This is a genomic window from Microbispora sp. CL1-1 (assembly GCF_012034195.1).
Taxonomy (GTDB): domain Bacteria; phylum Actinomycetota; class Actinomycetes; order Streptosporangiales; family Streptosporangiaceae; genus Microbispora.
On sequence record NZ_JAATEK010000006.1, the window covers coordinates 106,935 to 162,443 of the forward strand.

At 72.3% G+C, this 55,509-nt stretch carries 56 protein-coding genes and 1 pseudogene (2 of these 57 running past the window's edge); 20 read left to right on the forward strand and 37 right to left on the reverse strand.

Going from position 1 to position 55,509, the window contains the following annotated elements; all coding sequences use genetic code 11:
- The 7 genes from HCK04_RS09945 to HCK04_RS09975 form a co-directional block, all read right to left on the reverse strand.
- Positions 1-954, reverse strand: the beginning of a protein-coding gene (locus tag HCK04_RS09945) for a hypothetical protein (RefSeq protein WP_142646884.1). Its footprint begins 1,134 nt before the window's first position; only the first 954 of its 2,088 coding nucleotides appear in the window; it begins with the start codon at positions 952-954; its stop codon lies beyond the left edge, outside the window.
- Positions 955-985: 31 nt separating this feature from the next.
- Positions 986-2,236: a hemopexin repeat-containing protein gene (locus HCK04_RS09950; protein WP_142646885.1), complete on the reverse strand. Its 1,251-nt coding sequence runs from the start codon at positions 2,234-2,236 to the stop codon at positions 986-988.
- A 5-nt stretch (positions 2,237-2,241) separates the two neighbouring features.
- Positions 2,242-2,937 carry a hypothetical protein gene (locus tag HCK04_RS09955; RefSeq protein ID WP_142646886.1) on the reverse strand — a complete coding sequence of 232 codons (696 nt, stop codon included), beginning with the start codon at positions 2,935-2,937 and terminating at the stop codon, positions 2,242-2,244.
- Between the two features lie 2 nt (positions 2,938-2,939).
- Complete coding sequence (locus tag HCK04_RS09960) at positions 2,940-3,716, reverse strand: hypothetical protein (protein ID WP_147943353.1); 777 nt, start codon at positions 3,714-3,716, stop codon at positions 2,940-2,942.
- Positions 3,717-4,003: 287 nt separating this feature from the next.
- A complete protein-coding gene (locus HCK04_RS09965; protein WP_168065786.1) occupies positions 4,004-4,504 on the reverse strand; it encodes a hypothetical protein in 501 nt (166 codons plus the stop codon).
- 172 nt (positions 4,505-4,676) lie between these two features.
- Positions 4,677-5,240: a sigma-70 family RNA polymerase sigma factor gene (locus tag HCK04_RS09970; RefSeq protein WP_142646888.1), complete on the reverse strand. Its 564-nt coding sequence runs from the start codon at positions 5,238-5,240 to the stop codon at positions 4,677-4,679.
- 6 nt (positions 5,241-5,246) lie between these two features.
- Positions 5,247-6,503, reverse strand: a complete 1,257-nt coding sequence (locus tag HCK04_RS09975; protein ID WP_142646889.1) for a S8/S53 family peptidase — start codon at positions 6,501-6,503, stop codon at positions 5,247-5,249.
- Between the two features lie 262 nt (positions 6,504-6,765).
- On the opposite strand from HCK04_RS09975, the gene HCK04_RS44130 reads away from it, so the two are divergent.
- Together HCK04_RS44130 and HCK04_RS09985 are read left to right on the forward strand one after the other, a co-directional pair.
- Entirely contained in the window at positions 6,766-9,819 is a 3,054-nt protein-coding gene (locus HCK04_RS44130) for a CHAT domain-containing protein (RefSeq protein WP_168065788.1), read from the forward strand.
- A gap of 22 nt (positions 9,820-9,841) precedes the next feature.
- Positions 9,842-10,693 (forward strand): siderophore-interacting protein, encoded by an 852-nt coding sequence (locus tag HCK04_RS09985; RefSeq protein ID WP_142646891.1) that lies wholly within the window; start codon positions 9,842-9,844, stop codon positions 10,691-10,693.
- Positions 10,694-10,802: 109 nt separating this feature from the next.
- Here HCK04_RS09985 and HCK04_RS09990 read toward each other — a convergent pair whose 3' ends face one another.
- Positions 10,803-11,807 carry a helix-turn-helix domain-containing protein gene (locus HCK04_RS09990; protein WP_142646892.1) on the reverse strand — a complete coding sequence of 335 codons (1,005 nt, stop codon included), beginning with the start codon at positions 11,805-11,807 and terminating at the stop codon, positions 10,803-10,805.
- Positions 11,808-11,825: 18 nt separating this feature from the next.
- Positions 11,826-12,731 carry an alpha/beta hydrolase gene (locus HCK04_RS09995; protein ID WP_240971265.1) on the reverse strand — a complete coding sequence of 302 codons (906 nt, stop codon included), beginning with the start codon at positions 12,729-12,731 and terminating at the stop codon, positions 11,826-11,828.
- 309 nt (positions 12,732-13,040) lie between these two features.
- On the opposite strand from HCK04_RS09995, the gene HCK04_RS10000 reads away from it, so the two are divergent.
- From HCK04_RS10000 to HCK04_RS10010, 3 genes are all read left to right on the forward strand, one after another.
- On the forward strand, positions 13,041-13,382 hold the full coding sequence (locus tag HCK04_RS10000) for a hypothetical protein (protein ID WP_142646893.1): 342 nt from the start codon (positions 13,041-13,043) through the stop codon (positions 13,380-13,382).
- A 314-nt stretch (positions 13,383-13,696) separates the two neighbouring features.
- On the forward strand, positions 13,697-14,305 hold the full coding sequence (locus HCK04_RS10005; RefSeq protein WP_142646894.1) for an ATP-dependent Clp protease proteolytic subunit: 609 nt from the start codon (positions 13,697-13,699) through the stop codon (positions 14,303-14,305).
- Positions 14,302-14,898: an ATP-dependent Clp protease proteolytic subunit gene (locus HCK04_RS10010; protein ID WP_142646895.1), complete on the forward strand. Its 597-nt coding sequence runs from the start codon at positions 14,302-14,304 to the stop codon at positions 14,896-14,898. Before HCK04_RS10005 ends, HCK04_RS10010 begins: the two co-directional genes overlap by 4 nt.
- Before the next feature lie 3 nt (positions 14,899-14,901).
- Here the strand turns inward: HCK04_RS10010 and HCK04_RS10015 are convergent, their stop codons facing one another.
- The 3 genes and pseudogenes from HCK04_RS10015 to HCK04_RS44135 form a co-directional block, all read right to left on the reverse strand.
- Positions 14,902-15,279, reverse strand: coding sequence for a helix-turn-helix transcriptional regulator (locus HCK04_RS10015; RefSeq protein WP_142646896.1), 378 nt, complete (start codon positions 15,277-15,279; stop codon positions 14,902-14,904).
- Positions 15,280-15,411: 132 nt separating this feature from the next.
- Positions 15,412-16,146, reverse strand: a complete 735-nt coding sequence (locus HCK04_RS10020; RefSeq protein ID WP_142646897.1) for a helix-turn-helix domain-containing protein — start codon at positions 16,144-16,146, stop codon at positions 15,412-15,414.
- A 19-nt stretch (positions 16,147-16,165) separates the two neighbouring features.
- Positions 16,166-16,270, reverse strand: a pseudogene (locus tag HCK04_RS44135) (restriction endonuclease); the annotation flags it as partial.
- 102 nt (positions 16,271-16,372) lie between these two features.
- On the opposite strand from HCK04_RS44135, the gene HCK04_RS10025 reads away from it, so the two are divergent.
- The 3 genes from HCK04_RS10025 (at position 16,373) to HCK04_RS10035 (ending at position 17,598) form a co-directional block, all read left to right on the forward strand.
- Positions 16,373-16,909, forward strand: a complete 537-nt coding sequence (locus HCK04_RS10025; protein ID WP_142646898.1) for an RNA 2'-phosphotransferase — start codon at positions 16,373-16,375, stop codon at positions 16,907-16,909.
- A 129-nt stretch (positions 16,910-17,038) separates the two neighbouring features.
- Positions 17,039-17,353, forward strand: a complete 315-nt coding sequence (locus tag HCK04_RS10030; protein WP_142646899.1) for a hypothetical protein — start codon at positions 17,039-17,041, stop codon at positions 17,351-17,353.
- Complete coding sequence (locus HCK04_RS10035) at positions 17,350-17,598, forward strand: hypothetical protein (protein ID WP_142646900.1); 249 nt, start codon at positions 17,350-17,352, stop codon at positions 17,596-17,598. The genes HCK04_RS10030 and HCK04_RS10035 overlap by 4 nt, the downstream gene beginning before the upstream one ends.
- A 51-nt stretch (positions 17,599-17,649) precedes the next feature.
- Here HCK04_RS10035 and HCK04_RS10040 read toward each other — a convergent pair whose 3' ends face one another.
- The 4 genes from HCK04_RS10040 to HCK04_RS10055 form a co-directional block, all read right to left on the reverse strand.
- On the reverse strand, positions 17,650-18,591 hold the full coding sequence (locus HCK04_RS10040; protein WP_142646901.1) for an HNH endonuclease: 942 nt from the start codon (positions 18,589-18,591) through the stop codon (positions 17,650-17,652).
- Positions 18,592-18,902: 311 nt separating this feature from the next.
- The gene (locus tag HCK04_RS10045) at positions 18,903-20,495 is read right to left on the reverse strand and encodes a CocE/NonD family hydrolase (RefSeq protein WP_142646902.1); all 1,593 of its coding nucleotides are present in this window, start codon (positions 20,493-20,495) and stop codon (positions 18,903-18,905) included.
- A 24-nt stretch (positions 20,496-20,519) separates the two neighbouring features.
- Positions 20,520-20,969: a DUF3237 domain-containing protein gene (locus HCK04_RS10050; RefSeq protein WP_142646903.1), complete on the reverse strand. Its 450-nt coding sequence runs from the start codon at positions 20,967-20,969 to the stop codon at positions 20,520-20,522.
- Positions 20,966-22,147 (reverse strand): flavin-dependent oxidoreductase, encoded by a 1,182-nt coding sequence (locus HCK04_RS10055; RefSeq protein WP_142646904.1) that lies wholly within the window; start codon positions 22,145-22,147, stop codon positions 20,966-20,968. Before HCK04_RS10055 ends, HCK04_RS10050 begins: the two co-directional genes overlap by 4 nt.
- 85 nt (positions 22,148-22,232) lie before the next feature.
- Here HCK04_RS10055 and HCK04_RS10060 point away from each other — a divergent pair, with 85 nt between their 5' ends.
- Positions 22,233-22,775, forward strand: coding sequence for a MarR family transcriptional regulator (locus tag HCK04_RS10060; protein ID WP_205830056.1), 543 nt, complete (start codon positions 22,233-22,235; stop codon positions 22,773-22,775).
- Between the two features lie 111 nt (positions 22,776-22,886).
- Entirely contained in the window at positions 22,887-23,081 is a 195-nt protein-coding gene (locus HCK04_RS10065) for a hypothetical protein (RefSeq protein ID WP_142646905.1), read from the forward strand.
- Between the two features lie 23 nt (positions 23,082-23,104).
- Here the strand turns inward: HCK04_RS10065 and HCK04_RS10070 are convergent, their stop codons facing one another.
- The 4 genes from HCK04_RS10070 to HCK04_RS10085 all read right to left on the reverse strand — a co-directional run bounded on the left by HCK04_RS10070 (position 23,105) and on the right by HCK04_RS10085 (position 28,638).
- Positions 23,105-23,530: a DoxX family membrane protein gene (locus HCK04_RS10070; RefSeq protein ID WP_205830057.1), complete on the reverse strand. Its 426-nt coding sequence runs from the start codon at positions 23,528-23,530 to the stop codon at positions 23,105-23,107.
- A 106-nt stretch (positions 23,531-23,636) separates the two neighbouring features.
- On the reverse strand, positions 23,637-26,480 hold the full coding sequence (locus tag HCK04_RS10075; protein WP_142646906.1) for an FAD-binding and (Fe-S)-binding domain-containing protein: 2,844 nt from the start codon (positions 26,478-26,480) through the stop codon (positions 23,637-23,639).
- A gap of 39 nt (positions 26,481-26,519) precedes the next feature.
- A complete protein-coding gene (locus HCK04_RS10080) occupies positions 26,520-27,533 on the reverse strand; it encodes an alcohol dehydrogenase catalytic domain-containing protein (RefSeq protein WP_221889893.1) in 1,014 nt (337 codons plus the stop codon).
- 82 nt (positions 27,534-27,615) lie between these two features.
- Positions 27,616-28,638, reverse strand: a complete 1,023-nt coding sequence (locus tag HCK04_RS10085) for an SMP-30/gluconolactonase/LRE family protein (RefSeq protein WP_142646908.1) — start codon at positions 28,636-28,638, stop codon at positions 27,616-27,618.
- Positions 28,639-28,926: 288 nt separating this feature from the next.
- On the opposite strand from HCK04_RS10085, the gene HCK04_RS10090 reads away from it, so the two are divergent.
- A complete protein-coding gene (locus HCK04_RS10090) occupies positions 28,927-29,370 on the forward strand; it encodes a nuclear transport factor 2 family protein (protein ID WP_205830058.1) in 444 nt (147 codons plus the stop codon).
- A 532-nt stretch (positions 29,371-29,902) separates the two neighbouring features.
- On the opposite strand, the gene HCK04_RS10100 is transcribed toward HCK04_RS10090, so the two are convergent.
- The 5 genes from HCK04_RS10100 to HCK04_RS10125 form a co-directional block, all read right to left on the reverse strand.
- Positions 29,903-30,550, reverse strand: coding sequence for a 4'-phosphopantetheinyl transferase superfamily protein (locus HCK04_RS10100; protein ID WP_142646909.1), 648 nt, complete (start codon positions 30,548-30,550; stop codon positions 29,903-29,905).
- Between the two features lie 151 nt (positions 30,551-30,701).
- Positions 30,702-31,670, reverse strand: a complete 969-nt coding sequence (locus tag HCK04_RS10105; RefSeq protein WP_142646910.1) for a TerC family protein — start codon at positions 31,668-31,670, stop codon at positions 30,702-30,704.
- Positions 31,671-31,836: 166 nt separating this feature from the next.
- Complete coding sequence (locus tag HCK04_RS10110) at positions 31,837-32,145, reverse strand: helix-turn-helix domain-containing protein (RefSeq protein WP_142646911.1); 309 nt, start codon at positions 32,143-32,145, stop codon at positions 31,837-31,839.
- A gap of 689 nt (positions 32,146-32,834) precedes the next feature.
- On the reverse strand, positions 32,835-33,797 hold the full coding sequence (locus HCK04_RS10120) for a glutathione S-transferase C-terminal domain-containing protein (protein ID WP_142646912.1): 963 nt from the start codon (positions 33,795-33,797) through the stop codon (positions 32,835-32,837).
- Positions 33,798-33,960: 163 nt separating this feature from the next.
- Positions 33,961-34,434 carry an SPW repeat protein gene (locus tag HCK04_RS10125; RefSeq protein ID WP_142646913.1) on the reverse strand — a complete coding sequence of 158 codons (474 nt, stop codon included), beginning with the start codon at positions 34,432-34,434 and terminating at the stop codon, positions 33,961-33,963.
- A gap of 188 nt (positions 34,435-34,622) precedes the next feature.
- Here HCK04_RS10125 and HCK04_RS10130 point away from each other — a divergent pair, with 188 nt between their 5' ends.
- Positions 34,623-34,817, forward strand: coding sequence for a CsbD family protein (locus tag HCK04_RS10130; RefSeq protein ID WP_142646914.1), 195 nt, complete (start codon positions 34,623-34,625; stop codon positions 34,815-34,817).
- 544 nt (positions 34,818-35,361) lie between these two features.
- Here the strand turns inward: HCK04_RS10130 and HCK04_RS43485 are convergent.
- Positions 35,362-35,487 carry a hypothetical protein gene (locus HCK04_RS43485; protein WP_260617182.1) on the reverse strand — a complete coding sequence of 42 codons (126 nt, stop codon included), beginning with the start codon at positions 35,485-35,487 and terminating at the stop codon, positions 35,362-35,364.
- Between the two features lie 715 nt (positions 35,488-36,202).
- Positions 36,203-36,868, reverse strand: coding sequence for a hypothetical protein (locus tag HCK04_RS10135; protein ID WP_142646915.1), 666 nt, complete (start codon positions 36,866-36,868; stop codon positions 36,203-36,205).
- A 177-nt stretch (positions 36,869-37,045) separates the two neighbouring features.
- Here HCK04_RS10135 and HCK04_RS10140 point away from each other — a divergent pair, with 177 nt between their 5' ends.
- A complete protein-coding gene (locus HCK04_RS10140; protein WP_142646916.1) occupies positions 37,046-37,630 on the forward strand; it encodes a DJ-1/PfpI family protein in 585 nt (194 codons plus the stop codon).
- A 33-nt stretch (positions 37,631-37,663) separates the two neighbouring features.
- Here HCK04_RS10140 and HCK04_RS10145 read toward each other — a convergent pair whose 3' ends face one another.
- The 6 genes from HCK04_RS10145 to HCK04_RS10170 are packed head-to-tail and all read right to left on the reverse strand — an operon-like array spanning position 37,664 to position 43,924.
- On the reverse strand, positions 37,664-38,665 hold the full coding sequence (locus HCK04_RS10145) for a M24 family metallopeptidase (RefSeq protein ID WP_240971243.1): 1,002 nt from the start codon (positions 38,663-38,665) through the stop codon (positions 37,664-37,666).
- The gene (locus HCK04_RS10150; RefSeq protein WP_142646917.1) at positions 38,662-39,597 is read right to left on the reverse strand and encodes an ABC transporter ATP-binding protein; all 936 of its coding nucleotides are present in this window, start codon (positions 39,595-39,597) and stop codon (positions 38,662-38,664) included. The genes HCK04_RS10145 and HCK04_RS10150 overlap by 4 nt, the downstream gene beginning before the upstream one ends.
- Entirely contained in the window at positions 39,594-40,412 is an 819-nt protein-coding gene (locus HCK04_RS10155; protein WP_168065791.1) for an ABC transporter ATP-binding protein, read from the reverse strand. The genes HCK04_RS10150 and HCK04_RS10155 overlap by 4 nt, the downstream gene beginning before the upstream one ends.
- Complete coding sequence (locus tag HCK04_RS10160) at positions 40,409-41,284, reverse strand: ABC transporter permease (protein ID WP_260617183.1); 876 nt, start codon at positions 41,282-41,284, stop codon at positions 40,409-40,411. Before HCK04_RS10160 ends, HCK04_RS10155 begins: the two co-directional genes overlap by 4 nt.
- Positions 41,281-42,306, reverse strand: a complete 1,026-nt coding sequence (locus tag HCK04_RS10165) for an ABC transporter permease (RefSeq protein WP_260617184.1) — start codon at positions 42,304-42,306, stop codon at positions 41,281-41,283. The genes HCK04_RS10160 and HCK04_RS10165 overlap by 4 nt, the downstream gene beginning before the upstream one ends.
- Before the next feature lie 22 nt (positions 42,307-42,328).
- On the reverse strand, positions 42,329-43,924 hold the full coding sequence (locus HCK04_RS10170; RefSeq protein ID WP_142646919.1) for an ABC transporter substrate-binding protein: 1,596 nt from the start codon (positions 43,922-43,924) through the stop codon (positions 42,329-42,331).
- A 139-nt stretch (positions 43,925-44,063) separates the two neighbouring features.
- Here HCK04_RS10170 and HCK04_RS10175 point away from each other — a divergent pair, with 139 nt between their 5' ends.
- A complete protein-coding gene (locus HCK04_RS10175) occupies positions 44,064-44,741 on the forward strand; it encodes an Lrp/AsnC family transcriptional regulator (protein WP_205830081.1) in 678 nt (225 codons plus the stop codon).
- 2 nt (positions 44,742-44,743) lie between these two features.
- Here the strand turns inward: HCK04_RS10175 and HCK04_RS10180 are convergent, their stop codons facing one another.
- Together HCK04_RS10180 and HCK04_RS10185 are read right to left on the reverse strand one after the other, a co-directional pair.
- Positions 44,744-45,091, reverse strand: coding sequence for a hypothetical protein (locus HCK04_RS10180; protein ID WP_142620331.1), 348 nt, complete (start codon positions 45,089-45,091; stop codon positions 44,744-44,746).
- 127 nt (positions 45,092-45,218) lie between these two features.
- The gene (locus tag HCK04_RS10185; protein ID WP_142646921.1) at positions 45,219-46,247 is read right to left on the reverse strand and encodes an ROK family protein; all 1,029 of its coding nucleotides are present in this window, start codon (positions 46,245-46,247) and stop codon (positions 45,219-45,221) included.
- A gap of 469 nt (positions 46,248-46,716) precedes the next feature.
- On the opposite strand from HCK04_RS10185, the gene HCK04_RS10190 reads away from it, so the two are divergent.
- Both HCK04_RS10190 and HCK04_RS10195 read left to right on the forward strand, forming a co-directional pair.
- Positions 46,717-48,072 (forward strand): cellulose-binding domain-containing protein, encoded by a 1,356-nt coding sequence (locus HCK04_RS10190; RefSeq protein WP_142646922.1) that lies wholly within the window; start codon positions 46,717-46,719, stop codon positions 48,070-48,072.
- A gap of 126 nt (positions 48,073-48,198) precedes the next feature.
- On the forward strand, positions 48,199-48,780 hold the full coding sequence (locus HCK04_RS10195; RefSeq protein WP_142646923.1) for a hemerythrin domain-containing protein: 582 nt from the start codon (positions 48,199-48,201) through the stop codon (positions 48,778-48,780).
- 65 nt (positions 48,781-48,845) lie between these two features.
- Here the strand turns inward: HCK04_RS10195 and HCK04_RS10200 are convergent, their stop codons facing one another.
- A complete protein-coding gene (locus HCK04_RS10200; protein ID WP_142646924.1) occupies positions 48,846-50,045 on the reverse strand; it encodes a hypothetical protein in 1,200 nt (399 codons plus the stop codon).
- A 206-nt stretch (positions 50,046-50,251) separates the two neighbouring features.
- Between HCK04_RS10200 and HCK04_RS10205 the strand changes: the two genes are divergently transcribed.
- A complete protein-coding gene (locus HCK04_RS10205; RefSeq protein WP_142646925.1) occupies positions 50,252-50,464 on the forward strand; it encodes a hypothetical protein in 213 nt (70 codons plus the stop codon).
- 105 nt (positions 50,465-50,569) lie between these two features.
- Complete coding sequence (locus HCK04_RS10210) at positions 50,570-50,926, forward strand: STAS domain-containing protein (protein ID WP_168065793.1); 357 nt, start codon at positions 50,570-50,572, stop codon at positions 50,924-50,926.
- Positions 50,927-51,038: 112 nt separating this feature from the next.
- Here the strand turns inward: HCK04_RS10210 and HCK04_RS10215 are convergent, their stop codons facing one another.
- Entirely contained in the window at positions 51,039-52,157 is a 1,119-nt protein-coding gene (locus HCK04_RS10215) for an MBL fold metallo-hydrolase (RefSeq protein ID WP_142646927.1), read from the reverse strand.
- A 163-nt stretch (positions 52,158-52,320) separates the two neighbouring features.
- On the opposite strand from HCK04_RS10215, the gene HCK04_RS40980 reads away from it, so the two are divergent.
- Together HCK04_RS40980 and hutU are read left to right on the forward strand one after the other, a co-directional pair.
- The gene (locus HCK04_RS40980) at positions 52,321-53,649 is read left to right on the forward strand and encodes a MurR/RpiR family transcriptional regulator (protein ID WP_205830059.1); all 1,329 of its coding nucleotides are present in this window, start codon (positions 52,321-52,323) and stop codon (positions 53,647-53,649) included.
- A 254-nt stretch (positions 53,650-53,903) separates the two neighbouring features.
- A protein-coding gene (hutU, locus tag HCK04_RS10230) for a urocanate hydratase (protein WP_221889896.1) crosses the window boundary here: on the forward strand, positions 53,904-55,509 show its 5' portion. The gene runs 68 nt beyond the window's last position; 1,606 of the gene's 1,674 nt are visible here — the first part of the coding sequence; the start codon lies at positions 53,904-53,906; the stop codon falls past the right edge of the window.

Consider the following 55,509-nt stretch of genomic DNA (forward strand, 5'->3'; position numbering starts at 1 on the left):
CGGCATCGGCTGGAAGATGACCTGTTTCGCCTGGTCCAGCCACATCGCCACGAGCATGTCGATGTACTTGGTGACCATCGCCTCCTTGTTGTCCGCGCCGGGGATGGTCCGGTCCATCTCCAGCTCGACCTTGATGTCGCCGTTCATCCGCAGCGTGTTCCAGGTGGCCTTGAGGTCGGCCGAGCTCCACCACCAGCTCGCGCCGGCCTGGGCCGTGAAGTGGCTGAACACCCGCTCCCAGTTGGCGGTCATGTGCAGCCGCGTGATCGGCGCCCACAGCGGCAGGGTGAGGTCGGCCGTCACCGCGATGGGCACCTCGGTGCCCAGCAGCCCCTGCTCCACCTGCGCCGCCGCGAACGTGCCGAGGTTGACGACGAACGGGTGCTCGGCGGTGGGGATCAGGCTGCCGGGCCCGGCGCCCTGGGCGGTGACGAAGAACGGGTCGCCCGCGTTGCCGCCCTGCGTGCCGTCCTGGTCGGTGATCATCAGTCGCAGCGTGGAGCTCCTGATCGGGATCGGCCGGATGTCGGCGATCGTGGACCGGTCGGCCACGCCCGGTTTGACCTGCCAGAACCGGTCCCGGCTGCCCTGCTGCATCCGTTCCAGGATCTGCTTGTGCGCGTCCCGCAGGACGCCCTCGGGCGGCGCGCCGGTCATCGCGAAGCTGAGCACCCCGCCCGAGGTCTCCCGGGTCTGCCCGGGGGCCACGCCGATGTTGGTCTGGCCGTCCTGCACGCCGACGAAATGCAGGAAACTGAGTCTGAGGTCGCCGTTCGACTTGCGCGCCAGGCGCATCCGCTCCGGCAGCCAGTAGAAGACGGGGTTGGACCCCTGGGCCTGGAGCTCGTCGTTGTGCTTGTCGGGGAGGAAGACGAGGGAGTATTCGACGCCGGCCTCGTTGAGGGTGACGGTCTCGAAGCCGCCGGCCATGATCGGTCCTGCTGGGTTCACCATCGCTGGCTCCTGAACAGTGTGGGGACGCCGCTCACAGAGCGGCGGGGTAGTAGATGCGGGATCGGTCGAGCCCGCGGGCGACCACGGCGGCCGCGTTGCGGAACAACCGGAGATTCGCCCGGTTTCGCGGGGCGATGCCGGGGTTGCCGTCCTCCCGCAGGTGGGACTGGGCCGCAGCCTCCTCCCACCGGCCCGCGTTCGCGGCGGCGGTGAAGCCCGGCCAGCGGGTGGGGAAGAACGAGCCGGTCCAGGCGATGCTGTGCGCCCCGAGCCGGGCGTCGGCGGGCCAGTCCGCCCACCCGGGGAAGAAGGCCGACATCCGGGCCTCGTTGACGTCGAACCGCTTGCGGACGAGCTCGTCGATCGCCGCGTCGGGCAGCTCCAGGGTGTGGATGGCCTTGGCCGCCAGGTGGCCCTTCTTCGCGAGGCCGGGCTCGTTCTTGATCCGGTGCCACTCGGCCTCGATCTCCGCGCGGGTGGCGGGCCGCCCGGTGGCCGCGTGCACGAACGGCAGGGCGGCCGCCTCCTCCGGAGAGTCGACGAGGTTGCCGACGCCCGTGGTGACCAGGCCCTTGACGTCCTGGTAGAGGTAGGGCACCCGGCCCTCCAGCGGGGCGCTGAACTCGGGGAAGAAGTCCCTGACCGAGCGCGCCGAGCCGGCCGGCCCGGCAGGCTCGGGAACGTCCCCCGCCACCGGCCCGATGGGCAGCCCCCGCCAGTCCTCCTCGACGGGCCGGGGGAAGCCCTCGGCCACCGAGCCGTCCTCGGGGTCGAGCCTCGCGTACTCGCTCCCCGAGAAGACGTACGGGTTGCCGCTGGGCCACCACAGCGCCGTGTCGATCCGTGGGAACGCTCCAGGCCAGTCGCCGGCGATCGGCCTGGCCTCCGGGTCGATCTTGCCGCTCGCGCCGTCGAAGACCTGGTATTCCTCCCCGGAGAAGAAGTAGGCGTTGCCGCTGCCCCACAGGATCGCGGCGTCGATGCCGAGATCGAACAGTCCCGGCCACATCTCGGCGATCGGCCGCGGCCCGTCCAGCACGACCCCGTTCTCGATGTCGTACGCCAGGCACTGGTCGCCGCGGAAGAAGAAGACCGAGCCGTCGCTCCACGGCAGGGCGGCGTCGATGTCCGCCTCGAACAGGCCGGGCCATTGGTCGGCGATCGCCAGCGGGTAGCCCTCGTCGGCGCCGTCGGCCTCGACGTCATAGCGGATGTAGCGCTCGCCGGTGAAGAAGTACGCCTTCACCCCGGACGGGGCGACGAACCCGCAGAGCTTCTCCATGGCCGTCACCCCCCGGCCGGAGGCGCGGGGTCGCCCGCCACCCCGCCGACGACCGCGTCGGCGAACACCGTGCCGACGTGACGGAACCCGCGCGACTCGACCAGCCTGCCGCCTGCCGCCTCGATCCGCTCGACCGTCCGGGGCCGCAGCCGCAGCTCGGCGAAGTCGCCCGTCGCGGCGACGAGATACTCGACCCGGCCGTGGACGGCTTCGTCGTCGCGCGTCCAGATCGCCCCGGACACCGCGCTGACCCGGGACGGCTCGGTGACCTCCTCTTCGAGCGCGGCCACCAGCTCCTTCTCGAACGCCTCCTGGATCATCCGCAGGGGGAGATGGACGGCGGCCATCACCAGCGAGTGGCCGTCGCGGGCCCGCAGCACGCCCAGCGCCGTCTCGTCGTCCGGCACCGCGCCCGCGACGGGCCGCAGGCGCGGCTCCTTGGTGTCGGCGCCGAGCCGGGCGATCCGGGGGCGCATGCCGAAGAACCCGGTGTCGCTCACCAGGGCCGTGTGCACGACGCACCGGTACGCCGGCGGGAACCCGTAGCCGGCCTCGCGATAGAGGCTGCGTACGAACAGCGTGCCGGGTGGGTGCGGCAGGACGCCCGCGCCCGGCATGACGTCGCCGGTCATGGCCTCCTCGAAGGCGGACTCCACCGTCGAGGGGTGCAACCGGATGTCGCAGAAGGTGAGGTTGCGCATGCTCAGACCGCCGTTCCTGTGACGCCGATCTGCATGTGGATGTGGTTCTTGTGGGCCTCCCGGCCGTGCGCCGTCCCCGGGGCGGTGGCCGGGTGGTCGGGGTGCATGACGAAGCTGCGCTCGCCGATCGACGTGGGCGTGTCCAGCCCGTCGGGGCCGTCGGTGCGGTCCTGCCACTCCGAGGCGATGAACTCGTACACGGCGCGCCAGAAGTCGCGCGTGAACGGGTCGGCGTCCTCGTCGTCGAGCCGGTAGAACGTGCCGGACCCGGTGCCCGGCGGCCAGTTCCCGCCGGGGGTCGCGGCGGTCGAGACGGTCCCCCAGTCGTCGTTGACGGTGAGCGTCCACTCCTCGCCGTCCTCGGCGACGGCCTTGACGCCGACGAAGTCGACCGCGCGGCCCTGGCCGTGGCAGTCGGTGCGCGGGCGGCCCTGGCTGTCGACGCCGCCCCCGGAGATGCCGAGGTGGTAGAACTCGACGACGTTGTAGGTGTCCTTCAGCCACTGGCACAGCCGCACCAGGGCGAGCGCGTTGCGGGGGTCGAGCCGGTCGGGCGCCGCCGGGTGGCTGGGCTGCCCGAACGTCACCGTGCCCGACGACAGGTAGCGGACGACGACTCCGGCGACGTTGCCGTCCTGGGGCTGCTCGCCGTCCCAGCCGTCCAGGCTCACCCTCTCGGGGCCGCCCGCCCCCTCCAGCCTGATCACGTCGCCCGACTGCAGGTCGAGCAGCTCGGCGTAGGCGTCTTCCTTGCTCATCGCGCGTGCGGGATCGCTCACGATCCTGGTCCTTCCGGTGCGTACGTCACCGCTGACGCGGTGGTCTGTCGCACGACGGATGGAGTCAGGAGCCCGGTGATACAGCGAATCCCCGCGAATTTCCCGGCGTTCTCCGGCAGTCCGCGGTGGGGCCGCTGTGGGGACGCGGTGGGATTGCGCTGGGATCGCGGTGGGATCGCGGTGGCGCCGCGAGCGGCGCGGCCGGGCCGGGGTGGGCCGCGGCCGGCTACGGCCGGGGCGCGATCCGGCCGGTGGGCGGGGCGTCCGGCCGGGGCCTGCGGGGCCGGCTATGGCCGGGGGTCGATCCAGCCGGTGATGACGGCCGCTCCGGCGGACGTTCGCACGTGCAGCCGGAAGCGCCGCGCCGGGACCGGCTCGATCACGAACCAGCCGACCTCGTCGACCGGGACCTCCCGTACGGGGCCGTCGTCGTCCCGCACGAGGACCGCGCCGGGCTGCGCGGGGACGAGCTGCCCGCGCACCGCGTCGGGGTGGATCTCGGCCTCGATGGACAACTCCCCGGCGGCGAACGTCAGCACGCGCGGCCCCGAGCCGTCCGGCCGCGTCTCGTCGCGCAGGCCCGCAGGTTCCCGCGCCGAAAGCAGGGAGTCGAACCACAGCTCGGCCAGTTCGGCGTCGGCGGTCCGCCATGCGAAGGCCGCCTTCCCGGCGCGTACGAAGGACTCGGGCACCCGGGCCTCGCGCATCGCGTGCCCCAGCTCCTCGATCAGCCGGTCGTCGTCTTCCCACCAGCTCGGTGTGTCCGTCACGCCGTCGTCCCCGTCCACGTCGATGCATCTTGGTCGTGTCTGACAGATCATGGCCCTACCGCGCGTGGCCCAGGCGGCGCCTCGCTGCGTTGCCGTCGTCGCCGATAACGCTGTTATCGGCTCCTCCTCCGCCTTGCGATGCATCCACCTGGATCCCCGCTCGCGACAAGCAGCATTTGTCGGACACTCCTCAGGCCAGTTCGAGGGCGGCCAGCGCACGGCTCCTGCGCAGCCTGTCGAGGCAACGCCCGCGGTTGGGGCCGATCGCCCCCACCGGCACGCCGAGCGTGGCGCTGACCTCGGCGTACGAGGCCGGCGGTTCGGCGAACAGCATGCTCAGCAGCTCCCGGCACCGGTCCGGCAGCTCGGCGAAGGCCATGCGCAGGGCGTGCCGCCGCTCGGCCACCAGTATCTCGCCGTCCACGCCGTCGTCCTCCTTCCGGTGGGCGCCAGGCTCGGGGGCGTCCACCGGAACCTGCCGCTTCCGGGCGCGCAGCAGTTGCAGGCACTGCCGCTGGGTGGTGCGGACGAGCCAGCCGGGCAGAGCGGCCGGCTCGTGCAGGGTGTCGAGGCGCTCCACCAGCCGCAGCCAGACGCCGCCCGCGACGTCGTCCGCGTCGCTGCCGGTCACGCCATAACGAGCGCACACGCCCCAGAGCAGCGGCGCGTACCGCTCGACGATGGCGTCCCACGCCGCGGCGTCGCCCTCGCGCGCCCGGAGCACGAGGGCGACGACGACCGGATCGTCACGCATGCCCGGTCAGTCCTCCAGCGGATAGGGCCGGACCTCGCCGGCCTCGGCCAGGAGCTTGTCCAGCGCCTGCCGGGGCGTCACCGAGCCCGGGATCGTGCGAGCGGCGACCGCGCCGCTGACGAGGGCGGCCGAGAAGGAGGTGCCGCTCCACCGGGCGTGGCCCTGAAAGGTCTGGTGGACGCCGTCGATGTCGACCTCCCCGGTGAGGTACGCGCCCACGACCCCCACCCCGGGCGCCAGGCACGTCACCCACGGGAGGTCCGGGCTCCAGCCGGGCATGACCGGGCGCCCGTCCGCCGTGCCGTACGCGCCGACCGCGACGACGGGTGGGACGGCGGCAGGCCAGCAGGCCGAGCGCCGGCTGCGCCCGGAGCTGAGATGGGGGAGCGCGCCGTGGTTGCCCGCGGCGGCCACGACCAGCACCCGCGGGGCGAGCCGCTCGATCGCGCGGGCGATGACCAGCGGCGGCCCCCCGGACAGCGTGAAGCAGCCGAGGGAGAGGTTGAGGATGTCGGGCTGGAAGGCGTCCGTCAGCCGCAGCATGGCCCGGGCAGTGTCCCAGGAGTCGGCCCGTCCCGTGCGGGCGTCGAGGACCCCCTCGACGGACAGCTCCGCGGCCGGCGCCTCCCGCTGGATGAGGCTGCGCACGAACGCCGAGTGCCCCGAGCGGTACGGCAGCGGGTGCTCCGCCGTACCCGGCCGCGCAGGCGCGAGCGGCGTGTCGACCACGCCGACCCGCACGCCGCGCCCGGCGTCCTCGTGCCCGGCGACCGGCTGCGGCAGGTCGGCGGGGCCGGCGGGTTCCGGCTGCCCGCCGTCCATCGGCTTGTGCCCCAGCACGCCGAGCGCGCCGGGGGACATGGGCTTGTGCCCGAGAGTGGAGAACCCGCCGCTCACCAGGTGCATGGGCTTGTGGCCGCTCTCCTGGATCGCGCCGTCCGGCAGCGACATGGGTTTGTGGCCGTCTCCGATCACCGCGTCCACGACCCGGTTCTTGCCGATCGTCGGCACCCATCCGCCACGGTCGGCGGCCGCCTTCTCCCGCAGCAGTGCGAGGAGCTCGCCGACCTCGACGGGATCGTCGTCGGCGTCCCTGAGATCGCGCAGCCGGGCCAGCCCGAGGAGCTCGTCCCGGTCGTCGGGCGCGAGGGCGGCGTGGACGATGCCGAAGTCGTCCAGCATGCGCTCGACGGCCTCCAGATGCAGGAGGTCGACGATGAGTTGGTCCGGTTGGTGCGATGTGGTGCCCGCGTCGACTGGCATCTGGATAGTGTCCTTCCCGGGGTCATGACTTTTCCGGAACGCGAACTGCCTCAGACGGAACCACGAGGGCCTGGCCGTGATACATCCAACGCAGGAAACGCCGCCGGGCGCAAGGGTTCTCGGGAACGCTCCAGGTCGCGCCTCCGCCGGCCCCGGCGACGGCGACAGCGGCGGTTTACCGGATAGATCGGCAGCCGGATCAGCGGCCAGAGCCGAGGCACAGGCCGGGGAGCGGGTTGGAGCAGAGGCGGGGACGGAGGCCGTGGGCACGCGCGTGGACGCGTCGCCGGAGTCACCGGGCTCGCTGGAGCCGGCCGACGCAGTGCCGGCCGACGCAGTGCCGATCGACACGGTGCCGATCGACACGGTGCCGGCCGACGTGGTGCCGGCCGACGTGGTGCCGACTGACGTGGTGCCGACTGACGTGGTGTCGGCCGACGCGGTGCCGGCAGAGGCGGAGGCGGCAGAGGCGGAGGCGGCGCTGGCCGCCGTCGACCGCGACCCCGTCTCGGGCCTTCCTGCGGCCGAGAGGGCCGCCCGGCGCGCGGCCCGCGCGGGTCACGCCGTGGCGGCGTCCACGGCAGAACGCGCCTGGGGGCACGCGCTCCTGCACGTGGGAGAGCTCGACAACGCCATCAGGCACCTGAGCCGCGCCGCCGCATGGGGCGCACGGGCCGGTCGAGCCGACCTGACCGCCGAGGCGCGATACAAGCTCGCCTTCGCGATCCTGCAACGGGGCAGGCCGCAGGCCGCGCTCCGCGAGATCGACGCCGCCCTGCCCGATCTGACCGGCATTGCGGCCGCACGTGCCCGCGCGCAGCGCGCGATCGTGCTGCACGTGATGGGCCGCCTCGACGAGTCGTTCGCCGAGTTCGAGGTGGCGCTGCAGGTGCTGCGCCACCACGCCGACCTGCTCGGCGTGCAGCGGATGCTGATCAACCGGGCCCTCGTCCACTCCGACCGGCACGCCTTCGCCGCGGCCGAGCGCGACCTGCTGGAGGCGGAGACGCTGGCACGCACGCTCGGCCGCCCGCTGACGATCGGCCTGATCGCCAACAACCTCGGTCTCATGGAGACGCTGCGGGGCGACGTGCCGGCCGCGCTGCGCCACCTCGACCGGGCCGAGCGCATCATCGGCGCGCACGGCGCCCAGCTGGGCACGCTGCACCAGGACCGGGCCGAGCTGCTGCTGTCGGTGGGACTCACGGCAGAGGCGAAGGCGGCCGCCGCCCGCGCGGTGGACGCCTACCGCCGCGAGCGCCGTTCGCTCAAGGTGCCCGAGGTGCAGGTGCTGCTCGCGCAGGCCGAGATCCTGTCCGGCGATCCGGCCGCCGCGCTGGGCCACGCCCGCGCCGCGTTGCGCCGCTTCCGCGCCCAAGGACGGCGGGAATGGACGGAACTGGCCCGGTTATCCGTTCTGTCCGCGCAGCGTGCCGCCGGTCTCCGGCCGCGCGTCCCGACGGCGGTCATCGACGTCATGGTCGCGACCCTGGACGCGGCGGGATGGCCCGCGGCGGCGCTGGACGCCGCGATCGTGGCCGCCCAGGTGACCGCCGGGCGCCGCGTCCGGCACGACGTACGGAGGGACAGGGACGACGGAGCGCCCGAGCGCTCCGGAGACGCGCGGGCGGGAGCGGAGCCTGCCGCCGAGCGGCGCTCCCGGACGGCGGACGTGGCCGCCGATTACCTGAGCCGGGCCGCGGCGGCGTCCCGATCCCGGGGACCGGCGCTCGTCCGGGCGCGCGGCTGGTACGCACGGGCGCTGCAACGACGGGCCGAGGGGGACGCGCGCGGCGTGCTCGCCGCCGTACGGACGGGCCTGCGGGTCCTGGACGAGCACGCCTCGGCGATGGGGGCCACCGACCTGCGGGTGCACGCGGCGGCGCACCGGGCCGACCTGGTGGCGCTGGGACTGGAGGTGGCCTTCGAGGCCGGTCGCCCCGACGGCCTCCTGGAGTGGTCGGAGCGCGCCCGGGCCAGCCGCCTGCCGGCCGCGCCGGTCCGTCCGCCGGACGACCCGGTGCTGACCGCGCTGCTGGCCCGGCTGCGCTCGGTCACGAGGGACCTGGCCGGTCAGGCGGCGGCGCCCGCTCCGCTGCTGGCCCGGCAGGCCGACCTGGAACGGCGCATCCGCGACCACAGCCGCCGGCTCGGCGGCACTCCCGGCAACACGCCCGCGGCGCCGGTCACGCCCCGGGACCTCGCCGCCTCGCTCGGCGCGTGGGCGCTGGTCGAGTACGTCCGCCGGGGCGCCGACCTGCACGTGCTCACCGTGGTCGACGGCCGCGTGAGCGTCCGCCGCCTCGGGACGACGGCCGGGGCGGCCGACCTGATCGAGCGGCTGACGTTCGCGGTGCGGCGCGACGCGCGCCCGGACGCCCGGCCCGAGGCGCTGGCCGCGTCCGCCGCGCTGTCGGACGCCGCGGCCGCCCGGCTCGACGCCCTGCTGCTCGGGCCGCTGACCGAGATCGGCGACCGCCCGCTCGTCGTGGTGCCCACCGGACCGCTGCACAGCCTGCCGTGGTCCCTCCTGCCGTCGTGCGCGGGACGGCCCGTGACCGTAGCGCCGTCCGCGACGCTGTGGCACCTCGCGCGGACCCGCCTCGCGGCGGCGACCGGAGCGGACGGCGACGGCCATGGTGATGGCGCCGTGGCCGGGGGAGGAGTGGTCGCGGTGGCGGGCCCGCGGCTGCCGGCCGCGGGGCCCGAGGCGGCGGCGGTCGGCGCGATCCACGGCGGCACCGTGCTCGCCGGAGCCGCGGCGTCGGTCGAGGCGGTCTCGGCCGCCCTGGCGCGGGCCGGGCTCGCGCATCTCGCGGCGCACGGCCACCTGTCGGCGGACAACCCGCTGTTCTCCGGCATCGCCCTCGCGGACGGGCCGCTGATGGCCTACGACGTGGAACGGCTGCCGCGGGTGCCGCACACGCTCGTGCTCGCCGCCTGCGACAGCGGCCGTTCCGTGGTGCGCACCGGCGACGAACTGATGGGCCTCGCCGTGGCGTTCCTCGCCCGTGGCGCGTCGCAGCTCGTCGCCTCGGTGCTGCCGATCCCCGACGCGGCGACGATGCCCGTCATGGTGGCCTTCCACGAACGGCTGGCCGCCGGGCGCCCGCCCGCCGCCGCCCTCGCCGAGGCCCAGCAGGCCGTACGGGGCGGCGACCCGCGGACCGCCGCGGCGGCGGCCGGTTTCGTGTGCATCGGCGCCGGGGCCGTACCGGTCCGCGGCCGTGGTCAGGGCCCTGACGAGGTCGCCGCCGGCGTCGGACGCGGGCCCGGCACGGTGACGATGTCACAGGATGAGGTTAGGCTTACCTAATAATCTGACGAAGGGAACGTCCATGGCGACGACCGAACCGGCGCGGCGCGCACCCCGGGCGACCACCGGCGTGGTGGAGCGCACCGAGCGGCTGACCCCGCACATGATCCGGGTGGTGCTCGGCGGTGAGGGGCTCGCCGGTTTCGAGGCGGGCGAGTTCGCCGACCACTACGTGAAACTGCTGTTCCCGCTGCCGGGAGTGGCCTACCCGGAGCCGTTCGACATGGCGGTGATCCGCGCCGAGCTGCCGCGCGACCAGTGGCCGAAGACCCGGACGTACACGGTGCGGGCCTGGGACCCGCAGGCGCGGGAGCTGACCATCGACTTCGTCTACCACGGGGACGAGGGACTGGCCGGGCCCTGGGCATTGCGGGCCCGGCCGGGCGACGAGATCCGCTTCCTGGGCCCCGGCGGGGCGTACGCGCCGAGCGCGCAGGCCGACTGGCACCTGCTGGCCGGGGACGAGAGCGCGCTCCCGGCGATCGGCGCCGCACTGGAGCGCCTCCCGGCGGGGGCGCCGGCCCGGGTGTTCGTGGAGGTCGAGGGCCCGGAAGAGGAGCAGAAGCTGCACACGGAGGGCGACGCGGAGATCGTGTGGCTGCACCGCCACGGCGCGCAGGTGGGCGAGGCGCTGGTGCGGGCGGTGCGGGAGCTGGAGTTCCCCGAGGGCGTCGTGCACGCCTTCGTCCACGGCGAGGCGAACTTCGTCAAGGAACTGCGCCGATATCTGCGCGTGGAGCGCGGCCTGCCGCTGGAGCGGTTGTCGATCTCCGGCTACTGGCGGCGGGGCCGTGACGAGGACGGCTGGCAGTCCTCCAAGCGGGAGTGGAACCGCAGCATCGAGGAAGAGGAGTCCGCCGCCCTCGGCGGCTGACGACGGCCACGCCGCCCGGCCGCCGCGAAGCCCGGAAGGGTGACGGAGCACCGACGCCGGCCGCGACGCCGCTCCCGGCCACGCCCGGTCGCACCAGAAGATCGGCCTCTCATGGCGAGCCCGCGTCGCGGTGCAGGCGGCGCAGCGCGAAGGCGAGCTGAAGACGCAGCCGCCCCTGGGGATCGCGCACCGTCCACCCGAGGAGCGGCTCGGCGTGCGCGAGCCGGTCCTGCAGCGTCGAGTGATGCACCGTCAGCTCCGCCGCGGCGGCGCGCAGGCTGGGTGCGTAGGCGGCGGCGTACAGGGTCGCGAGCATCCACGGCGCCTCGGACCCGGCGCGTTCGAGCGCGCGGACGTCGGGGTGGGGCGCGGCGCCGGGCGGGACGGCCGCCGCGAGGACCGCCAGCCCGCCCAGGTCGTCGGAGTGGACCACTCGCGGCCCAGGATCCTGCGGGGTCCCCTCGGCCGCCAGCCGCAGCGCCGTACGGGCGAGCGCCCACGAGCGCGGCAGGTCGGGCAGGGTCACCGCCGGGCCGACACCCGCCCTGACCCCCTCGGGCAGCGGGTGATGGGCCGGCCCGACGCGGGCCACGCCGCCCTCCAGGGCGACCGCTCGTACGGGGACGTCACCGGGCAGGCCCAGCGCGCGGGCGGCGAGCGATCGCGCGGCCGGGGGAGCGGCGGGGTCGAGCAGCACCTCGACGAGGGCCGGGTCGTCCCTGTCCTGGTGGGCCGGGGCACGGCCCCGGGTCCGGTCGAGCACGCCCCGCGCCGCCGCCGCGGCCCGTTCGAGCACCATCGCCCCGACCGGCCCCGGCGGCGCCGGGCGCTCCAGCCACAGGACGGCCGCCCCGCCGGGCACGGCGATGCGGGGCCAGGCGGGATCCGGCGGCGGACCGGCGTCCGTGCGGGCTCCGTCGGGGAGCACACGCACGTGGACGCCGCGCTCGGAGTCGGTCAGGCAGGCCGGGCAGCCCGCCAGGACGGCGGCGCCGCGGACGATCGCCTCCAGCCCCGCCCGTGTCTCCACCAGCCGGTCGAAGTAGGCGATGACCTGCACCGCCGCCCCGGCGTCCGGGTCGAGCGCCGACAGCCGTCCGACGAGGTCGCGCATCCCGTGCCCCCGGACAGCTCAGCTGCCGAGCACGCGGCGCAGCCAGCGCAGGCGGGCGGCCCGGGCGTCCTGCGAGACGGCCGCCTGCGGCGCCATCATGTCGAAGCCGTGGAACCCGCCCGGCCACACGTGCAGCTCGGCGCTGCCGCCCGCCCGCCAGATGGCGCCGGCGTACGCGACGTCCTCGTCGCGGAAGGTCTCGGCCGAGCCGACGTCGATGAAGGCGGGCGGCAGCCCGGACAGGTCGGTGGCGCGGGCCGGGGCCGCGTACGGCGAGACGCCGGGGCCGCCACGGGCCGCGCCGAGCAGGGCGGTCCAGCCGGTCTCGTTCGCGGTGCGGTCCCAGACGCCGAGCCCGGCCATCTGGTGCGACGACGGGGTGTCGTTGCGGTCGTCGAGCATGGGGCACATGAGCATCTGGCCCGCCAGGGCGGGACCGCCGCGATCACGGGCCATGAGCGCCAGCGCCGCGGCCAGCCCGCCACCGGCGCTCGCCCCGGCGACGATGATCCGCTCCGGGTCGATGCCCAGCTCGGCGGCGTGGGCGGCGGTCCACGCCAGGCCCGCGTAGCAGTCCTCGATCGGCGCGGGATGGGGGTGCTCCGGCGCCAGCCGGTATTCCACCGACACGACGACGAGCTGGAGCTCCTGAGCCCAGTCGAGCACGCCGTCGACGCCCACGCGGTTGTCGCCGATGATCATCCCGCCGCCGTGCGTGTGGTAGATCGCGGCGAGCGGGATGGTGGCGCCCGCCGGACGGCAGACGAGCAGCGAAACGTCGGGTGCGCCGGGCGGGCCCGGCACCGCCCGCTCCTCCACCTCGAAGGCGCCGTCACGGGTGAGCGCCTCGTCGGGGAGGCTGGGGCCGTCCGCCATCGCCGCCCGCATGAGCGGGATCATGTCCGGGGTCAGCGACGACGGCATGGACTCGCCCAGCACGGCGAGGGCCGCGGCCAGCTCCGGGTCGAAGGGCGGTGGGGTGGCGGCCGAGGGCAGGGTGTTGCTCAATGGGGCTCCCGTGTCGTGGAGGTTGCCTGCGACCAACTGGTCCGTGCTCACCATCGTGGAAAACACGGGTGCGACGATCCAGCGCCACGCGGCGGAGACTACCCGCCGTACGGCGGGTGCCGCGACAGGGGGCCGAACGGCGCGAGCGGGTTTTAGATCCGCGTTACGCGCCCGCGGCTATGGTGACCCGCGACGACGTCTCGGGGAGCGGTCTCGGGAGTGCCCATGTCACAGCGAAAGGTGAAGCGCATGCGCGCCGCGATGCGGCGCGAGGAAGCCAGGCGGCGCGAGCAGCGCAGGCGGCTCAGGCGCAAGATCATGTATGCGGCCGCCGGAGTGGTGGCGGTGGTGGCCGTCGCGACGGGAGTGCTGGTCTTCGTCTCCTCCGGAACGCCGGACACGGTGACGCCGGTCGCGAACGCCTCGCCGCAACCGTCCTCTTCGGTCATAGGACCGGCCAAGCCGGAGGCCACGAGTTCGGCCACGCCATCGGGGTCCGCGTCCCCCGAGGCGCCCGCGTCGCCGTCCGCCGGCGCCTCGCCCAAGGCGACCGCGTCCGGCCGATGACCCGGCCCGGAGCGCCGGGCCAGGCCCGCTGACCGGCCGCCGGGGTTTCCCGGGCCATGACCGGGAGCCCGGTGGGGGGGATCCATCGGGACAGAGGCGGGTCGCACGTGCCCGCCTCCCGTACGCGGCCGGGCGCGGGAGTGATCGGCGGTGGCCGCGGTCGGCGGCCTGGTCGTCAGGCCGCCCGCCCGCCGTACGCCGGGATGCGCCGAAGGCGTTCAGGTCACCAGCCCGCCGCCCGCTCGCGCACCATCCGGTCTGCCCTCAGCAGACATATCGACAGGTAGCGGGGTCGCGGCGGATACAACTGCGCCATGAGTGTTTCACCGAGCACGAGTTACCGGGATCGGCTGAACGAAAGGCTGTTCCAGCAACGGACCCTGCTGCTGACCGGAGAGGTCGACGACGAGATGGCCGAGCGGGCGTGCGCCGAGATGGTGCTGCTCGCCTCGGCGGACCCCGAAAGCGACATCATCCTCTACATCAATTCGCCGGGAGGGTCGGTGCTGGCCGGGCTGGCGATCTACGACACGATGAAGCTGGTGCCGAACGACGTCGTCACCGTCGCGCTGGGGATGGCGGCGAGCATGGGCCAGGTGCTGCTGGCGTCCGGCACGCACGGCAAGCGGATCAGCCTCGCGCACAGCCGGATCATGATGCACCAGCCGTCGGCCGGCATCGGCGGCACGGCGATCGACATCTCCATCCAGGCAGAGAACCTCAAGTACATGAAACGGCAGTCCGAGGAGATCCTCGCCGCGGAGACGGGCCGCACGATCGAGGAGATCGCCGCCGACAGCGACCGGGACCGCTGGTTCACCCCCGAGCAGGCCCGCGACTACGGGATCATCGACTCGATCGTCGACTCCTTCCAGGCCATCGCGCCGTACGCCGTTTCCAACCGGATGGGGTTCACGTCATGAGCCAGTACACGATTCCGTACGTGGTCGAGAAGACCCCGGTGGGGGAGCGGTCGTTCGACATCTTCAGCCGGCTGCTCAACGAGCGGATCATCTTCCTCGGCACGGAGATCGACGACGGCGTCGCCAACGTCGTGATGGCACAGTTGCTGCACCTGGAGGCGGAGAGCCCGGACCAGGAGATCAACCTGTACATCAACTCCCCGGGCGGCTCGTCGACCGCGATGCTCGCGATCTACGACACCATGCAGTTCATCCGCGCGAAGGTCGCGACGTACTGCATGGGCCAGGCGGCCTCCGCCGCCGCGGTGCTCTTCGCCGCCGGCGCCCCCGGGCGGCGTTTCATGCTCGGCCACTCCCGCGTGCTGCTCCACCAGCCGTCCACGCAGGGGCAGGGCACCATCTCCGACCTGACCCTGCAGGCGGCCGAGGTGCTGCGCGTGCGCGCGCAGACCGAGGAGATCCTCAGCCGCCACACCGGGGTGGAGGTCGCGCGGCTGCGCGAGGACACCGACCGCGACCGCATCTTCACCGCCCGAGAGGCCGTCGAGTACGGCCTGGCCGACGAGGTGATCAGCGCTCGCGAGCCGTCGTAGCGCTCACGCCGCCAACAGCTCCACCCGTGGCGTGCCGGACGGCCTGCCGGTCGCGATCCGCCGCGACGCCGTGATCCGCCGGACGGCACGGGTGAGCAGGTGCTCGATCGGCAACCCGAGCGCGTCGCACACCGAGTGCAGCATCTCCGACGACGGCTCCTTGCGGCCGCGCTCGACCTCCGACAGATACTGCTTCGACATGCCCACCGCATGCGCCACGTCGTCGAGTGTGCGGTCCTGGTCCAGCCGCTCGTCGCGGAGGATCTCCCCATACACCGTGCGCAGCAACGGGTCAGAGCCGTCGGGAGTCGCTTTGCCGCGCTCCTCGGCGGCCCGGCGCGTCCGGATGTCGATGACCACTGGTCGGCCCGATGCTGCCATGCCTCGCAGTCTGGCACGCCGGGACGTACGGCGGACCGCCTGTTCGCGCACAGATGAGCGAGTGCCACCTCCCCGGGCCGCCAGGGCGACCGGCGGCCCGGGAGCGCGGGCGGCTCCTCGTGTCCTCCGGCGTCAGGCGAGCCGGTGACCGCCCAGGGAGATCTGCGACTCGGGCATCGGGGCGAAGAAGTCGAAGTTGGGCGGCGGGCCGACCCGCCGCTCCAGCGTCTTCACCACGTGCCTGACGTCGTCGTCCGGGCCCGCGAGATAGAGGGGCTTGCCGTCCTTGCCGAACGTGATGGCCGACTTCTCGTCCCAGGTGCCGAGGTGGCCGGCCGTCGCGGCGAAGTCCGCCGTCGGCTCGAAGCCGAGATCGCGGGCGTAGTCGACCGCGCCGAAGACGAGGTGCCGCACCAAATCGAGCGGCGCCTCCCGCCGGCCCCGCGGGTAGATCCGGAAATACCTGGTGAGGAAGCGGTGCAGCTCCACTTCGTTCATCACGTCGGGGCCCAGGGCGTGCTTGACGCCGAGGCAGTAGACGTCGACGAGGTAGGCGCAGACCGACAGCTTGTCCCAGCCGTGCTTGCGCGCCACGATGACGCTCACCGTGCCCGCCGTCTCCTGGCCGTCCGGGGCGTCGTCCGCCCAGCCGGTCGTGTCCGGGATGGTCAGCCCCTCGCTCCAGCCCGCGTTGATCCAGCACCCCGCGACTTCGGGTTCGGCGGCCTGCCCGCCCGTCTGCTCGGCCACCGCCCTGATGTACGGCGCGACCGCCGCAGGCGCCATGCCCAGGGCCCGGGCGATCTGCTTGGGGGAGTTGCCCTGTCCGCGCAGTTCGCGGACCTTCTCCAGGATCGAGCTGTCCATAGGGCCTGAAGCCTATCGGCTATCCCTGCCGTGCCGGGGTCCGGAAGACCTGGCGGCCGTGCCACTCGATGTGGCTCGTGTCGACAGAGTCGAGACCGGCGTGGGGAACCCGTGCAGGCCTGCCCGTTCGCCCCGCAGCGTGCAGCGGCGGAGGTTCGCGAAACGCTCGACCCAGTCCATGACCGACACCATAGGGTGATCTAGACGCCGGGGACTGGAGGAAGGTGTGGACGAACAGCGGCTGGTGCGGGTCTCGAAGTACCTCGCCAAGCACCTGCGCCACCAGCCCGAGCGCATCGGCATCGAACTCGACGCGCACGGCTGGGTGGACATCGACGTGCTGCTGACGGCGGCGGCCTCGAACGGGTTCCCGATCTCGCGTGCCGAGCTGGAGCAGGTGGTCGCCGGCAACGACAAACGGCGATACGTGATCGGGGGTGATCGCATCCGCGCCAGCCAGGGGCACTCGGTGCCCGTCGACCTCGACCTGCCGGTGGCCGAGCCGCCTCCGGTCCTCTACCACGGCACGGTCGCCCGGAACGTCGAGCCGATCCGCGTGGAGGGGCTGCGGCCGATGGCCCGCCATCACGTCCACCTGTCGCCGGACCGGGAGACCGCCACCCGGGTCGGCGCACGCAGGGGGAAGCCGGTCGTGCTCGTGGTCGACGCGGGCGCTATGTACGCGGCGGGGCATCACTTCCGGGTGAGTGCCAACGGCGTCTGGCTGGTGGACCACGTCCCGCCGGACTTCATCCGCTGGTGAACGAGCAACCGATGAAGGCGGGCATGCCGTCATATTCAGCGTCCGAGCCCTTCTCGCCCGCCCGGGCGGCCAACGATCCTCTGCTGCTGCGGTAGCAGCCGCCTCGAATGCCCGGTCATCCTGCTGGTGGTGTGCCCCGAGGCGTCGGTCGCCCGCTGGTGCGCCCGCCCGATCGAACTCGGCCACCCCGGTCTGGTCCTCAAGCCGCTGGTCGCGGGCACCAACGAGGTGCCGGTCATCACCGATCCCGGTCAGGCGGCCGAGGACATCGAGCTCGCGGTGCTCTCGGCGATCCACCACGCCGCCACGCCGGAGGGCCCCGAGATCCTCAACGCCCTGTTCGCCGCGCTGCACAATCTCGACCGGGACCTGGGGGTATGTACGCTGACATGGTTCGTGCGGCGCTGCCTCGAGAGGTCTGGGATCACTTGGAGGAGCACTTGAAGAGCGAGACTTACGAATACCTCAGCGACTGGGCCCGCGAGAACATCGCCAAGGGCAAGGCCGAAGGCATAGCTGAAGGTAAGGCGGAGGCGATCCTGACGGTCCTGTCGGCCCGGGGTATCGAGGTGTCCGACGACTTTTCCGAGCGGATCCGGAAATGCCACGATTTCGATCGTCTGAATTCCCGGCTCCGGGCAGCTGCCACGGTTGACTCCTCCGACGAGCTGCTCGGCGACATCTCCTGACCCGGCCCGGCTGGGTTGTCGTGACCCCGCCGAGCCGGGTGTCGGGCGGGCCTACGTACGGAGGAAGACTTCGTCGAGATGCCACTCGATGGATTCCCGGTTCGGCCGGTCGCGGGGCCGGTCGGGGACCGCGATTTCCTGCCCGGCCCGCCGGTAGAACTCCTCGCCGTTGCCGAACTCCTCGCGCAGGCGCGGGCTGACCAGTAACCGATGCTCGGGGTCGACCGCCAGATAACCGCGGTCGAAGAGCGTGTGCACGTCCGAGCGGAGCAGGAGCCCGTTGTCCAACCGGTGCTCGCCGCCCTTCGTGACCGGACGGATGTGTGCGGCCTGCAGGACCGGCCTGATCCGGTCACCGGTGATCGCGCAACGCCGTTCGTATGCATGGAGGACGACGGCCTGGAACGCCTGCTGACCGAGCCTTCGTGGAGCCATCCTGGGGTCGCCGAAGACGGGCCCGTCGCGATGCCACGGCTCGGACAGGTCGACGTCCCCGCCGATCCCGGCCCGGTTCAGCAAATCGTAGAAGTAACCAGCGGCAGGGTGAACGGCAAGGTCGTAGCTCTTGCCCTGCACGATGTTCGAAGCGAAGCCGGGCGGTGGTCCGGCGACACGATCCTCGGGATAGAAGAAGACGTCGCGGATGATGACGCAGCCGATGACCGGGTCCTCGCCGAGCATCATCGGTCGGCTGCGGTATTTGCCCACCTGCTGACGCAGTTCTCCCAGGCTCACGGCGCCGTTTCCCTGCCCGAAGAACTCCCATGCCTCGGACACTCGGAGAGGCGCGAAGCCGCTGAAGAACCCACCGCCGACCACGCGGTTGTGCGGATGGTGCGTTTTGAAGAAGAACGGCTCGCCGTGGTCGATCGCGCGGAACTCCCGTCCGCTGGAGGGCCGCCAGAAATTGACCTCGCTCAGGTCGGGACGTCCCGCCAGAAAGCGGTACCACCTGTCGTCGGTCACCCCGACGTACACCTTCACGGAGGTCATTGTGCACGTTCGTGATCAACTGTGCCAGGGCGTCGCAACGTAGCGGAATCAGCCGCGAGCAGAAGCCGGGCTCGATGAGGTGTTGGGCATAGGAGGAGGCCAGATGGTGATCGTAAGTTCTCGCTCGTGCCGGAATGATGCTTGTAGAGTGCCGGGCTGGCCGGGAGAACGGCGCAGGCCGTGAAGGCGAAGGCCGAAGGCTGATCCGGGTTGCCACGGCTTCCGGGCGGCCGGATGGGGCGGAGGCGTGGATCTCCTCGAAGGGATCGCCACCGGATCGACGGCAGGGAGGCCGGCCCAGGGAAGTGGGGTCAGCGGGGGACGATCGGCAGCGTGATGTACGAGTCGGGGAAGACCTTCTGGTGCTGGACGACCATGTCCGCCTCGGTCGCCGCGCTCCGGCCGGTGCCGGGGTTGCGGTCGAAACGGGGGAAGTTGGAGCTGGAGATCTCCACCCGGATCCGGTGACCGGCCTTGAAGACCTGGCTGGTGGCCACCAGATCGATGACGAACGTCCCGGACGGCTCGGCGACGCGGACGATGCCGTCGATCACGCTCATCGCCCGGCCGTCGGGATGGACGTCCACGAGCTTGGCCGTCCAGTCGGTCGAGGCGGCGGAGGTCTCCGCGTGCAGGGTCACCGACACCGGGCCCGTCACCTCGACGTCGGAGGCGAGCACCTCGGTCGAGTAGCAGAGCACGTCGGGCCGCCGCTCCACGTCGCGCTGGTCCTGCGGGCCGACGTTGGTGGGATCGGCCAGCAGGGTCGGGCCGCCGACGGTCGGGACCGGGTCGCGCGGGTCGAAGGTGAAGGTCGCCGGCTCGTACGCCGAGGGAGGCTCGGGGGAGAGGAGCCCGCCGGTGTGCAGGTAGTAGGGGGTCTCGACGGCGCGCTCCAGCGGCCAGGTCTCCTCGTCCCGCCAGACGTCGTCGCCCATCACGAAGATCTTCACGGCGGGGCCGGTGTCCTCGCCCTTCAGGAACGCGAGCTCCCGCTGCTCCAGCCCGATCGCCTGCCCCGAGGCGGCGGCCCCGAAGAACAGCCGCCCGGTGCCCGCGGCGCCCGGCGCGAGGTGGGACCAGGGGCCGATGACCAGAGGACCACCGAGACGGCGGTGGTTTTCCAGCGTCCCGCCGAGGAACAGGTCGAACCAGCCCGCCACGTGCATGACCGGCACCTCGATGCGGTCGTGGCGCAGGGTATCGGCCAGGTCCTCCCAGTAGGCGTCGCGTTCCACGTGCGAGGTCCAGTCGCGCCACCAGGGGATGCCGGGGATGTCGCCGACCGGCAGGGTGCGTGCCGCGGCGTCCTGGTCGTGCAGCACGGGAAGGACCACGGCCAGACCCGGGCCGGCGTCCTCGCCCGCCTCGGCGGCGTGCAGCAGGCTGAGCATCGCCTGCAGCGCACCCCAGTTGAGTGCCGAGCCCAGGGCGAAGGCCCCGCCGTGATATTTGAGGCCGTCGTGGAAGTCGTGTGGCGTCATGGAGGCGACCACGGCCTTCAGCCCCGGCGGGCGGGTCGCCGCCGCCTGGAGGGCACACCCGGCGAGGTAGGACATGCCGCTCATGACGACCTCGCCGTTCGACCAGGGCTGCGCGGTGATCCAGGTGATCGTGTCGTGGCCGTCGGCGCCCTCGTCCGCCCACGGCCGGAACTCGCCGTCGCTGCTCCCGCGCCCCCGGCAGTGCTGCAGCACCACCGCGAACCCGGCCCGCAGCGCGGGCGTCACCGGCGCCGTCCGCAGCGAGTCCTCGCCGTACGGCGTGCGCATGAGCAGCGCCGGGAACGGGCCGCCGTGGGCCGGCCGGTGGACGGAGCCGCGCAGGACGGTGCCGTCCCGCATCGGCATCGGGACGTCGTGCTCGACGGTGACCGGAAACGGGGAGCGGTCGAGCTTCGGCATGGGGCTCCTCAGGACGAGGTCAGGTCAGGTCAGGGCGTAGGCGTCGTAGCGTACGGCGGTGGCCACGCGGGCGGCCGAGGCCACGGCGAGGGTGCGGTTGAGCCACAGATATCGATCGTCGCCCGTCTCGAAGCGGCAGAACAGCCGGAAGTAGTACTCCGACGGGTCCACGTCTTCGCCGCGCCCGAGGCGGTCGAGCACCTCGGGGGAGCCGTGCCTGACTCCGCTGGTGGTGATGTAGATGTGCGCGCCGTCGTGGGTGCGCAGCGTGTAGCGCGTGTCGATGCTGATCATGCCGTCGGCGTGGACGACCTGCCAGTCGGCCCCGCCGGGCAGCACGGTTCCCGACAGGCGGGGACCGTCGAACGTGCCGCCCACGATGTTGACCACACGGCGGTGGCCCCAGTGCGAGTCGCCGAGGTCGAGCACGGGATCGAGATCCACGTGGAAGGTGGCGAGCGGTTCGAGGTTCACGAGGCGGCACTCCGATCTACGCTCCACGAGGGGCGTTCGCTGAGCGAGGCGGGGTCGAATCCGGCGGTCCGCTTGTAGGAGGCGGCGATCTCCGCCCGCTCCTCGTGGGGGATGACCTGATCGATGTCGTCGAACCCTTCGGGCGCCCGCTCGTGGGCGAGCTTCATGACGACCTCCGGGCCCATCTCGCGGTTGGACAGCTGAAGCGCCGTGGTGGCCGGCCGGCGCAGCTCCTCGTACGCCGCCAGGTCGCCCTGGGCGAGGGCGTACGCCAGCACGCGGGCGTCGATGATCGCCTGGGAGGCGCCGTTGGAGCCGATCGGATACATGGCGTGCGCCGCGTCGCCGAGGAGCGTGATGCCGTCGAAGGTCCAGCGGGGCAGGGGGTCGCGGTCGACCATCGGGTACTCGTACGCGGTCTCGGCCCCGGCGATGATCCCGGGCACGTCGAGCCAGTCGAAGCGCCAGTCGGCGAAGTGCCTGCCGATCTCGGTCAGGTCGGCCGGGCGGTTCCAGTTCCCCCGGTCGGGGGCCTCGCCGTCCAGCGGCCGCTCCGCGATCCAGTTGATCAGTGTGCGTTCGCCGGTCTCGATGGGGTAGGCGACGAACTTCTGCGTGCCGTCACCGGCCATGATCATGGACCGGCCGGTGAGGAACGGCTCGCCGTAGGTGACGCCCCGCCACAGGACCAGGCCGTTCCACGGCGGCGGACCCTCATCGGGGTAGAGATGGGCGCGCACGGCCGAGTGGATCCCGTCCGCGCCGATCAGCAGGTCCTCGTCGCCGGGACCGGTGATCCTGCTGCCACTCCGCACGGAGTCCGGGCCGAGCCGCTCGACGACCGCCTCCAGCAGGAGCATCTGGAGCGTCCCGCGATGGACGGAGTATTGCGGCCAGGCGTAGCCCGCGGCCAGTCCCCGGGGCTCGGACCAGATCGGCGTGCCGTAGCGGTTGAAGTAGGCCAGTTCGGCCGTGGCCACGCCGATCTCCGCCAGCCGGTCGGCCAGCCCCAGCTCGGTCAGCTCCCGTACGGCGTGGGGGAGGAGGTTGATCCCGACGCCCAGCGGCCGGATCTCGGGGGCGGCCTCGTGCACGGTCACGTCTTCGAACCCGGCCGCGTGCAGGCTGAGCGCGGCGGTCAGCCCGCCGATGCCTGCTCCGGCGATGACGATGCGCACGTGGGCCTCCGGGGAGAAATGAGGAGAAGTCGTTATGGCCGAAACAATATTCACGGCACTCCTGCGGCTGCGCAAGACTTGACCGATGGACAGCGAGCCCGGCATCCGGCCGGATTCCGGCGCGGCCACGCCACCCGACCTGCGGTACGCCGCCTACGCGCGCGAGCGCCTGGCGGAGATGTCGCCTCCGGCCGACGCGGAGGCGTTCGCGCTGGCCTATCACCTGCTCCAGCTCGCCTACGTGCTGGTCACCGACCTGGAGACCCGTATCCACCGGCCGCGCGGTCTGACGCTGCCCGGTTTCCGGCTGATGTTCAAGCTCTGGCTGCTCGGCCCCACCCAGCCCGTACGGCTCGCCGAGATCTCCGCCATGTCGAGGTCCGCGGTGACCAACGCCGTCAACACCCTCGAACGCGGCGGCCTGGTCGAACGGCGACCGGTGCCCGACGACGGCCGCGCGGTGGTCGTCGCGCTGACCGAGGCGGGCGAGGCGGCCGTGCGTGAGGCATTCGCCGAGCAGACCCGCAGGGAGCGGGAGTGGTTCGCCTGCCTCGGCCCCGCGGAGCGCGAGCAGATGACCGCCCTGCTGGCCCGCATCCTCCATACCCGCCCGGCGGATCTTCTGTAGCCAGGGACGAACATCGGAGGGGACGAACCGGGGCAGTTGTCCCGAAGCTACGCGTACAGTTCTCGCAGGCGTCCCCCGGGACGTGCCCGCTTCATCGTGAGGACCGTACCAGTGGCCGTTTCCGAGCAGTTCCCGCCGTTCGAGGCACCGGACGACGCCGCCGCCGGGGACGAGCCCGGTGCGGAGCCGGACCCGTTCCCGGGCGACACGCACTGGTACGACCTGCCGGACGACGACGCCGCGCCGGAGGAGGACGAGCCCCTCACGCTGGTGAGTCGTCTGCGGCGCGCGCTGCGAGCGCTCTGACGCGCTTCCCCGAGGGCGGCGGGTCAGCCGTCGCGCCGCCGGGTCGCGGCGTCGGCGAGCAGCCCGAGCCCGACGCCCAGCATCCACACGTCCTTGCTGATGCCGATGCCCGCCGGGGTCGGCCAGATGCTGCCGGGCTTGTGCAGCGCGGGCGTACGCAGGTAGAGCGCGACCAGGCTGCCGGAGAATCCGGTGAGCGCGGCTCCGGCGAGCGCGGCGGGCACGAACGGCGTCAGGAGAGCCACGCCCGTCGCGATCTCGGCCGCGGACAGCAGTTTGAGGAACCGGCGCGGCGGGATGTTCTTCAGGAACGGAAAGGCGTTGGCGGCCGTGCCGTGGAGCCCGGCGGCCTGTTCGTCGCCGCCCTTCCACTTCTCCAGGCCGGAGTGCAGGATGTACGCACCCGTGGCCACCCGCCCCGGCACCTCCCGGGCCTTCATGAACTTCATCGACACTCCCGTCCGATCTGGTGTGTTATGTCCGGCCGCGACGATACTCGCCCGGCGGGCGACCCCGGTGTCCGGGGCCCTCGGCAGGAGACGGCCTCAGCGCCCCTCAAGCGGTGATCGTGTCGAGCAGTTCGAGCAGGTGGTGATAGGTCTTCCCGGTGGCGCGGGTCATGCCGATCTCGCACGTACGGTTGACCGACGCGTGCGCGGCGAAGCCGCCCTCGGCCACCGAGGCGGCCTCGGCGCGGGTGGCGGAGGCGGTCAGCTCGGGATGCAGCAGCCCACGGTCGCCGGCGAAGGCGCAGCACTGCCAGCCGTCCGGGACGACGACCCGCTTCGCGACCACGCCGGCGATCTTGGCGATGGCCGCGTCGAGACCGAGCCGGGTGGACGAGCAGGTCGGGTGGAGGGCCAGCGAGGCCAGCCGGCGGTCCTCCGGCGGCTGCGGCAGCCGCGGCAGCACGTGGTCGGCCACGAAGGTCACCGCGTCGAGCACCCGGACGGCGGGCGAGGCCGCGCCGGTGGCCGGTCCGGACCCCGCGGCGGTCAGCCGTTCGAACCCCTCCGTGCACGAGGCGGCGTCGCTGACGACCGGAAGCCTGCCGCCGTCGGTCGCGGTCAGGAGCGCATCGCGCACCCGGCGGCGCATGACCTCATAGCCGTCGCCGAAGCCCTTCGAGGACCACGGGGTGCCGCAGCACAGGCTGCCGACGCCCTCCGGCACGTGCAGCCGCAGGCCGGCCCGCTCGGCCAGCCGCAGCAGCGCGGCCATGACGCCGGGCCCGCCGTCGGCGGGGGCGAACATGGTGTTCAGGCACGACGGCACGTAGACGGCGTCGGCTTCGCGATGCGGCGCCGCGCGCCGGGGCGTGCCGCCGCGCGGCAGGTCGCGGCTCCACTGGGGAACGGCGTCCGGGCTCACGACGGCGCGGGCGGCCCGGCCGGCGCCCTCGGCGAGCCGGGCCGGGGACGCGGCGGCGATGTCCATCGCGAGGTCCATGGCCCGGGTCACCGCGTCCCAGTGCTTCGCTGCGGACTTCCAGCCCGCCCGCGCGGTGCGGCCGTGCCGCTCGGCGCGCAGGCGTTTGGTGAGGTCGCCGGTGTTGATCAGGACGGGGCAGGCGGTGGCGCACATGCCGTCCACGGCGCAGGTGTCGATGGCGTCGTAGCCGTACTCCTCCTCAAGCTGCCGGGCGAGGGCGTGGTCGCCGGCCGCTTCGGCCGCGGCCAGCTCGCGGCGCAGCACGATGCGCTGGCGCGGTGTGGTGGTCAGGTCGCGGCTGGGGCAGACCGGTTCGCAGTAGCCGCACTCCACGCACCGGTCGACCTCGGGCTCGACGGTGGCGACGGGCTTTAGGTCACGCAGGTGCGCCTCGGGGTCGTCGGTGAGCACGACGCCGGGGTTGAGCGTGCCGCCGGGGTCGCACAGCCGTTTGACCTCCCGCATCACCTCGAACAGCTCCTCGCCGTACTGGCGGCGTACGAAGGGGGCCATGACCCGGCCGGTGCCGTGCTCGGCCTTGAGCGTGCCGCCACGCGACAGCACGGCGTCCACCAGGTCTTCGGTGAAGTCGGCGTAGCGCCCCAGATCGGTGCCGAAGCGCTCGTTGAGCATGAAGTGCAGGTTGCCGTCCTTGGCGTGTCCGAAGATCACGCTGCGCTCGTAGCGGTAGCGGTCGAACAGCTCGGACAGCTCGTCACAGAGATCGGCCAGCGTGGGCACCGGGACGGCGACGTCCTCCAGCAGCGCGGTGGTGCCGGACGGCCGGGCCCCGGCGGCCGAGGCGTACAGGTTCTTGCGGATGCGCCACAGGGCCGCGCGGCCGGCGCTGTCGCCGCTGAGCCGGGCCGGAGCGGCGAGATCCATCCCGGCGAAGACCTGCCCGGCCTCCCGCTCGCGCCGGGCGAGCAGCTCGGGGTCGGACTCCTGCCACTCCACCAGCAGCGCCGCGTGATCGCGCACCTCCAGCGTGCGCAGGACGTCGTCGGCGCCCGGGTCGGTCGCGGCCACCCGCAGCGATTCGGCGTCGAGCAGTTCGATGGCGGCGGGCCCGGCCGTGACGATCTCCGGCACGGCGGCCATCGCCTCCCGCAGCGTCGGGAAGACGATCAGGCCGGTCGTGGCGAGGCGGTGCAGCGGCACCGTCCGCAGCACGGCCTCCGCGACGAACGCCAGCGTGCCCTCACTGCCGATGACCAGGTGGGCGAGGATCTGCGCCGGGCCGTTGTGATCGAGGAAGCTGTTCAGGCCGTAGCCCATGGTGTTCTTGATGGAGAACTGCGCCTTGACCCGGCGTACGGAGTCCGGATTGCCGCGGATCCGGTCGCGCAGCCGTTCCAGCCCCTGGGCCAGGTCGGGTTCGAGGGCGTGCAGGCGCGCGTCGGCGTCGGGTGCGCCGGTGTCGATCACGGTGCCGCTGGGCAGCACCAGCGTCATCGACTCCAGCGTCCGATAGGTGTTGGCGTGGGTGCCGCAGGTCATGCCGCTGGAGTTGTTGGCGACGACCCCGCCGATCGTGCACGCCGACTCGCTGGCCGGGTCGGGGCCCAGCCTGCGGCCGTACGCGGCCAGACGGGCGTTGACCTGCCGCAGCACGGCGCCGGGCTGCACCCGCACCCGCTCACCGCCGTCGAGCACCTCGACACCCCTGAAGTGGCGGCGGGTGTCGACGAGCAGATGACTCGTGACGCCCTGCCCGGACAGGCTGGTGCCGCCGGAGCGGAAGGTCAGCGGCAACCCGGCCCGCATCAGCGCCGCCACCTGCGCGGCGCTTTCCGGCACCACGACCGCCTGCGGCGTCAGCAGGTAGTGCGAGGCGTCGTGGGCCATGCCCAGCCGGTCGCTCACCCGGGACCGGGTGATCGCCGGCACGGCGGCCTCCACCGCCGCCAGCACGGCGGGGTCCGCCGGGGCGATGCGGTGGGGGGGATCCACGTGGATGAGGCTCATGATGTGAACGCTTCCGTCCGGGGCGGCGCTGCGCCCCCTCTATCGCCGAGGGTCGATGTGGATCTTCGGGCCCGGGCCCGCGCCGGCCGGGCGGCGCCCCGCCAGCACACCGGCGGCGTCGTCCAGGCCGACGGTGGCGGCCACGAGCGGGCGGGCGTCGACCGACCCGTCCGCGTACGCCTCGATGGTCCCGGCCAGACCGGCCGATCCGCTGAGCACGCCGACGGCGGTGACGTCCCTGAGCGCGAGGTCGCGGGTGTCGATGCGGCTGGGAGACCCCGCGAGACCGACATAGACTACCCGGCCCGCGGGCCTGACCAGGTCGAGCGCGAGCGCCGGCAGGTCCGCCGCGTTGGACGCGTCGACCACGGCGTCCCACCGTAGTGACGGCAGTGACGCGCGGGTCCACGCGCCCGCGAAGCCGAGGTCGCGGGCCGGCCGGAGCGTGGGCTCGTCGCGGCCCATCAGGTGCACGTCGGCGCCCCTGGCCCGCGCGAGCAGCGCGACCAGCAGGCCGATCGTGCCCGTGCCCAGCACCAGCAGCCGGTCGCCGGGGTGCACGGCGACCCCACGTACGGCGCGCAGGGCGCTGCCGCCGGGTTCGACCAGCGCGCCCAGCGTCGCGTCGATCGTCTCGGGCAGCGCATGCAGCGCCCCCGCCGGTACGGCGAGCCGCTCGGCCAGCGCCCCCGGGAAGCCCCGGCGGATGCCGATCTCCGCCCGGTCGGGACAGACGTGCTGCAGCCCGTCACCGCAGAAGCGGCAGCGCCCGCAGCCCAGCATGGTGTCGCCCGTGACCCGGCGGCCCAGCCAGCCGGGGTCGACGCCGTCCCCGAGTGCCGTGACGACGCCGCACCACTCGTGGCCCGGACGCAGCGGATACCAGGCGTGGCCGGAGTGCAGATAGCTCATCTCGCCGGTGAACAGCTCCACGTCGGTGCCGCAGACGCCGACCCGCTCGACGTCGACGACCACCTGCCCGGGCGCGGCGACCGGTGGTTCGACGTCCACGACCTCGGCCCTGCCGGGGCCGGTGATGACCAGTGCCCGCACTACCGGACGCCGGGGACGGGCGCGACGGCGCCGATGCCGGGGTGAGGCAAGGTCGTGTCTCCTCGGGAAGGATGAGGATTCGTCATCGCGGCGGAGCCCAGTAGGGCGTCGCCAGGCCGCGTACGCCCACCCGGGCGGTGAACAGGTGCCCGGACCCGGGGTGTTCGGCCACATCGACGTCGTTGGTGGACGTGGTGATGACGAGGACGTCGAGGTCCGGCCCGGCGAAGGCGGGGCAGGTGACGTTGGGCGTGCCGACCTCGACCACGGCGAGCAGGCGGCCGCCCGGATCGCGGCACTCCACCCGGCCGCCGCCGAAGAACGCGATCCACAGGTTGCCCTCGGCGTCGGCGCACATTCCGTCGGGCATGCCACCGGTGAGCCGGAACAGTTCCCGCCGCGGCCCGGTCCGCCCGGTGGCCGGGTCGTAGTCACGCTCCCACACCACGTGCGGCGTGCTGTCGATGCTGTAGAGGCGGTCGCCCTCGGGGCTCCAGGCCAGGCCGTTCGACAGGGTCAGGTCCTCATCGAGGAGGACGCAGTCCGTGCCGTCGAGGCGGGCCAGCACCTCCTGGCCCTCCCGGTCGTCCAGCGCCATGCTGCCGATCAGGAAGCGCCCGGCCGGGTCCACGGCGCCGTCGTTGAGCCGGCTCGGCGCGCCGGGCGGCAGCACCCGGGCCAGCTCGGTGCGGCGGCCCGCGGCGTCGACCCGGGTGAGGACCTCGCGCTCGGCGACGACGAGCTGCCCGTCGGCGGATACGGCGACCGCGCCCACCGTGTTGCCCGCCGTGGTGCCCGCCGTGGTGCCCGCCGTGTCGTCCGCCGTGGTGCCCGCCGTGGTGCCCGCCGTGTTGCCCGCCGTGTTGCCCGCCGTGTTGCCCGCCGCGGTGCCCGCCGCGGTGCCCGCCGTGTTGCCCGCCGCGCCGAAGGTGTGCGCGGCGGTGGCGGTGATCGTGCCGGTCTCGGGGTCGAGCCGTCCCTCGTGTACGGCTCCCGCGTTGATGTCCACCCACAGCAGGCGCTGCCTGACGGGGTCCCACACGGGGCCCTCCCCGAGGGCGTACACCTCGCCGGAGGCCCGGGTGGCGGCGAACTGCCTGGTCATAGGGCCTCCCGGCCGACGGGGATCGCGTGGACGGACGGCGGGCCGCCGGGAACCGCCCGCGGCGGAGCGAGCGGAAGCAAGGTCATGTTCCGGATACTAGAGCCGATTTCGGGCGGGAGAAAAGGTCCTCCGGGATCTTTCGGGCGGAAGAAACGGCGGGTCGGCCTCACGCGGGCTCGCGAGCCTGCCGTTCGTCTCGCAGGCGACGGCGGTATGGGCCCGCCAGAAGGCGCCACGTTACCGTGGTGTCGTAGGAGCCGGTGATGGTCGCATTCAAGGGGAGCGAAGATGATCGCCACCGCTCGAGAGGTCAAAGATCGGGTGATCGCGGCTCTGAACGATCACGATATTGAAGTAGTAATGCAGTATTTCGCCCGAGACGCCGTCTATGTCGGGCCGGTGGGCCCGGCCGAGGGACGCGAACAGATCGCCTGGTACTTCGAGCACCTGCTGCAGGCATTCCCGGATCTGCAGATCACACCGTGGTGCAAGGTCCCCGCGTGTGATCCGGCCGTCTCGGCCGTCTCCGAATACGTCATGACCGGTACGCATCTCGGGCCGCTCCTGCTACCTGGTGGGTCGATGCTGGAGGCGACCGGCCAGCGCATCGCGGTCCGCGGCGCGGGGTTGTGCACCATCGAGAACGGGCTGATCGTCAGCGACCGCGACTATTACGACCAGTTGGAGCTCTTCAGCCAGCTCGGCCTCTGCCTGCCGGAGGCCGTCGCCTGACGCCCTCGGCCCTGGTCTGCCGTCCCCCATCGCGACCGGGTCGTGCCGGCGCGCGCCGTCTGCCCGCCGTTCCGGCTCATGGTTCACGGGCCCATCGACCCATGCCTCGGCTCCTAGGCTGATGACGGCGACTGACATCGGTGCTACGTTGATGGCAGTCACTGACATGGCTGGAGGCGGGCGAGCACTTCTCCTGGCTGGGCGGCATGATCGGGCTCGACTCCCCGGCGACGAGCGCACTGACCCGTGAACTGCTGGGGTGGCAGCCGGTGCAGCCGGGGCTGATCGACGACCTCGACAAGGGCCACTACTTCCGCGCGAAGTGACCATCGTGAAGTGACCCCGTGAAGTGACCCCGTGAAGTGACCCCGTGAAGCGACCGCCGAGCGATGAGCGGTGGCAGGAGACCACGCGGGCGCGCCAGGTGCGGATCCACAAAGCGGGGTCGTCAGAGCGGGGTCGTCAGAGCGGGGTGGTCAAAACAGGGTCGTCAGAGCGAGGTCGTCACAGCCGTATCTTCATAGCGGGATCGTCAGGGCCGGGGGAGGGTGATGGAGGTCGCGATGTGCCCGCCGCGCACCGTCCACCGGCCCGGCAGGACGTCCGTCCCGACGGCCGGGTCCGCGGCCAGGAGCCGGGCGCGGAACGTGCCCGAGGGCTCGATGTCCACGACCGCCTCGGAGAAGTCGAGCCAGCGGCGGGTCAGCGGGAACCACACCTTGTAGACCGACTCCTTGGCGCTGAACAGGATCCGGTCCCAGCAGACCTCGCCGTCCGCGTCGCTCATCACCCGGAGGGCGGCGATCTCCCCGGGGGAGGCGATCGTGGGAAGGACCCCGTCCGGGAGGGGTTCGTGCGGTTCCGCGTCGATGCCGACGGCGCGCGCGACGTCGGCGGAGGCGACGGCCGCCGCGCGATAGCCCGAGCAGTGCGTGATGCTGCCGACCGTGCCTGCGGGCCAGATCGGGGCGCCTCGCTCGCCGCGCGGGATCGGCACCGGCGCAAAGCCGATTCGGGCGAGCGCGAGCCGGGCGCAGTGGCGTCCGGTGACGAACTCCCGCCGCCGCCGGTCGACGGCACGTGCGATGAGCGGTCTCTCCTCCGGGAACAGCGTGTCCTCCGGCACGTCGCCGAACTTCTCGGCCGACGCCACCCACGAGGGCAGGATCTCGTCGATCATGCGGCCGTCCCCGGCGCCGTCGACATCTCCTCCACCGCCGCGGCCATGTGTGGAGAGTACAGATCCCCGCGCCGCAGCGGAAGATCGATTCAGGCGCCGTACGGCCTGCCGTCCGGGCAGTATGAGGCCGGTGACGGAAGGGGGACGTCCGCTAACGGCGATCCGGGACGGCCGGATCCGTCCCCGCGCGCTCCTCGCGGCGGTTCCGGTACGCGCTCGCGCCCACGGCGGCCACGAGGCAGGCGCAGATGACCACGAGCGACAGCCACACGGGGATCTTGTACACGTCCGCCAGGAGCATCTTCGCGCCGACGAACACGAGGATCGCCGCGAGGCCGAACCGCAGATAGCCGAACCGGTGCATGGCCCCGGCCAGCAGGAAGTACATCGCCCGCAGCCCCAGGATCGCGAACGCGTTGGAGGTGAAGACGAGGAACGGCTCCGACGTCACGGCGAAGATCGCCGGAATCGAATCGACGGCGAAGACGATGTCGCTGGTCTCCACCGCGACCAGGACGGCCAGCAGCGGCGTCGCGGCCCACCGGCCGCCCGTCCGCCCGTCCGCGTCCTGCCGTACGAGGAACCGCTGGCCCTGGTAGGAGCCGGTGACGGGGACGATCCGGCGCATCGCGCGCAGCACCAGGTTGCGGTCGGGGTGCACCTCGATCGCCGAGTGCCTGGCCATCTTCACGCCGGTGTAGAGCAGGAACGCCCCGAAGGCGTACAGGATCCAGTGGAAGTGTTCGAGCAGGACGGCGCCCGCGCCGATGAACCCCGCGCGGAAGACCAGCGCGCCGAGCACGCCGAAGAACAGCACGCGATGCTGCAGCTCGCGGGGGACCGCGAAGTACGAGAACAGCAGCGCGATCACGAAGACGTTGTCGACGGCCAGGGATTTCTCGATGAGATAACCGGCCAGGTATTCCCCGCCCGCCTCGGGCCCCCAGACGAGCCAGACCACGGCCCCGAAGCCGAGTCCCAGCGTGATCCACACGCCCGACCAGCCCAGCGCCTCACGGACGCCCACCACGTGGGCCCGGCGATGGGCGAACAGGTCCACGGCGAGCATGGCGAGGATGACCGCCAGGACCGCGGCCCAGACCCACAGGGGTACGGACATCGTCAACCTCCTCACCGCCGCGTGGGCGGGCTAGGCAGGTCGACGGTCTCCCCGTGCCACCGCCAGCGGTGACCCTCCGCGCCGGGACGCCCTGTGCGGCGGCCGTGATGACGACGCTGAGGAAGCCGGGTACTCCCCCTCGAACTATGTTGAAGTATTCAGGAAATCAGCTTCGTATGTCAACCGTGGACCCGAACAGCTCGAGGAACTCGCCGATGTGGCGGTGCCGCTCGACCGGGTGACGGAACGGGGCCTCAGGGTTGATCGTGTAATGGTTGCGCCGTCCCACGCGCTCCCGGCGCAGGTAGCCCGCCGCCTCCAGGTCCGAGACGATCGCCTGCGCCGCCCGTTCGGTGATGCCGACCGACTCGGCGACGTCCCGCAACCGCGCGTCGGGATCGCGGGACACCGCGAGCAGGACGTGCGCGTGGTTGGTGAGGAACGTCCAGCCGCCCGCAGGGGAGGAGGTGCTCATACCTCATTATGCGATGGACGATTCACGAAACCGAGGTCGGGTCCCGTCCCGACGTCCGCACCCGCCCGGGTCGCGCAGCGCCACGGGCCGTCGGCCGAAGATCATCACTCCCTGTGGAGTGGCTAACATCTCCGACAGAATAGGGCTTCCGCTGTCTTTTGGGGGCTGCACATGGCCATCGACGTCGGACAGGTGCGGGCGGACACGCCGGGATGCGAGCATGTCGTCCACCTCAACAGCGCCGGATCGTCCCTGCCGCCGCGCAGGTGACCGACGCCGTGGTGGATCACCTGCGCCTGGAGGAGCGCATCGGCTGCTACGAGGCGGCCGCCGCCGCCCTCGACCGGTCGGAGCGGACCTACGATGCGGTGGCCGGGCTCGTCGGCGCGGACCGCGACGAGATCGCCCTCGTCGAGAACGCCACCCGCGCCTGGGACATGGCCTTCTACTCCCTGCCGTGGAAGCCGAGCGACCGCATCCTCACCTCGCAGGCCGAGTACGCCGGCAACGCGATCGCCTTCCTGCGGACCGTCCGGCGGGCCGGCAAGATCGGCCTCGGCGTGGCGGCCGAATACGCGCTGAGCCTCGGGCTCGACGTCATCTGCCCCCGCTCGTGCGGTCCTCGGTGCACTACTACGACACCGAGGACGAGCTCGACCGGCTGTGCGAGGCGCTGCCCTCCGCGTGAGCTACAGGCTCCAGTCGATGACCGGACCCGCGGGCACGATCCGAAATGGATTGATCTTCGGGTGGGTGTCGTAGTAGTGCCGCTTGATGTGGTCGAAGTTCGTCGTGCCGCCGAAGGCCGGGTTCGCGTAGAGGTCCCGGGCGTAGCGCCAGAGGTTGGGATAGTCGGCCAGGCGGCGGATGTTCGCCTTGAAGTGGGTCACGTAGACCGTGTCGAACCGGGCCAGCGTGACCCACAGGCGGACGTCGGCCTCGGTGAGCCGGTCGCCGAACAGGTAACGGCCGCCGGCGAGGCGCTCGTCGAGCTCGTCGAGCGTCGTGAACAACGTCGTCACGGCTGTGTCGTACGCCTCCTGGCTCTCGGCGAAGCCGCACTTGTACACGCCGTTGTTGACGTCGGCGTACACGCGCTCGTTGAGCGCGTCGATGTCACCCCGGAGGTCCTCCGGGTAGAGGTCGATGCCCGGCCTGGCCCACCGCGCGAACGCCTGGCCGAGGTCGAGGCTGATGTCGGGGAAGTTGTTGCTGACGATCCGGCCGGTGCGCCGGTCCCACAGCACGGGCACCGACACGTGGCCGTCGTAGCCGGGCTCGGTCGCCTCGTACGCCTCACGCAGCAGCGTGAAGCCGTTGAGCTCGTCGGGGCCGTGGCCCGGGCCCTCGCGGAACGCCCACCCGCGTCCGTCGCGGACGGGATCGACCACGGACATCGACACGACGTCCTCTAGGCCGAGGAGCGCCCGGACGATGACCGAGCGGTGGGCCCACGGGCAGGCCAGCGACACGTACAGGTGATATCGCCCGGGCTCGGCGGGATATCCGCTGCTTCCGTCGGCCGTCACGCGGTCGCGGAACCGATAGACGGGCCGCTCGAACGACCCGTCCGGCCGCGTCGCCGCCTTGATCCCGTAGTCGCCGTAGGTCGCGAAGTCCACCGGACTCGCGACGGGGGCCGTTGTCGTCACGCCGTCACCGTCCTCTCCGTCTCCGACGAGACGAGAGTAACGGGAGCCGGTGACAGGACGGCCATCGTGCCGGCCGCGGCGGCACCGCCGTCCCGGGGACGGCGGTGCCGCGCCTGTGCGCCGGGTGCCCGGTGCGGGCAGGCCGCCGGGGTTCGGGATCCGGTCAGTGGGCCGGTCCCATATGTGCCGATCCCGTACGGAAGCCGCCGGGCCGCCCGCGATCCATCATGCCGAACCGCATGGTCACCAGGCCGAAGAGCAGGATGAGCGCGCCGACGATCACGTTGCTGACGATCGTCGACGTGGTCGCCATGCCTCCGCGGATCACCCAGGGGGCGATGATGGTCCAGATACCGAGCAGCGGGGCGACCCAGGAGATTCCGTAGGTGCGCCCGAACGCCGAGCTGTACCCCATCGCCAGGAGCGCCACGGCCAGGCCGGTGATCAGGTTGTTCACGGCAAGCGGAGTCCGCGTGCCGCTGAATCCGACGATCCACGGTGAGAGCGCTAGATACATACCGCTCAGAAGCGTGAGACCATCGGCGAGCTGCGCGGCGGGATTCGCCGCGGCGGCCTCGTAACGAGCGCGCATCTGCATGATGTCGGGATGCGTCCCGATGTCGGCACCGTGTGTCATACGTCACACCACCCTTCAGAGGTGTGTGCTGTAGTCCTTATTTCTAGCGTACGCCCGATTCGTCACTTTTTCCCGTTTGGGTGGGATTGTGTTTGCGGGGTGGGCGGCGGCGCGCCGTGCGGCGTTTAGCCCCTTCACCTGGGGAAAGGGGGGGTTGGTCAGCTTCTGGAACCGAGAGGAGTGTCCGGATGAGCACGGAGGACAAGTTCCGCAACAAGTCGGAAGAGGTCGTCGGCAAGGCCAAGGAGGGGCTCGGCAAGGTCACCGACAACGAGAGCCTTGAGGCCGAGGGCCGGGCCGACCAGTCCGAGAGCCACATGAAGCAGGCCGGCGAGAAGATCAAGGACGCCGCCGGCAAGGTGAAGGACTCCATCAAGGACTGACCCGCGCCGGGGGCGACGATCCCGCAGGAGGCGACAGGCCGCCACGGGGCCCGTACGAAGGGGTGGGCAACCGTCGCCGGGGGCGAGGGGCCGCCGAGCCGGGGATGATCTCCCGGCGCTCCCGTCCCCGCCGGATGGTGTGCGTGATGGTGTGGAGAACGGCCGGCTCCCCAAGGGGGGCCGGCTTCCGCGTTCACCGGGTGTTCACCTGGCGCGACGATCGCAGCCCGGCAACAGACGACCGGGGCGAAGCAGTCGGCAGGGCTCGGCCGATGGCAGGACGCAGCGGCAGGTGGCGGAGCGTAGCGATCCGCGAGCGCAGGGATGGCGGGCGGCGGGATGCGATGGCTTCGCGGGGCGAGTCAAGCGGCTGTTCGCCGGTCTGATCGTCGTCTGATCGTCGGCTGGTCGCCGGCTGGTCGCTGGCTGTCCGCCCCGGGTTGGTCACCGGGCTGTTCGCCTGGCTCGACGGGCGTCGTCCCGGGGAAGGCCCGTGTTTTCGGGCCGGTCGGCGCCGGCCCGCGACGATGGCGGACGCCTCCGGTCAGGCCGCCTGCGGCATCGGCATGCGGAAGGTCGATGTCAGAAGAGCCTGGAAGAGACGCACGAGCAGCGCCTCCAGGACCATGATGGCCGCCCGGGAGAGTACGGCGGCGAGGAACTCAGACACTTCACACCTCGGTAGGACAAATCGGCTTCTAGGGAAGAGTGACGCACCAACCTCCCAAAACGGCGTAGTTCAGGTTACCGTTCGGTGAACGGTCGATGACCGTTGCGGATACACGTCCCGATCACGCGCATCCGCCGTTGTCCCCGATCATGAAGCCGACCATGAAGTCCCGGGCGTGATACGGCCCCCGCGCGGGCCGCGACAGGGCCCGGAGCGTGCCCCATCATGCATGCGCTCGGGTCGCTCATCGCGTGCATCGCTCAGGCGCCGGTGCCTCTGAGCGCGGGTCCGTCGCGGTGCGGACCGCTCATGCGCGGCATGACTCACGCGAGGATCAGTCAGGCGCGGGTCGGTCAGGCGCGGGTCGGTCACCCGTGGTCGGCCATGCGCCGATCAATCGCGCATGCGGATCAGCCGGGCGCGTGGGTCCCTCGCGTTCGCGGGTAAGGCACGCGCGTGGATCGTTCACCGGCCGACCCGTGTCGGCCGTGCCGGTCGCCGCGCAGCGGCCGGCACCGCTCGCCTGTTGCTCGCCCGCCGGCCGTCCGGCCGGATGCCGCCGCATATCTACGGATGTCGCCGAATGCCGCCTCATGTCCCTCGGGCGCGCGCCGCAGCGTCCGATCGTGCGGTGACAACGTGCCGATGATCGCGCGCGCCGAGCACACGCCGATCGCGCGGTGCCGCGGGCGCGGACCGCGCGAGGCGCCCCGCGTTACTTGGCGCCGGCCCTGGTGCGCCGGGCGGTGGTGGTGGCGGGAGTCTTCGCCTCGCCCTTGGCCGTGGTGCTTCTCCGCCCGGCCGTCCGGGCTGCCGGCGTCGCCGGCTCCGGCATGGCTCCGGCCCCGGTTGCAGCCGTTCTCGGCGTGGTCCGCCCGCGGGTCTCCTTCTGTGCGGTGCCGAACGGTGACCAGCGCTGCTCCCGTCCCCTGGCGCGCTGGGCGATCATCGTGCCCGCGCCGATCGCCGCCGCCACCGGCCACTCCAGGATGCCGAGCGCGGCCAGCGCGCCGAGCCCGCCGTAGTACATGATCCGCTCCGGCGGCGGCAGGAACGTGCGGGCGACGTCCATGGCGTGCCCGACGTCGCGGCCGCTGATGTGCGGCATGCCCACGTGCGGCAGGTGCATCTCGGGCGCCCGGAACTGAACGCGCATGAACGGCAGGTTCAGGTTCAGCTGGGGCCGGTGCTCCTCTTTCATCTCCATGCTCTTGCCGGCGCGCGGAGCCGGAGTGGGCGTGGTTCGCGTGGTCGTGGGCCGCGTGGTCGTCGTCCGGGCGCGGGTCGTCCGGCCCCGGGCGGTCGTCGTGCCGGTCGTGGTCGTGCCGGTCGTGGTCGTGCCCGCCCTGCTCGTGCCCGGCGTCGCCTCGGTCGTGGTCATGGATCCTCCCCGATGACGTGTCCCGACGCGGATCGCTGCCCGACCCGCGAGAGCTTCGGGAAAATGACCTTTCTATCCTCTATCGAGCCTCCTGGGGTTGCTGGTGCTGATAGCGACTATTTGCCCAGTCTTGCCGGTGCTTTCGTCTCCGTACGCCCCCTGCGCGAGGATGGCGGCATGACACGGATTGGGATCTTGCTGTTCGACCAGGTGGAGGAACTCGACGCGGTGGGCCCCTGGGAGGTCTTCGGCGTTTGGGCGAAACTGCGCCCCGACGAGGCGGAGGTCGTCGCCTTCGCGACCGAGGCGGGAGCCGTACGGGCGTCGAAGGGGCTGACGCTGCACGCCGACAGGTCGGCGGCCGACGTCGGTCACCTGGACGTCTTCCTGCACCCGGGCGGCGCGGGGACCCGTCCCCAGCTGAAGGACCCCGACCACCTCGCCTGGGTGCGGGACCTGCGCGGACGCGTGCCGCTGATGACCAGCGTCTGCACGGGGTCGCTCGTCTTCGCCGCGGCCGGGCTGCTGGCGGGCCGCCCGGCGACCACGCACTGGGGCGCCCTCGACCTGCTCGCCGAGCTCGACCCGACCATCGACATCCGTCGCGAGGACCGCTTCGTCGACGACGGCGACGTCGTCACCTCGTCCGGGGTGTCGGCGGGCATCGACATGGCGCTCCACCTGGTGGCACGGCTCGCGGGGGCCGACCGGGCCCGCGAGGTGCGCCGGCACATGCAGTACGACCCCGAGCCCCCCGTCTGACGGCCCGCCCGGCGATCCCCCGGGTGAGCCGGTCTACCGGTCGAGGACGTGGAGCGCGCGGGAGCCGGTGCTGAGCAGCTCCGGGCCGTCCTCGCCGCACACGACCACGTCGGCCACGCGGGCGCCGAAGAGCTCGGGCAGATAGATGGCGGGCTCCAGGCAGACGGTCATCCCGGGCTCGAACCTCTCCCCGGCCGCCAGCCAGGGCCCCTCGGCCGGGCTCAGTCCGATGCCCCGGCCGGCGCGGGCGGCGGCGTAGTCGCCGTAGCCGCTGCCGTCGATGACCTCGCGGGCGACGGCCGCGGCCTCGGCGCACGCCACCCCGGGGCGTACGAGGTCGACGGCGGCCCGCTGCGCGGCGAGGACGACCGAATACATGGCGTCGAAGTCCTCCGGCGGCTCGGCGACCGCGAAGACCCGGGCGACCTCGGCGCAGTAGCCGTTCCAGCGTCCGCCGATCGAGACGAGCAGCGCGTCGCCGGGGTTGATCACCCGTTCGCACGGCCGGTGGCGCGGGTCGGCGGAGTGCTCGCCCGCCGCGACGAGCACGGAGGGCGTTCCCTCGCAGCCGGTCTCGGCGAGCATCGCCCGCAGCCTGCGTGCCATCCCCAGCTCGGTGGCGCCGAACCAGGCCGGCTCGCGGGCGGCGAGCAGCACGGCGTCGGCCGCCGCGGCGGCGTGCCGCATCGCGGCCACCTCGTCGGCCCGCTTGCGCAGGCGGAGCGGCGCGAGCACGGCAGAGGCCAGCACGAGCTCCGCGTCGAGGCGCAGCGCGAACAGCTCGGCGGCGGGCATCTGCGGGTCCACCGCCACACGGCGGGCCGACGGCGGCACGAGGGCCGCCGCCTGCGCGGGGTCGCCGGCCTGGGCGGGCGGCCCGTCGAGCGCCACCACGAGGTAACTCTCGCCGTCCGCGCCCGCCGGCGGGCCCGCCCGCAGGTAGCGGAAGTCCGGGGAGGGCCGCAGCACGAGGGCGTCGACCCCCGCCCCGGTCATCCCCGCGCGTACGTCCTCCAGCATGAGCGGGTCGATCATGACGCGGGGGACGGCTCCGGCGCGTGCAGCCAGCAGGCCACCGGCCCGAAGTCCGGTTCCTTCTCCCGGCACACGTCCATGGCCAGCGGGCAGCGGGGATGGAACCGGCAGCCCGCCGGGGGATCGGCGGGGTCGGGCACGTCCCCCGGCAGCTCGGCGGGCAGCACGCCCGCGCCGTCGGGGGAGGGGATCGCGGCGAGCAGCGCCCGCGTGTACGGGTGCCGGGGGTCGGCCCACACCTCGGCGGTCGGCCCGGTCTCCACCACCTTGCCGAGGTACATGACCGCGATCCGGTCGGCGATCAGCCGTACGACGGACAGGTCGTGGCTGATGAACAGCAGGCCCGCGCCGGACTCCACGGCGAGGTCGCGCATCAGCCGGGCCACCTGCGCCTGGGCGGAGGCGTCCAGTGCCGAGATCGGCTCGTCCCCGATCAGCAGCGACGGCCGGGCGGCGAGCGCCCGCGCGATCGCGACGCGCTGCCGCTGCCCGCCGGAGAACTCGTGCGGATATCGGCCGGCGAAGTCGCGCGGCAGCCCGACCCGTTCGAGCAGGTCGGCGGGGCTGGCCGCGGTGTCGCCCGCGGTCCGCAGCCCGTCGGCGATCTGCGCGCCGACGCGGCGGCGCGGGTTCAGCGAGGAGTACGGATCCTGGAACACCATCTGCACGCCGGTGAGCGCGGGGTCCCTGCGGCGCAGCCCGAGGGGCGTCACCGGCCGCCCGCCGACGCGGATCCGTCCGGAGGCCGCGCCGTGCAGCCCGCACACAGCCCTGGCCAGGGTGGACTTGCCGCATCCGGACTCGCCGACCAGGCCGACGACCTCGCCGGCGGCGACGTGCAGGCTGGCCCCGGCCACCGCTCGCACGACCGGGCGGCCCGGCGTGCGGTGCTCCACGACCAGGTCCTCCACGGACAACAGGGGGGTGGTCATCGTGACTCCTCCGCGGGCGGCACGGGCAGGGCGTCGAGCAGCGAACGGGTGTAGGGGTGGCTCGGCTCGCGGAGCACCCGGCCGCGCGGGCCGGTCTCCACGACCAGCCCGTCCTTCATCACGCTCACCTCGTCGGCCACCGCCGACATCACGCCGAGGTCATGGGTGACGAGCAGGACGGCGAGGCCGAGGTCGTCGCACAGGCCGCGCAGCAGGCGCAGGATCCCGGCCTGCACGGTGACGTCGAGCGCGGTCGTCGGCTCGTCGGCGATGAGCACCTCGGGCTCGCAGGCCAGCGCGACGGCGATGGCGATGCGCTGCCGCATGCCGCCGGAGAACTGGTGCGGGTAGCGCTTCAGCGCCTCCTCGGGGCCCGGGATGCGCACCTTGGCGAGCAGACCGGCGGCCCGCTCCCGCGCATCCTTCCTGCCGACGCCCAGGTGATGGCGCATGTGCTCGGTGAGCTGCCGCTCCACCGTCAGCATCGGGTGCAGGCTGGTCGCCGGGTCCTGGAAGACCATGGCGATCTTCGCGCCGCGCACCTCGTTGAGCTCGCGGGCGGGCATCTCCAGCAGGTCACGGCCGCCGAAGGCGATCCGTCCCGACGCGCGGGAGCCGTGGGGGAGCAGGCCGAGCACGGCGAGCCCGGTCATGGTCTTGCCCGAGCCGCTCTCGCCGGCGAGGCCGTGCACGCGGCCTGCCTCCAGGGTCAGGTCGACGCCGTGCAGGACGTCGTGGCCGCCGATCGAGACCCGCAGCCCTTCGATCGTCAGCGCCGCCTTCTTCGGTGCCGCCGTCTTCGATGCGGCAGTCACAGTGCACGCTCCTTGATCGCCCGGGCGGTACGCGGGTCGAGCGCGTCGCGCAGCGTGTCGCCGAGGAAGTTGAACGCGAGGACGACCGTGAGGATCGCGAGCCCGGGGAACGTCGCGACCCACCAGCTGTCGAAGACCTCCACCCCTCCGGCGACCATCGCGCCCCACTCGGGCGACGGCGGCTTGGCGCCGAGCCCGAGGAACGACAGGCCCGACAGCAGCAGCAGCGCGGTGCCGATGTCGAGGGTGGCGAGCACCAGCACGGGCCCGGTGACGTTGGGCAGCACGTCCACCCGCAGCGACCGCCAGGCGGAAAAGCCCAGCAGCCTGCCGCTCAGCACGAACTCCCGCTCCCGTACGCCGAGCACGAGGCCGCGGGTGACCCGCGCGTACGCCGGCCAGGCGACGACGAGCACGGCGAGCACCGCGTTGCCGAGGCTCGCGCCCAGGGCGGCGGCGACGACCATCGCGAGGATGACGGTGGGGAAGGCGAACACGAGATCGGCCAGGCGCATGATCGTCTCGTCCACCCACCGGCCGAAATAGCCCGCGCAGGCGCCGAGCAGGCCCCCGATCACCACCGACAGCGCCACCAGCAGCAGCGTCAACGGGATGGACACCCGTGCTCCGTACATGATCCGGCTGAGGATGTCGCGGCCGAGCTGGTCGGTGCCGAGCCAGTGGCCGGGGCCGGGCGGTGCGAGCCGGGGCAGCTCCTGCGCCAGCGGGTCGTGCGGCGCGAGCACCGGCGCGGCCAGCGCGACCACGATCCAGACCACCGCGACGACGGTGCCGACGACCGCCAGCGGACGCCGCCACGCCTGCGGGAGCCGGCTCGCGCGGGTGCGCGCGAACAGGCCGGCGCGCTTCACGAGACCCTCACTCTCGGGTCGATGACGCCGTACAGCACGTCGACGACCAAGTTGATGACGAGGTAGACCACGCCCACCACGAGGCCGACGCCCATGACGGCGGGCAGGTCGAGGGTGGTGGCGCTCTTGTAGGCGTACTGGCCGACGCCCGGCCAGGCGAAGACGGCCTCCACCAGCACGGTGCCGGACAGCAGGCTGCCGAACGCCAGGCCAGCCACGGTGATGACCGGCACCAGCGCGGGGCGCAGCACATAGCGGAACAGCACCACCCGGCCGGGCAGGCCCTTGGCGCGGGCGGCGCGCACGTAGTCCTGCCCGAGCACCTCCAGCACGGCCGAGCGGGTGAACCGCGTGAGCAGGCCGATCGTGTAGAGGGCCAGCACGAGCGCCGGCGCGGCCAGGTGGCCGACCGCCGAGGAGAACACGTCCCACTGGCCGGACAGCAGGGCGTCGACCGTGTAGAGGCCGGTGACCTGCGGCGGCGGGGTCATCCCGGGATCGATGCGGCCGCTGCCCGGGGTGATCTGGAGCCGGAAGAAGAACACGTAGAACGCCACGAGCGCCAGCCAGAACGTCGGCACCGAGATGCCGATGAGGCTGAGCACCCGCAGCACGTGGTCGGAGATCCGGTCGCGGCGCAGCGCCGCGATCACGCCGAATCCCACGCCGAGGATCAGCGAGACGAGGATCGCGGCCCCGGCCAGCTCCAGCGTGGCCGGCACCGCCTCGGAGAGGTCGTCGAGCACCGGGCGGTGGCTCTGCTGGCTCGTCCCGAGGTCGCCGTGCAGCAGCCCTTCGAGGTGCAGCAGGTATTGCTGCGGCAGCGGCCGGTCGAGGCCGTGATCGGCGCGCCACTGGGCCACGATCGCCGGGTCGCCGAGCGCCCGCTGGCCGAGGTTGGCCGCGACCGGGTCGCCGGGCACCAGGTTGGTCAGCACGAAGGTGACCAGCGTGATGCCCAACGCCAGCAGCACCGCCGTGAGGACGCGCCGCACCAGGAACCGGGCGAGCGGACTGCGCACCGCCCGGTTCCCCGTACGGCGTCTACTTGGCGCCGAGGTCGGCGACATTGATCGTCCACACGGGGTGGTACGCCACACCGGTGACGGACGCCGCCGTCACGATGTTCTGGCCGGGCTGGATCAGCGGCATGAACGGGCCGGTCGCGTTGAGCTTCTGCTGGAAGTCGGTGTACGCCTGCTTGCGGTCGTCGTCGCTCACCGCGGCGGCGGCCTTGTCGGCGGCGGCCTCGACGTCCTTGTCCGCGCCCGCCTTCCATCCGGCCCGCAGGCCGACCAGCTTGCCCGGGGCGAACGACAGGTAGTTGCTGGGGTCGGGGAAGTCGGGGCCCCAGTACCACAGGCCCAGCTCCTCCTTGCCGTTGCGGTAGTTGTCCAGGGCGGTGGTGACCGGGGCGGGGGTCAGCTCGACGTTGATGCCGACCTCCTTGAGGTTGGCCTGGATACGCTCGGCCAGCGGCTGGAAGGACAGGCCGTTCACGGTCAGCTCGCTGGGATACTCCAGCTTGACCGTGGGGTCGGTCACGCCGCTCGCGGCGAGCGCCGCCTTGGCGCCCTCGACGTCGCGCGTGGCCGCCTGGTCGGCGGGCAGCGCGCCGAGGAACATCGACGGGATGATGCCCGATGCCTGCGTCGAGCCCTCGCCGGCCAGCTCGAGCAGCCCCTGATAGTCGATGCCCTTGCGCACCGCCTCGACGAACTTGGGGTTGGAGGTGACCTTGCTGACGCCCGAGTCCTGGTTGGCGAGCAGGAAGAACACGTACGCCGAGGTGGTCCGGTCGACCTGCAGGCCGCCGGAGATGCCGGCCACCTGGTCGCCGGACAGGTTCAGCGCCACCTGGCTGTCGCCGCGCTGCACGTTGAGCTTCTGCGTGGCCGACTCGACGTTGCGGATGACCACCTTGTCGTAATAGGGCTTCTTCGTGCCCCAGTAGTTCGCGTTCGCCTTCAGCACGACCTGGCTGCTCACGTTGAACGACTCGATCGTGTACGGCCCCGAGCCCGCCGAGGTGGAGTTGAGGTACTGCTCTGCCTTGTCGCCCGGGTCGTCGGTCGCCCCGTGCTCCTTGGCCGCCTTCGAGTTGAGGATGCCGAGGGCGGGGTTGGGCAGGATGTACGGCAGCGCCGGGTTGGAGGTCTTCGACGTCAGCGTGATGGTCGAGTCGTCGGTCTTGGCGATCTCCACGCCGTCGAGCAGGAACGACGGCGTGCCCTTCATGTCGCGCACGCGGGTGAGCGAGAACACCACGTCGTCGGCGGTCACCGGGGAGCCGTCGGCGAACTTCGCGCCCTGCCGCAGCTTGAGCGTGAGCGTCTTGCCGTCGGGCGACAGTTCGTACGACTCGGCGAGCGACGGCACCGGCTTGGTGACGTCGGAGCCGTCGAACGTGAGAAGCGTGTCGTAGGTCGCCTTGTCGACGATCAGGCCGGTCGGCTCGTAGGTCCGTCCCGGGTCCGCCGTCTTGAGGTCGAACGAGGTGTCTATCACGAGCGTCTTGCCCGCGGCGCCGCTGGGGGTGCTGCTGGACGAGCCGCCGCCGGAGCAGGCCGCGAGGGCGAGGGCGCCGGTGAGCACAACCGGGAGCAGGCCGGCCCTCACCTGCCACGAACGGGTCGTCATTATGTGTCCTCCGAAAACAGGCCAACTCTTGGCCGTATGGACGTTTGGTCGCCGATCGTCCAGGATTGTCCGGCAGAAAGTCCAGCTCGTGCGGCCAAGCCGAGACGAATCTCCCACGGAGGATGAAGCGGTGACCGAAATGTCAAGCAACTCGGGGTCCGGGGGCGGCGCCACTGGACGGATCGGCATCGGCCTGGAGCTGGACGCCACCCATCTGAAGATCCTCGAGGTGCTCAGGGAGAACGGGCGGGTCTCGGTCTCCGCGCTCGCCGAGCGCGTGGGGATCTCCCGGGCCAACGCCTACACACGCTTCGAGGCGCTGCGCGCCGACGGTGTGATCAAGCGCTTCACGGCCGAGATCGACCACCAGCGGGCCGGTCTCGGCATCGTCGCGCTGATCTTCGTGACCGTGCGCCAGCAGATGTGGCGGCAGTTCCGCGCCCAGCTCGCGCAGATGCCGGAGGTGGAGTACTGCGCCATCACCACCGGCCAGCACGACGCCATGATCCAGGTGCGGATGGCCGACGTGGCCGAGGTGCACGCGATGGTCACCGAACGCCTGGCCAACATCCCCGCCGTCAAGGCCACCGAGACCGTGTTCATCCTCGACGAGGTGCTCAGGCGGCCGTACGTGCTGCCGAGCGACCGGGAGCGCGACCGGGGCAGGGGCGCCGCGCGGCGGCCCACGCCCTCGGCCTCCCCGGAGCCCGAGCAGGGGCCGGGGCCAGGCCAGGGGCAGGGGCAGGGGCTGCCGCTCGGCAAGATGCGCTTCGTCGGCGCGGCCGAGGGCCGCGCCGCGCTGCGCGACGAAACGTAGGGTCAGGCCACCTCGGCGCAGACGCTGACGTGGGTGGCGTCGTCGCCCTCGAACTGGAACTCCTCCACCAGGCGCAGCCGGCCGTCCTCGGCCGTTTCGATGCGGCTGACGCTGCGGCCGCTCGCGCGCTCGCCGGTCTTCAGCAGGTGGACGTAGGACAGCTCGATGCGGTCGCTGTCCCGCGTGCCGACGAACCGGCCGTGGACCACGGTGTCGCCCGTGTAATGCCCCCAGATGACGCCGCCCGACTCCTCGTAGGCGAACTCGGTCGGCGCGTCGGCGTCCACCACGCTGGCCGTGGAGCTGACCATGACGAAGCGGCGGCCGTTGAGCAGGTCTGTGTCGTTCACGAGTCCGCATCGTGCCGAACCGAACGAGATTCGCAACCCGCTCTGGACGTTCCGTCCGCCGGACCCCGTCCTGGCGGGTGATCCGTCCAGATCACCCGCCGTGACCGGGCCGGGCCGCGGACAGGTGTCAGCGGCCGACGATCTCGGCGAGGGCGGCGAGCGCCGCGCCCCGGGCGCCGGCCATGTCGAGGTCCTCGACGAGCGTCACCGAGGCCACCCGCCGCTGCTCCTCGCGCAGCAGGGTGTGCTCGCGGACCTTCTCCAGGAACCACTCGCGGAAGTGCGGGGCCGCCTCGACCACCCCGCCGCCCAGGAAGTACGCGTCCGGGTCGGTGAAGTTGGCCGCGATCGTGAACAGCCTGCCGATGGCCATGGCCTGCTGCTCGAAGACCTTGAGCGCGAGCGGGTCGCCGTTCTCGGCGTAGCCGCGCAGCAGCTTGGCGGCCTTCCCGACGGGCTCGACCTTGTGCAGCTCGTGGTCGGGGAAGCGGGTCAGCCAGTAGGGCAGCAGGTTCTTCTCGATGCCGGTCAGCGAGGCGACGCTCTCGGCGTCCCCGACGAAGCCGCAGTTGCACTCGGGGAGCGGCTGGCCGTCCTCCAGCAGGCCCTGCAGCGGGATGTGGACGTGGCCGAGCTCGCCGGCCATCCCGGCGGCGCCCTTCACCACGTGTCCCGACTGGATGACGCCGCCCCCGAGCCCGGTGCCGACGATCGCCGACACCGACGAGTGCTGCCAGGCGTCCGGCCCGAAGCGTACGTGGTGGGAGTAGAGCGCCGCGGCGTTGCCGTCGTTGTTGTAGACGACCGGCAGCCCCAGCCGCGACTCCAGGGCTCCCCGGAAGTCGAAGCCGAACCAGCCCGGATCGACGAAGTTGGTCGCGCCCTTCGAGGAGATCACCCCGTCGGCGCTGGCCGGGCCCGGGGTGTCCAGGCCCACAGCGCGTACGGCGGAGCGCGGCGTGCCGGTCAGCTCCAGCACGTTGTCGAGGGCGAGCAGGAGCTGCTCGACCGCGACCTCGGGACCCTCCCGCACGAGGCTGGGGGTCTCGACCAGCCGGTCCACCAGGAACCGCCCTGAGGCGTCCAGAACGGTCGCGTTGTTGCTTGTGCCGCCGTTGTCGAGCCCGACGACGACCCAGGACCCTGTATCTGCCATTGGGGGTTGTCCTTTGCGTTCGCGCGTTTCAGTGCGAAGACTACGAGAGTCGGGCGCGCGGGGCACCGGTCCCCTCGTAACAACCCGGGCGGCCCGGGCACGCGGGTGCCCAGGGTGAAAGATTCAGTTCGCGCCGTCACCCGGGCGCGGCCGTCCGCGGCCCGTGTCGTGCCCCTGAGCTGCGCGGGCGTCGCCGCCGCCGGGGCGGGCCCGGTCCGGGAGCGGCGGGGTCCGTTGACCGGTTCCGCGACCCGGAGAAAACATCTGCGTCCGGGGGCCGCAGCGTCGCGACCCATCTGTCCCAGTGGCCGCGGCCCCGAGCGGGAGCGCGCCTACCCTCGCCTGTCCGTGCGTGCCCGCGCCTGCCCGTGTTCGCCGGTGCTCGCCCGGCGCCCGTCTCGGTGAGGAGGCGCGGCGCGCGAGCGGGGTGGCGTGCCGAACGAGCAGATGCGCAGAAATCGAGGTACGCATGAAGCAGTTCCGTCCCGTCCGAGGGCATCGCCTCGCGGCCCGCGGCCTGCCGGGCTCTCCGGTGGCGCGCGTGGTCGCGGCCCTGGCCGCGCTGGTCGCCGGCCTGGTGGTCGTGCTGGTGCCCGGCACCGCCACCGCGGCTCCCGTCTGCAGTGTGGACTACACGACCAACCAGTGGCCCGGCGGCTTCACCGCCTCGGTGCGGCTCACCAACCTCGGCCCGGCGGTCAGCGGATGGACGCTGCGCTGGACGGCGGGCACCGGCGAGCAGATCACCAACGCCTGGAGCGCCCAGGTCAGCCAGTCGGGCACGACCGTGACCGCGACCAATGCCGCGTGGAACGGCTCGCTGGCGACGGGCGGCGTCGCCGACTTCGGGTTCCAGGGCACCTGGTCGAGCAGCCTCACGACGCCTTCCGACTGGTCGCTGAACGGCGTGCCGTGCGGCGGCGTCGCCTCCCCGTCCCCCTCGCCGTCGGTGATCGTGGACCACTCGCCGTCCCCGTCTCCGTCTCCGTCTCTTTCCCCCTCGCCGTCCCCGTCTCCTTCCCCCTCTCCTTCCCCCTCGCCGTCGCCGTCGCCGTCGCCCACGGTGGACCACTCGCCGTCGCCGTCCCCTTCGCCGTCTCCCTCGCCCAGCCCGTCGGTGACGCCCACGCCGTCCGGCTGCTCGGGGACCGGGCTGGTCGTCTGCACCGGCTTCGAGGACCAGTCGGGCACGCCGTCGGGTGAGTGGCAGGTGACCACCCCGAACTGCTCGGGCACCGGCACCGCCACGATCGACACCGCCACCGTGCACAGCGGCGGCAAGTCGCTGCGGATCAACGGCGGCGGCAACTACTGCAACCACATCTTCGCCGCGACCACCAAGGACGTCTCCGGCATCGCGCCCGTGGTGTACGGCCGCATGTGGGTGCGCCACACGACCGCGCTCCCCACGGGCCACGTCTCGATGATCACGATGTCGGACTCCAGGGACGGCGGCAGGGACCTGCGCATCGGCGGCCAGAACGGCGCGCTCCAGTGGAACCGGGAGTCCGACGACGCCACGCTGCCCGAGCAGAGCCCCTCCGGCGTCGCGCTGAGCTCCCCGCTGCCCGTCAACCGCTGGGTCTGCCTGCGCTTCCAGATCGACACCACGCAGCAGTCCATGCGTACGTACCTGGACGACCAGGAGATCGCGGGCCTGCGGGTGGACGGCACGCCGACCACCGACATCGACGCCCAGTGGCTCCGCCGCTCCACCGCGCCCCGGCCCACGACGTTCCGCCTGGGCTGGGAGAGCTACGGCAGCGACTCCGACACCATCTGGTACGACGACGTGGCGCTGGGGTCGAGCCCGGTCGGCTGCTGATCAGCGCTCGTCAGGGGTAGATAGCCGGGTGTCCGCCCTGTGCGGTCACGCTCGACCGTGGTCCCGTTTCGTCCGGCGCCCGGCCTCCATGGGAGGCCGGGCTGCCGTATCAGAGGGGAGAGGGACATGACCGAGATGCAGCACCCGGTGCCGGAACTGATGAAGGAAGGCGACGTCGTCGACCTGCTCATCCACCAGCACGCGCTGATCAGGGAGATGTTCGACGAGGTGGAGCACGCCCCGTCCGACCAGCGCGCCGAGCCGTTCCGGCGGCTGGTGCGCATGCTGGCCGTCCACGAGACGGCGGAGGAGGAGATCGTCCACCCCTACACCCGGCTGCGCGTGGACGGGGGAACGGGCGTGGTGGCCGACCGGCTCAAGGAGGAGCGCGAGGCCAAGGAGATGCTCCTCAAGCTGAACGAGATGGGCCCGGACCATCCCGGCTTCATGTCCGAGCTCGACCGGCTCCGGATGGCCGTGCTCACGCACGCGCGGGCCGAGGAGCGTTACGAGTTCACCAGGCTCCGGGCCGAGACGACGGCGGCCGAACGGCGGGCGATGGCGCTCGGGGTCCGTGCCGCCGAGGCGATGGCCCCGACCCGCCCGCGCCCGGGGGTGGAGTCGATGACGCGCAACCTGCTGCTGGGCCCGCCGGCGGCGATCATGGATCGGGCACGCGACCTGATCCGGCAGGCGATGCGCAAGTAAGGGCGGCACGACCGGCCCCGGCCCGGGTCCGTACGACGCGTACGGACCCGGGCCGGGGCGCGTCCTCAGTGGGTGCGCAGGCTGTAGAGGGGGTGGGAGCCCTCGGTCTCCAGGCGATACTCGTCACCCGACCTGGCGCGGTTGTCGTCGATGACGCGCTCGCTGGGCGGTTCCTCCCCGCCCATGAGCTGGTCCTGCCAGCGCTGGAACCGCTCGTGGGCCTCCTGGACGTACCCGGTGCCCAGGGTCGTGTAGTCGATCTGCGTGGAGATCAGCTCGCGCAGATACTCCTTGTTCGGCTCGAACGTCACCGGCTTCGGCAGCTCCCGGGCCACCACCTGCTCCGGTTCGCGCCCGTCGTGCCGGCGGAACATGTCCGCGGCGATCCGCAGGTGCTCCAGCTCCATGTTCAGGTGCAGCTCCCAGATCGCCTTGATCCTGGGGTCGGACTCGGTCTCCATGAACGAGTGGTACAGGTAGCACTCGTTGTACTCGTGGTTGAGCCACTGCTCCCACCACGTCTCGCCCGGATCGAGCAGCGACTCGTAGTGGGTGACGTGCTCCTCCTCGATGAGCCCGATCTCCTGGTAGAGCTGCCGCGCGATCGGCTCCATGTACGTCGGGCCGACGTTCATGTAGAAGTTCATCGTCTGCTGCTCGGCGGACATGATGGTCAGCGCGTGCAGCTTGGAGATGGGCTTCGCCTTGTTGCGGTCGTAGTGCTCGCGGACGTTGTCGACCGGGTGACGGTGGTGCATCTTCGTCGGCCGGCCCGGCATCACCTCGGTCAGCTGGTCGACGATCTTCTCGGCCTTGCGGTGCTCGATCATCTCGTACAGGTTGGCGTACCGATAGAGGTGGTCGAAGTCCTCCAGCACGCCGAACTGGTAGGCCTGCTTGAGATAGGGGTCGGGCTCCATGCGGGCCACCCAGGCGGTCAGGTCCACCGCCACCTGCTCGTAGCCGAGGGTCGTCTCCAGCACCGAGGACTGCCCCGGCAGCAGCCAGTTGACCGCCTTCTGCTGCTGGGCCTCGATGTAGCGCACCTCCGCCAGGCGCTGCCGCACCTCCAGGTCCTGGCACCGCCGGGCGAAATGATGGCTGAACATGACCGCTTCCATCTCGATGCCGTTCATCGTGATGATCCGGCACCGGGTGTAGGGATCGGCGCGGTCGGGGTCGATCGGCGTGACATTCAGCTCGCGCCAGTTGCGCAGCTGCCGATCCAGCGGGACTCCCCGCTCCTGCAGCGGATTGAACGTCATCTCGGTGCTCCTCCCCACGATTGGCGCTGGGCGTACCCAAACCGTGGAATGCGACAAACGTGGACATTCGGAGCCTTTGACCGAGATTGTCATCCAGTGGGCTGGGGCCGTGGGCGGGGGCCGTCAGCCGCTGGACGCCGTCCCGGCGTGCGGGGTCGCCGGTCTTCTTCGACTCCGGTGAACCACTACTGGATGAGCCTCCCGTGGTGAGCAGTTCCGTCACCAGTGCCGTCACCAGTGCCGTCACCAGTGCCGTCACCGGCGCCGTCACCGGCGCCGCGACCAGTCCGGTGACCGGCGGCGTGACCGGCGGCGTGACCGGCGTGGTGACCGGCGTGGTGACCGGCCTGAGGCAGACGACTGCCGTTGCTCGTATGCCGATGGACCGGGACTACCTGAGAGGCGGAAGTGAAACCTGAACAGACTTTCGTCGGCAATCTGCGATTAATCGCCCGATTACGCGTAGTATGGCCAAGTCCGGAAGCTGTTCCGGTGGGGTCATCTCACCAACGGAGGTGGGAGCCATGCACGACTTCCAGGTGTCGGTGGCGCAGTCACCTCCTTTCACCCTCGTCACCCTCAGCGGCGAACTCGATGTGATCACGGTCCCCCGGCTGCGTGAGCGTGTAGAGCCCCTCCTGGCCCGTCCCGCGACGCGCATCCTCTTCGACGTGGAGAAACTGCGGTTCATCGACAGCGCCGGCATGCGGGTGCTCATCGACGCCTGCGTCCGCACCCCGCCGAAGGACGGCGACGGCGCGCTCTGCGGGATGAGCCCGCAGATGCGTCACCTGTTCTCGCTGCTCGGCCTGACCTCACGGCTCACCGTGTATCCGACCCGCGCCGACGCGTTGAGCCGTCCGGCGGCCACCGCCCCCTGACTCGGCCCGGATCAACCGACCGGCCTGTCGCGGCCCTGCTCCAGCGTCTCGGCGATGGCCCAGACACCGTATCGGCCCCGAGGGCCCGCACCTCGCGGCGCGGACCGGCTCTTCACAGGATCGTCTGCCACCAGCCGTCCACCGGCGGCGGGTCGTCCACCGTGACGCGCTCGCCCGGCCGCGGCACCACGAGGCGCACGTCGCGTGCCTTGGCCTCCCGCCACAGCTGGTCGATCGGGTCGTTCCAGGCGTGCGGGGCGAGCGAGAACGTGCCCCAGTGCACCGGCAGCAGCACCCCGGCGCGTACGTCGAGGTGGGCGAGGATCGCCTCCTCCGGCGTCATGTGGATGTCCGGCCAGCCCTTGCTGTAGGCGCCGATCTGGATCACCGACAGGTCGAACGGCCCGTACGTCTCGCCGATCGCGGCATACCCGTCGAAGTAGCCGGAGTCGCCGGTGTAGAAGACCCGGCGCCGCTCGCCCGCGATCACCCAGGAGGCCCAGAGGGTCTGGTCCCGGCGGAGCCCGCGGCCGGAGAAGTGACGGCCGGGGGTCGCCACGAACCGGAGACCGGACACCGTGGTCTCCTCGTTCCAGTCGAGCTCGATGATCCGCGACGCGGGCACCCGCCACCGTTCGAGATGGGCGCCGACCCCGAGCGGCACCAGGAACGGCGCGGACTGCGTGCGGGCCAGCAGGCGCACCGTGTCCATGTCGAGGTGGTCGTAGTGGTCGTGCGAGATGACGATCGCGTCGAGCTCGGGCAGCTGATACAGCGGCACCGGCGAAGGATGCAGGCGCCGCGGCCCGGTGAACGACGCCGGGGAGCAACGCTCGCTCCAGACCGGATCGAGCAGCACCCGCCGCCCCTCGATCTCGATCAGGGCCGAGGAGTGGCCGTACCAGACGGCGTCGAGGTCGCCGCCCCGGGACGGGCCGGGAGTCATCAGGGGAACGGGCAGCCGGGGCTTGCGCTGCGTCCGGCGGAGGAACTCGCGGACGACCTGCTGCCTGGTCCCCGGCGGGAGGACGGGGCTGGGGCTCGTGTTGCGGAACGCGCCGTTGCGGAACTGTTTCGAGCGCCGCACCCGGAGCGCCCGCTCACCCGAGGGCCGCGCCCCCAGCGCGGCGGGGACGTCGCGCACCGCCCACACCGCCGCCGCCAGGGCGGCCGCTCCCGCGACGAACCCCAGGCGCCGGCCCAGGCCACCACTTCTCAAACCACCGGTCATCAACGGCAATCTCCTTGCTGAGTTCTGCCGATCAGACTAGGCAATCTCCGCGCGGGCCGCGCTGATGGCGTCTTGCCTGTGGACAACCCCTCCCCGGAGACTGCGTGTTGAATAAAAGCATGCAGACCGAACGGCCCGGCGCGGGCAGGAGAGGCGGAGGACGATGAACACCGGCCACCACACGGACGACGGCCCGTCCACCCCCCGCGACCCCCGTGACGCCGCCGCTCAGGGTGACGGCCGCGACGATCATGACCTTGGCGATGAGGGCGACGTCCGCGATCACAGTGACGATCGGGGCGACGGCAGTGCCCGGGACGGTGATCGCCAGGTTCCCAGGGACCTCGGGGACCTCGGCGGTCTTGACGACGACGCCGCGTCCCGCCTGTTGCGGCTGTTCGAGGGGCACCGGCTGACGCCCGTGCAGCGCAGGATCGCCCACTGCCTCGCGCAGCACGCCGCCGAGGCGCCGTTCCTGTCGAGCATCGAGGTCGCCGAGCTGGCCGGGGTCAGCCAGCCGTCGGTGACCCGCTTCGCGACGGCGCTGGGCTACAGCGGATATCCCGGCCTCCGGCGCAGGTTCCGCGAGCTGGGCGTACGGCAGGGCCGGGAACGGGACGGCTCCGGCCGGAACAGGGAGGACGCCGGGCCGGATGCCCGCATCTCCACGGCGACGCCCCGGCTCTCCGACGGCGGCGCGGATGGACGGACCGGAGGCCGGGGGGAGCGGCCCGCGCCGCTGCCTCCCGCCCCGCCGGAGGGCTCGCATCGTCCGTCGCCGGACCCCGGCGCGCCCGCCCGCTCCGTGCCGCAGAAACCCGGGTTTCGGCAGCTTGCGCCCGCGGACGCCGAGTCGTGGTCCGAGCCGTTGCCCGAGTCGTGGCCCGATCTGGGGGCGGACCGGGCGGCGGGCGCGGGCGGCGGCTATCGGCGGGCCGTGCTGGCGGAGATCGAGAACCTGCGCGCCCTCGCCCGCTCGCTGGACGATCCCGGGCCCGTCGCCGAAGCCGCCCGCCTGCTCGCCGCCTCGCGGCCGCTGCCGGTGCTGGGCCTGCGGGCCGCCGCCGCCCAGGCCGCCGGATTCGCGTACTTCGCGGCGAAGGTGCACCCCGACGTACGGCCCCTGCACGAGGCGGGGTCGCTCCTCGCCGACCGGGTCGAGCAGGCGGCGGCGGCCGGGGCCACGGCGTTGCTGTGCTTCGCCCTGCCCCGCTATCCCGCCGAACTGCTGGACGCGCTCCGGGCCGCCCGCGCGGCCGGGCTGGCCGTCGTCACGGTCGCGGACCGGCGCGTGCCGTCCCTCGCCGGCCTGTCGGACGTTCTGCTCACCGCCGCGGTGGGCACGCACCTGGTGTTCGACACGGCGTGCGCGCCGATGATGCTCGGCCGGGTGCTGCTTGAGGCGATGTGCGATGAACTGCCCGGGGCCCAGGCCCGCCTGGAGGCGTTCGAGGCGTCGGCCGCCGCCCGTGGGGTGTTCCTCATTGACTGAATCTATTCATTCACCCACGATGGGTGGGACTCACTGAATAGAACCATGCGCCGCGGGCGCGGGTGGGAGGAGAACTCGTGGCTGACGACGGCGGTGGCGCCCTCAACGGCAGGGCCGCGCACGACCAGGGTTCCGGCGACCAGGGTTCCGGCGACCAGGGTTCCGGCGGCCACGGTTCGGGCGGCGGGGGTTCCGACGAGCGGATTTTCGGCGGCAGGGGTTCCGGCGAGCGGGATTCCGGCGGCCGGGCTCCGATCCGGGCTCCGCGCGGCGGCACGCTGAACACCCGCGGCTGGCAGCAGGAGGCCGCCCTGCGCATGCTCATGAACAACCTCGACCCCGAGGTCGCCGAGCATCCGGAGCGGCTCGTTGTCTACGGCGGCAGCGGCAAGGCGGCCCGCGACTGGCCGTCGTACGACGCGATCGTGCGTGAGCTCACCACCCTGCGGGCTGACGAGACCCTGCTGGTGCAGTCGGGCCGCCCGGTCGGCGTGATGACCACCCACGAGTGGGCTCCCCGCGTGCTCATCGCCAACTCCAACCTCGTCGGCGACTGGGCGACATGGCCGGAGTTCCGGCGGCTGGAGCGGCTCGGGCTCACGATGTACGGCCAGATGACGGCCGGTTCGTGGATCTACATCGGCACCCAGGGCATCCTGCAGGGCACGTACGAGACGTTCGCGGCGGTCGCGGCCAAGCGGTTCGGCGGCAGTCTCGCCGGGACGATCACGCTCACCGCCGGGCTCGGCGGCATGGGCGGCGCGCAGCCGCTCGCGGTCACGATGAACGGCGGCGTGGCGATCTGCGTCGACTGCGACCCGCGCAGCGTCGAGCGCCGCATCGCCCACCGCTACCTCGACGTCCGGGCCGAGAGCCTGGAGGAGGCTCTGCGCCTGGCGTACGAGGCCAGGGACGCCCGCCGCCCGCTGTCCATCGGCGTCGTGGCCAACGCGGCCGAGGCCGTGCCCGCACTGCTGGCCGGGGGCGCGGAGATCGACATCGTGACCGACCAGACGAGCGCGCACGACCCGCTGGCCTACCTGCCGCTGGGCGTCGCGTTCGAGGACATGGCCGAGCTGGCGCGCAAGGACCCCGAAGGCTTCACCCGCCGGGCCCGCGAGTCGATGGCCCGGCACGTCGAGGCGATGGTCGGCTTCCAGGACGCGGGTGCGGAGGTGTTCGACTACGGCAACTCGATCAGGGGCGAGGCGAGCCTCGCCGGCTATGCGCGGGCGTTCGACTTCCCGGGGTTCGTGCCCGCCTACATCCGGCCGCTGTTCTGCGAGGGGAAGGGCCCGTTCCGGTGGGCGGCGCTGTCGGGCGACCCGGCCGACATCGCGACGACCGATCGCGCGATCCTCGATCTGTTCCCCGACAACGAGCCGCTGGCCCGGTGGATCAGGATGGCGGGGGAGCGGGTGCGGTTCCAGGGCCTGCCCGCGCGGATCTGCTGGCTCGGGTACGGCGAGCGCGACCGGGCCGGCGAGCGGTTCAACGACCTCGTCGCCTCGGGGGAGATCTCCGCGCCCATCGTGATCGGCCGCGACCACCTCGACTGCGGCTCGGTGGCCTCGCCCTACCGCGAGACGGAGGGCATGCTGGACGGCTCCGACGCGATCGCCGACTGGCCGCTGCTCAACGCCATGGTCAACGTCGCCTCCGGCGCGTCCTGGGTGTCCATCCACCACGGCGGCGGGGTCGGCATCGGCCGCTCCATCCACGCGGGACAGGTCACCGTCGCCGACGGCACGCCGCTGGCGGGGGAGAAGATCCGCCGGGTGCTGACCAACGACCCCGGGATGGGTGTGATCCGCCACGTGGACGCCGGATACGACCGGGCCGTCGAGGTGGCCGGGGAGC

Bases quoted from the DNA above. Each gene is read 5' to 3' on its own strand.
- HCK04_RS09950 (WP_142646885.1), bottom strand. From the start codon at position 2,236: ATGGAGAAGCTCTGCGGGTTCGTCGCCCCGTCCGGGGTGAAGGCGTAC.
- HCK04_RS09955 (WP_142646886.1), bottom strand. From the start codon at position 2,937: ATGCGCAACCTCACCTTCTGCGACATCCGGTTGCACCCCTCGACGGTG.
- HCK04_RS09970 (WP_142646888.1), bottom strand. From the start codon at position 5,240: ATGCGTGACGATCCGGTCGTCGTCGCCCTCGTGCTCCGGGCGCGCGAG.
- HCK04_RS09975 (WP_142646889.1), bottom strand. From the start codon at position 6,503: ATGCCAGTCGACGCGGGCACCACATCGCACCAACCGGACCAACTCATC.
- HCK04_RS09985 (WP_142646891.1), top strand. From the start codon at position 9,842: ATGGCGACGACCGAACCGGCGCGGCGCGCACCCCGGGCGACCACCGGC.
- HCK04_RS09990 (WP_142646892.1), bottom strand. From the start codon at position 11,807: ATGCGCGACCTCGTCGGACGGCTGTCGGCGCTCGACCCGGACGCCGGG.
- HCK04_RS09995 (WP_240971265.1), bottom strand. From the start codon at position 12,731: ATGCCGTCGTCGCTGACCCCGGACATGATCCCGCTCATGCGGGCGGCG.
- HCK04_RS10000 (WP_142646893.1), top strand. From the start codon at position 13,041: ATGTCACAGCGAAAGGTGAAGCGCATGCGCGCCGCGATGCGGCGCGAG.
- HCK04_RS10005 (WP_142646894.1), top strand. From the start codon at position 13,697: ATGAGTGTTTCACCGAGCACGAGTTACCGGGATCGGCTGAACGAAAGG.
- HCK04_RS10010 (WP_142646895.1), top strand. From the start codon at position 14,302: ATGAGCCAGTACACGATTCCGTACGTGGTCGAGAAGACCCCGGTGGGG.
- HCK04_RS10015 (WP_142646896.1), bottom strand. From the start codon at position 15,279: ATGGCAGCATCGGGCCGACCAGTGGTCATCGACATCCGGACGCGCCGG.
- HCK04_RS10020 (WP_142646897.1), bottom strand. From the start codon at position 16,146: ATGGACAGCTCGATCCTGGAGAAGGTCCGCGAACTGCGCGGACAGGGC.
- HCK04_RS10040 (WP_142646901.1), bottom strand. From the start codon at position 18,591: ATGACCTCCGTGAAGGTGTACGTCGGGGTGACCGACGACAGGTGGTAC.
- HCK04_RS10045 (WP_142646902.1), bottom strand. From the start codon at position 20,495: ATGCCGAAGCTCGACCGCTCCCCGTTTCCGGTCACCGTCGAGCACGAC.
- HCK04_RS10060 (WP_205830056.1), top strand. From the start codon at position 22,233: ATGGACAGCGAGCCCGGCATCCGGCCGGATTCCGGCGCGGCCACGCCA.
- HCK04_RS10070 (WP_205830057.1), bottom strand. From the start codon at position 23,530: ATGAAGTTCATGAAGGCCCGGGAGGTGCCGGGGCGGGTGGCCACGGGT.
- HCK04_RS10075 (WP_142646906.1), bottom strand. From the start codon at position 26,480: ATGAGCCTCATCCACGTGGATCCCCCCCACCGCATCGCCCCGGCGGAC.
- HCK04_RS10085 (WP_142646908.1), bottom strand. From the start codon at position 28,638: ATGACCAGGCAGTTCGCCGCCACCCGGGCCTCCGGCGAGGTGTACGCC.
- HCK04_RS10090 (WP_205830058.1), top strand. From the start codon at position 28,927: ATGATCGCCACCGCTCGAGAGGTCAAAGATCGGGTGATCGCGGCTCTG.
- HCK04_RS10100 (WP_142646909.1), bottom strand. From the start codon at position 30,550: ATGATCGACGAGATCCTGCCCTCGTGGGTGGCGTCGGCCGAGAAGTTC.
- HCK04_RS10105 (WP_142646910.1), bottom strand. From the start codon at position 31,670: ATGTCCGTACCCCTGTGGGTCTGGGCCGCGGTCCTGGCGGTCATCCTC.
- HCK04_RS10110 (WP_142646911.1), bottom strand. From the start codon at position 32,145: ATGAGCACCTCCTCCCCTGCGGGCGGCTGGACGTTCCTCACCAACCAC.
- HCK04_RS10125 (WP_142646913.1), bottom strand. From the start codon at position 34,434: ATGACACACGGTGCCGACATCGGGACGCATCCCGACATCATGCAGATG.
- HCK04_RS10130 (WP_142646914.1), top strand. From the start codon at position 34,623: ATGAGCACGGAGGACAAGTTCCGCAACAAGTCGGAAGAGGTCGTCGGC.
- HCK04_RS10135 (WP_142646915.1), bottom strand. From the start codon at position 36,868: ATGACCACGACCGAGGCGACGCCGGGCACGAGCAGGGCGGGCACGACC.
- HCK04_RS10140 (WP_142646916.1), top strand. From the start codon at position 37,046: ATGACACGGATTGGGATCTTGCTGTTCGACCAGGTGGAGGAACTCGAC.
- HCK04_RS10145 (WP_240971243.1), bottom strand. From the start codon at position 38,665: ATGATCGACCCGCTCATGCTGGAGGACGTACGCGCGGGGATGACCGGG.
- HCK04_RS10150 (WP_142646917.1), bottom strand. From the start codon at position 39,597: ATGACCACCCCCCTGTTGTCCGTGGAGGACCTGGTCGTGGAGCACCGC.
- HCK04_RS10170 (WP_142646919.1), bottom strand. From the start codon at position 43,924: ATGACGACCCGTTCGTGGCAGGTGAGGGCCGGCCTGCTCCCGGTTGTG.
- HCK04_RS10175 (WP_205830081.1), top strand. From the start codon at position 44,064: ATGTCAAGCAACTCGGGGTCCGGGGGCGGCGCCACTGGACGGATCGGC.
- HCK04_RS10185 (WP_142646921.1), bottom strand. From the start codon at position 46,247: ATGGCAGATACAGGGTCCTGGGTCGTCGTCGGGCTCGACAACGGCGGC.
- HCK04_RS10190 (WP_142646922.1), top strand. From the start codon at position 46,717: ATGAAGCAGTTCCGTCCCGTCCGAGGGCATCGCCTCGCGGCCCGCGGC.
- HCK04_RS10195 (WP_142646923.1), top strand. From the start codon at position 48,199: ATGACCGAGATGCAGCACCCGGTGCCGGAACTGATGAAGGAAGGCGAC.
- HCK04_RS10200 (WP_142646924.1), bottom strand. From the start codon at position 50,045: ATGACGTTCAATCCGCTGCAGGAGCGGGGAGTCCCGCTGGATCGGCAG.
- HCK04_RS10210 (WP_168065793.1), top strand. From the start codon at position 50,570: ATGCACGACTTCCAGGTGTCGGTGGCGCAGTCACCTCCTTTCACCCTC.
- HCK04_RS10215 (WP_142646927.1), bottom strand. From the start codon at position 52,157: ATGACCGGTGGTTTGAGAAGTGGTGGCCTGGGCCGGCGCCTGGGGTTC.
- HCK04_RS40980 (WP_205830059.1), top strand. From the start codon at position 52,321: ATGAACACCGGCCACCACACGGACGACGGCCCGTCCACCCCCCGCGAC.